The sequence below is a fragment of the Streptomyces sp. NPDC045287 genome (assembly GCF_056432325.1).
On sequence record NZ_JBWKJG010000017.1, the window covers coordinates 113,808 to 170,370 of the forward strand.

Genomic DNA, 56,563 nt, shown 5'->3' on the forward strand with positions numbered 1-56,563 from the left:
CGCTGATCGTGCTCACCGCGGCCACCGCCGCGAAGTTCGGGCTGCCCGAGCGCCTGGAGGACCGCCGGGGCCTGCGCCTGCCGGAGGACCACCCGGTGGTCAGGCAGATCGCCCGGGCGCAGTGGAAGCTCACCCGGCGCGGGTTCGGCCCGTGGGCGCGGGTCTACCGCCCCGCGCAGGCGGGGCAGCGCCAGTGCGTGCAGCTCGCCGTCCTGCCGTGGGACGCGCTCGACTCCCGCTCCTGGCCGGGCGTCGCCGACATGGAGCCGGCCGACATCGCCCGTGTCCTGGGCGTCTACGCCCGGCGCGTCATCACCCCGCGCGGGTCGACCGCCGTCTCCGGGCTGGAGCTGATGACCGCGTTGCGCCCGCCGACCCGCGCCGTACAGGACCGTGCGACCGGCCAGTGGATCTCCGGCCACAACCCGGGCAGCCTCGGCACGGAGCCGGTCGACCCGGCCCCGCCGGAGGCCACCCCCGAGCACCCGGTGGCACAGGGCTGGACGGGCGGGTTCCTGGACGAGGAGGCGTACCAGTGGGTGCGCGACCTCGACCTGCTCACCGGAGGGGAAGCGGCCCTGCCGTGGGCGGTGGGCCTGGACCTGAACACGGCGTTCCTCGCGGCCTCCTCCCGCCTGACGGTCGGCCTGTCCGGCCCGGAGCACGTGCGGCGCCCGGTGTTCGACAAGAAGGTCCCCGGCAGTTGGCTGGTGGACCTGTCCCACGTCGAACTGGACCCGCGCCTCCCCTCGCCGTTCACGCCGTCCGGCGAGCGCCCGACCGGCCCGGCCTGGTACCAGACGCACACCGTCGCCTACGCCCAGGAGCTCGGCTGGAACGTCGCCCCGGTCGAGGCGTACCTGCGGCGCGAGACCGGCGCGTACCTCGACCCGTGGCACGACCGGCTGAGGGCCGCCTACCTCGACACCCTCGCCGAGCTGGGCGTCACCAAGGACCTGACCGACGCCGAGTTCCTCGCGGCGATGGAACGGCACGGGGAAGCCGACCCGGGCCTGACGGCGGTGCTCGCCGCCGTCAAGGCCACGATCAAGGGCGGTGTGGGCAAGCTGCGCGAGCGTCCGCAGGGCCGGCACCACCGGGACGGCGAGCGCTGGCCGGCCCTGGAGCGGCCGACCTGGCGCCCGGACATCCGGGCCGCGGTCATCTCCAAGGCGCGGGTCAACATGCACCGCAAGATGCTCAAGACGGCCGAGGCCACCGGCCTGTACCCGCTCGCGGTGCTCTCCGACTGCGTCGTCTATCCTTCGCCGGGCCGCAGCCCGCTGGACTTCCTGCCCTACAGCGCCTCCGGCAAGCCGATCCCCGGCCCCTTCCGCCTCGGCCCGTCTCCGGGCCTGGCGAAGCTGGAGGGCGTGCAGGAACTGGCCTGGGTGGTCGACCTGATGGAGCAGGGCCACAACCCGGCCCGCCACATCAAGGGCGACGGCCACGACGCGAAGTTCGACGACGGCGAATGAGCCCCGTGCCCGTCGCCCCCGGCGGCCGGGACCGATCCTCGAAGGGAGCCGAGCACCACCATGGGAGACATCGACGACGCCTTGGAGCGCGCCGAACGGGAGGCGTTCACCCGTGAGCCGCCCAAGACCCTCAAGGGCCAGATCGGCTTCCTGCTCAAGCAGATGAAGTCCGCGAAGGCGGTCGCGGCGGAGCTCGGCGTCACGGCCGACTCGGTCAACCGCTACCGGCGCGGCGCGCGGCGGAATCCGCCCCGGGAGATCGCCGAGCGGATCGACGCCGCCGTACGGGTACGTTGGCAGCCCCGGGTCCGCAAGCGCCGCCGCGAGCAGGCCGCCACCACCGGCGGCATCACGGTGGAAACCCGCGCACGGTTCGGCTACGCCGCGCCGATCGGCAGCACCGACGACGGCCGGATGCGCCGCCTGACCGTCCACCTCCCCCCGGCCTACGCGCAGCGCCTGTTCGACGCCCGCGAGCAGGGCGCCGGCGACCGGCGGATGCGCGCGATCGTCGCCGAAGGACTGCAGGAGGTCTACTTCAAGGACGGCGGGCGCCGCGCCGAAGACCTGCACGTCGCGTTCACCGATATCGACTACGTCGACGTCTCATTCTGAACGGACGCCTTTCCGCGAGCGCTCGTACTCCAGCCGTGCCTCCTGGACCCAGGGAGCCTCCGCGCTCCCCGACGCCTCCGCCGTTCGTACGGTGTTCAACCGGCGTGCCGCCAGCCTCTCGCTGCGGCGGACACGCCGGTAGGCGCGCACCCACAGGGGAAACGTGTGATCGGGCACCCGGCAGGCGGCCAGGAAGGCCAGCAGGCGCTCTTCCGTCGCGGGGAGCCTCTCCCGGTTCAGGATGCCGGCGAACGTGGAGCGGGACATCGGGCCGAAGACGCGGGCGCGCCGCTTCGCCCTCCTCTCCAGCTCCCGGTACGGCGGCGCGCCGGCCCGCTCGTGCGCGTCGGCCAGTACGGCACCCAGGTCGGCGGCGTCGGCCACCGTGCCGAGATCCGGGACGTGGGCCTGGCGCCCCGGCCGCGTGGCGCGGCGGGCCGTGTTCCACAGGGCCTCGGTCTCGTCCGGGTCCATGCCGCAGGCCGTGGCGTACGCGCGGGCCGTCGGCAGTGGCGGGAGGCGTTCCCCGGCCTCGGCGCGCTGGACGGTCGCCAGGGAGCACGCGATGGCGTGCGCCACCTCGGACCGCTCGAGGCCGCTGCGCAGCCTGCCCCGGCGCAGGTGGTGCGCGAACTCTCCCACGGGGCCGGGCGGGACCGGCTTCACGGGACGCCCCGGTCGGGGGGACACGGGTTCAGAACCGGGTCGAGCAGCGGTGCGTCCCGGTGTGCGCGCGCCGTGACCGCCGGGCCCGCGCCGTCGACAGCCGCACCACCGCCACCGCGGTCAGACCCGCCCCGCCCAACAGCGGCAGCAGGTCGGCCACCGGCATCCCCCCGCCCGCGAGCACCCCCGCCACTGTGTAGATCACGATGATGACGGCGGTGTTCTCCCGCCCCGGCCGCGGCTCGGAACTCGTCGGGAACGGGCTGGTGGGACGCTTCGGCAACATGGAGCTCTCCGTGACGGTGCGCAGTGCCACCGGGGCGCTCCGGCCCCGGGGCGGGATCTCAACGGGTGCGTACCGACAGCGAGTTGGCGAGCCGGACGCGGTACTCGGAATCGTGCCACCTGTCCGGCGCGCCGGTGTGCCGATTTGTTCACGACCGTCACTCGGCGGTCGGCCCGCACGGCGTACGCCCCGCCACGGCCGCGAGGGTTCCGCCCTCCGTCTGACCTCGGACGCCGCAGCCCACGCCCGGGGCCTGCGAGAACGGCACACGGGCCATTGATTCGTCCTTGTCCCGTCACGGCCGGTTGCGGCCGGGCGCCACGGGTGTCACCATCCGCTCCGACCCGGTCCGCGCCGCCGCCAGGGGTTCCGGCAGCCGGGGGCCGATGTGCGCCGCGCCGCCCGGCCTTCCCCGGAGGGAGCGCGCGGGCCGCTGCCGCCGTGACGGCGGCAGCGGCGGGACGGGCCGTATCAGGCGGTCAGGAGGCGGGCCGGTTCCACAGGTCGCACTCGTGGTCCTGGGGGAAGGTGGTCACCGGGGTGATCGCCTCGGGGGCGAGGACCTGGACCTTCGGGAAGGGGCTCCAGCGCGGCGCGTTCGCGGCGTAGGGGATGCCGGTCCTGGCGAAGTTGGTCCAGTAGCCGAGCATCTTGTCCGACAGGGCGTTCTGGGCGGGGGTTCCGGTGACGCCACCGAAGACGTACCGGATCTCCGAGCCGTGCGGGGCGCCGATCGGGAAGCTGATCGGCATGTTCAGGTAGTCCATGGAGTGGCGGTCCGCGAACTCGTACTGGTAGGACGGGGTGTGTTCGGCCATCAGGTCCGCGGTGCGGGACTGGAGGCAGGCGAACTGGGAGTCGGTGAGGACCGCGCCCAGGGCCTCCGCGGGCGTCCCGTGGTCCGACAGCGGGTAGCGGGCCAGGATCTCGTCGGTCCGTTCGCCGTAGAGGGCGCGGACCGCCGTCGGGTAGCCCTCAGCGGTGAGCCGGCGGCCGGCCAGGTCGTAGGTGGTCGCCACGGTGAGCCGGCCCTCGTCGGCGGTGGTGCCCTGGAGGACGGGGACCCGGTGGAACCGTCCGCTCTCCAGCGCCTCCGGCACCTGCAGCGGGAGGACCCTGCCGTCGACGTTGGGGGTCCAGCGGGCGGTGGGTCCGGCCGAGGCGGCGAGCAGCTCGTCGGCGCTCTTCGCGCGCAGGCAGGCGACGTCCGCGCAGCCCAGGGTGTCCGCCCAGGACCGGCCCCTGTTCTGCTGGGATTCCTGGGTGGGCAGGGGGAACCCGCAGCCGGACTGGGCGATGGCCCGGTCGAACAGGCCGAGCGTGCGGGGCGAGACGAGGTGGTGGCAGACGCTGCCGCCCCCCGCCGACTCGCCGAAGATCGTCACGTTGTCGGGGTCGCCGCCGAACGCCGCGATGTTCTCGTGCACCCAGCGCAGGGCGGCCTGCTGGTCGAGCAGCCCGTAGTTGCCGGAGAGCCCCTGCGGTGACTCCTGGGCCAGGCCCGGATGGGCGAAGTAGCCGAACGCGCCCAGTCGGTAGTTGAAGTTGACGACGACCACGTCGCCCTTGGCCGCCAGCTTGCCGCCGTCGTAGAACGTGCCGGAGCCGACGGTGAAGCCGCCGCCGTGGATCCACACCATCACCGGCCGCTTCTGGAGGGACCGCTGCGCGGGCGTGTAGACGTTCAGGTACAGGCAGTCCTCGCTCGGCGTGCCGGGTCCCGCGAGGTTGCCCCAGGGGCTGGACTGGATCTGCTGCACGCAGGGGTTGCCCGGTGTGCCGGCGTCCCGGACGCCCGACCAGCGCGCGGGCGGCGACGGCGGCCTCCACCGCAGGGAACCGGTCGGCGGTGAGGCGTAGGGGAGGCCGAGGAAGGAGTGGGCGGTCTCGCCCGCCTTCCCCTGCACCTGCCCGTACCGGGTCGTGACGGTCGGCCCCTCGGCCGCCGCGGCGGGGACGAAGGCGGTTCCGGCGATGGACAGGAGGAGGGCTCCCGACAGCACGCCGAGTTGTCGCGTCCATGACATTAACGAGCGGCTTTTCGTCAGGTGACTTCTGAGCAGGCCGGACATCGGCACCTCCGTGCGGAAGGAGAACGTCCATGAAGTCTCGTCCGCCGGCAGGCACCCGGGATCGCGTAAACCACCGGCCTCGGCCCCTGGGGCGGGTCCTGCCGCGGTCTCGGGCGTGCGGACCCGCGCCCGCGCCCGCGGACCGGGCGGGCTCACGTCCGCGGACCGGGCGGCCGGGAGCCACCGTTGAGAACGATCATCCGAATCGTCACCGCGCCACAGTAGGGCGTTTCCCGCGCGGTACGAAACGGATAACGGCGCCACACCGCCCTGCTGCCGCAACCCGGTGAACGACCCCGGCGGGAGCGGGAGTGGGAACGGGAATGGAGGCGGGGGGGGGGTGGGGCCGGGGGCGTGCCGGGTCCGCCCGCGGTGTCGCGTTCGAGCCGTCCCCCGGCGGCCCGGCCGGTGGGGAAGGAGCACGCGGTGCCGTCGCGGACGCCCCCGCGTCGGCGGGCGGTTCCCGCGCCGTCCCCTACGACAGGTCCTTCTCGGTGCCGCGCGGCCGCAGGTCGACGAGCTTCTCGGCGATGCCCTGCTTCTGGAACGCCTCCACGAGCGACTCCAGGTCCTCGGAGTAGATGTTCCAGCTGTCGGTGTGCAGCGGGACCACCTTGCGCGGGTCGAGGTCCTTGGCCACCACGGCCGCGTTCTCGGAGGTGAGCGTCAACGGAGCGTTGTCGAGGATCGCGGGGGTGCGTGCCGCGCCGGCGAAGAGGATGGCCGTGTCGAGCGGGCCGAACTCCTTCCTGACGCGCTCACCGACCTGCCGGGCGACCTCGACCGAGGCGTTGTCACCGGAGATGTAGGTGGTGGGGACGCCCTCGCCGCTGAGCACGAAGCCGGTGACCTCGCCGTCCGCGCCGCGGTCCACCCCGTCGGGGCCGTGCAGGGCGGGCACGGCGGTGACCTTGATGACGCCGCCGGAGGTCCTCAGCTCCTTGGAGGACCAGCTCGTCATGGCCGTGACGTGATCGCCGAGACGCTGGTGCGCACCGGGCGTGGAGAGCACGACGGGTACGTCCTTGAGCAGTGCGCGGCCCGTGTCGTCGAGGTTGTCGTCGTGCTGGTCGTGGGAGAGCAGCACGGCGTCGATCCGGCCGAGCCGGTCGGGACCGAAGGCGGGGGCCTGCGTCTTCTCCAGGCCGCTCTCGTACCTCTTGGGCTGGTCGAAGGTCGGGTCGAGCAGGATGCGCGCACCGGCGATCTCCAGGATCGCGGTCGGTCCGCCCACGTGCGTGACGGTGAATGCGCCGGCGACCGGGGACGGACGGTCCGCGGACGGCGAGGCCTTCGCGCCGTCGGCGGTCGCCTCGCCGCCGCACCCGGCGAGGAGGGGCACGCTCGCGGAAGCCGCGACGGCGGCCGAGGCGGCGCGGAGGAACGGACGGTTCATGGGTGGGTACCAACTCTCTCGCTAATGAACGGCCGGCGGCCTCGACGGCGCGCCGACCCGGATGTTTTCAACGCTAACACAGTTTGTTATCGATGATTACGAGAGGGGTGTGGGTCGGGTCCTGAGCGAGGGTTCGCCCAGGTCCGGACTGTTAGCGGTGTTATCGTGGGCGCCATGTCGACGGCACGAGAGCGCATCCTGGGAGCCACCGCGGAACTGCTCGCCACCAAGGACGCGCTGGCGATCTCGACCCGGGCCATCTGCGAGCGGGCCGGCGTCGGCATGCCCGAGATCTACCGCCAGTTCGGCGACAAGCAGGGCCTGCTCACCGCCGTGGCCGACCTCGGTTTCGAGCGCTTCCTCGCCAACAAGAGGCGCAACCCGCACACCGACGACCCGGTGGCGGACCTGCGGGCGGCCTGGGACAGCCATGTCGCGTTCGCGCTCGGCAACCCCCACCTCTACCGGCTGATGTTCACGCCCACGGGAGACGTCAAGCCCCGGGGGATCGAGGAGGCGCGGGCCCTGGTCCAGTCGGCCGTGGAACGCTGCCGTGACGCCGGACGGCTGCGTACGGCCCCCGAACTGGCCGGCCGGTCGATCCTCTCCGCCAACGTGGGCGTGTGCCTGATGGCCCTGTGCTTCCCCGATCTGTTCGGCATGCTCGACATCTCGCAGTCGGTACGTGACGCCGTCGTCGGGGCGGTCACCGGGGACGACCGGGAGGACACGAGGATCGGCACCGCGACCGTCCTCGCCCAGGCGCTGGTCGGCACCCTCACGGGGACGGCGGCCGTTGACGCCGCCGCCCTCGACGGCCTGGTCCGCGCCCTCCGGCCGCCGGCCCCGCCCTCCGGTACGTGAACCGGCCGGCCGCCCGGTACCGGCCCGCCGCCACCGGCTCGGGACGGACGCCGGGTTCGGCGACGGACGCCTTCGGGGGCCGTCGGACGCCGCTCGGTGCCGCCGCCCGGTCCCCTCGGGTGACCCCCACCGGCAGGCCCGGCGCGCCCGCCCCGCCGGTGTGAGGGGGGTGTTCGCCGTCCGGGGAGGCCCGTTCGCACGCGCGTGGCGCGTTCCGCGTCCGCGCGGTCCGCTCCCACGGTGGACAAGCCTCCGCACCACCGTCCGTCCGGTGCCCAGGCTCCCGTTCGGGGAGGCCGACGACCACCCGCTCAGGAGCGGGATCCGCTGTGCGAACGTGTACGGCAGGCCCGGCGGACCCCACCCCGTAGGGGGCGCCCTCCTCCCACCCGCCACGAGCCCGCGACGGGCGGCGACACCGATGTCCGGGCACCTCGGCCGGCCCTGGCTCCAACTCGCCGGCACTCTCCTCTGGCCGATCCCGATGGTCGTCCCCGCGCTCTCCTGCTACCGCCACCCCGAGGCCACCGCCGTCTACCTGGTCGGCGGTGGGCGGCGCGGCATCGCCCTGTACGCCGCCCTGGCCTTCGGCCGGTTCGTCGTCCGGGGACCCCCGTACCGGCGCACGTGCGAACCCGGCCCCGGCTTCTGGCGCTCCGTCGGCTGGGGCCTGACCCACTCCGTCTACCTGCTGGCCCTCTACGTCGTCCCGTGGCGGGCCGTAGGACGCGTGGTCGCCGGCCGCAACGGCTGGGCCAAAACCCGCCGCAACGCCGAAGCGCCCGCCGGCGGCCCCGTCGCCAAGGAGACCTGACCACCGCGAGAACGGCGTCCGGGCCGGGAGTGGCCGTCACCCGTCACGCCCGTACGCCGTGCCACTGCTTCGTCATCCGTCACGCCCGTACGCCGCGCCACTGCTTCGTCATCCGTCACGCCCGTACGCCGCGCCACTGCTTCAGGCGGTCGCCGTGCCGCGCCGTGGCCGGCTGCCGCGTCACGCGTCCAGTTCGCGCACCAGAGGGTAGTGGGCGCAGCGGAAGCCCCCGGCGAACGCGGTCACCGCGTCGAAGGGAAGCGTGTGAACGGTGGCGTTCCGCGCGGTCAGCGCTTCGGCGAGCCCCGTCAGGCGCTCGTCGACGAGCACCTCGCCGGGACCCAGGACGAGGCTGTTCCCCGCCAGGAGGTTCACGGCGTCCCGCAGGCTGACGTCGATGAGCTCCCAGTCGGCGACCTGTGCCGGTACGCCGTCGAGGAACTGCTCCCGGCAGACGACCGCCAGGCCCTCGCGGACGGCGGTGAGCCCGTCGTCCAGGTGGATCACCTGTTCACTGATCGGCACCCCGTGGACGCGGTACCCGTCCCCGAGCAGCCGCGCCAGCCACCGCGCGCCCTCCGGGTCGGACGCCGCCCCGCCCCGCCCGTGACCGACGAGGACGTCCCGGCCCAGGACCGCGACGTCGCCGCCTTCGAGGAACGGCCCGGTCGCCGACGCGAGCTCGGGCACCGGCACGGGCGACGGCGGGGGCATCACCGAGTAGCGGGCTCCGCGGGAGACGGCCTCCGCGAAGACGGGACGCAACCCGAAGCGTTCCTTGAAGCGGGCCGGCAACCGCAGGGCGGCCTCGATGACGTGGTCGCCGATGACGACCATCGGATCGCGGACGAACGTCTGCGTGCTGAACCGGTCGCCGTCGCCCCCGTACACGGACAGTTCGGGTCCGGTCAGCTCCCGCGGACGGTGGACGACGACCCCGTGGCCGGCCAGGAAACGGGCCAGCTCCTCGATCTGCTCGACGCTTCTCGCGTACCCCTCGGGGTCCGCGTCGGACCAGAGCCGTCCCGCCCAGCGCGGCAGCTCACGCCGGGTTCGGTCGGGCAGGAAGCGCAGTGGGTCCGGCAGCCCGGCGCCGAGCCCCCGGGGGACGCGGAAGTCGATGACACGGCCCACCACCGCTTCCTTCAGGACCCCCCACTCGTGCGTGACGTTGATCCGGTCGAGCCGTTCGTTCCGTTCGATCCGGCCGGTCGGTTCGGATGCGGTCATGATCGGGTTCCTCCTCGCGGGGGGAGGGGGGTCGGGGCGGGGGCCCCGACCGGGGCGTGGAGACGGCCCCGGCCCGGAAAGGACTCCCGACCCGCGGACCTGTTCAACGTCTCACGCGGGACGGGGCGGCGCGTCCTCGAAAAGGCCCGAGGCCCACCGGGCACTTCGGATGACCCGTCCCCGCCGGACGTCCTCCTCCAGGACGAGACGCCGCTCCGGGCCGGCGATCCATCCCGACCGCCTGCCCCGCTCCCGCTCGTGGGCCGGCCGGAGGCGCCCCGATGGGTGCCGTCCCGCACCGCCGCCGGCCGCTCCCCGCCCACTGGTGAGACTTCGCGGGGTGATCGAACCCGCCGCCCCGGACCGGTCCCCGCGCCCCGCGAGGGGGAGCGGCCGGCCGGTCCCGGTACCGAGGCCGACGCGCTCCCGGGCCGAAGCGCACTTCGGGGTGGGCCGCGGAAGGCCCGCTCAGGGCGGTGGCGGCCGAGTCGCTCGCCTCCACGTCGAAGACCGGCCCGCACCCCCCGACATGGGCCGGGGACGCCGTGACGGTGGTGTGGCGCCCCTCCGGTCGGGGGAGGCGAGGTCGGTGGCGGCGGCCCCGGACGCCTCCGTGCCGGAGTGCCGGCCAGGCACCTCGGCGCCGGGCCGCCTCCGGGTTGGAGCGGGGGCCGCCTTTCGGGGCCGGGACCGCGCGGACGCGGCAGAGGGGAGAACCACCGGCGTGGCACGCGGCCCCGCGCGCCGGCCCGCACCGGACGCCGCCGGGGCGGGGGCGTCCCACCGACCGGAGGGGCGGCGCTCCGGCGGAGCTGTGGCACGATCAAGGAATGATCCAAGCCTGTCTGAACGGTCGGCGCACGGCGGAGGACCACCCCGCGGTGCCCATCACGGCGCGGCAGTTGGCCGCCGACGCCAGACGGGTCCAGGACGCCGGGGCCTCCGGCGTGCACCTGCACCCCCGGGACGCCCACGCCCGGGAGAGCCTGGACGCGCGGGTCGTCTCGGCTGCCGTGCGGGCGGTGCGGGAGGCGTGCCCCGGCCTGCAGATCAGCGTGTCGACCGGCCTGTGGATGGGCGACGGAGACGTCGCCGCGCGCCAGGCCGCCGTGGAGGGGTGGGCCGCCGCCGAGGACCGCCCCGATGTCGTGTCGCTCAACCTCGGCGAGCCGGGCTTCGAACGCCTGGCCGACACGCTGGGGGAGTTGGGCATCGGTATCGAGGCGGGCGTCTGGTCGGAGGCGGACGCCGTCCGCCTGCTCGACAGCGGACGCACCGCCTCGTGCAGCCGGATCCTCGTCGAGATGATCGACCTCCCCGCGTCACGGGCCCTGTCGGAGGCCGATCGCATTCTGCGCCGGCTCGCGGGGGCGGGGACCGACGTCCCCGTCCTCCTCCACGGTGAGGACGAGTGCGCCTGGCCCGTCCTGGACCACGCCCTCGCCCTCGGCCTGGAGACGCGCATCGGCCTGGAGGACACCCTCACCGGCCCGGACGGACGCGACGCGGAGGGCAACGCCGCACTGGTCCACTGCGCCGTGGGCCGCCGGACACGCGTGCGCTGACACCCCGCCCGCGCGGAGAGCTCCTCGTGCGTTCCCCTCGTGCGTTCCCCTCGCCCCGTGCTCTCCCGCTGCGCCGGGGCGATCTCGGGGAGGGGAGCCCTCCACCGGCTTCCCCGCTCGGCTTCAGGGCCGTGGCGCCTCCTCCCTCGGCAGGACTCTGTTTGTTTCTGTTGGGAACCTTCGCTTTTCGTGACCGTACGCGTCTGTTGACGCGCCCAAGACAAGAGCCCTACTTTCTGAATAGAAAGCGCTTGCTCAAGAGGTGGTCGCCATCCGGGCAGCGCAGCACACCAAGAAACGCCCTCTCCGCCACGCTCGGAAGCAGCTGTAGAAAGGGCTATCCCCCCATGCGATTACCCCCACGCCGTGCGTCCCGAGCCGGTCTGATCACCGCGCTGGTCGCCTCCTTCCTCGCCACCGCGTCCGCCGGCCCCGCCTCCCCCTCCCCCCTCCCGCCCCCGCCCTCGGTCTCCGCCGCGACCGCCGACGGCTTCGCCTCCGTCGACGCCCTGGGGCAGAACGGAACCACCGGCGGCGCGGGCGGCGCGGTCGTCACGGCCGCCACCACCGCGGAGTTCCTCGACTACATCTCCCGCCCCGGCCCCCTGGTGGTGCAGGTCAGCGGCACGATCACGCTGCCCACCGGCTCCAGCGACGGCATGCACCCGGTCGCCTCGGACAAGACCATCGTCGGCCTGGGCAGCACCGCCCGGCTGACCGGCGGCGGTCTGCACATCGGCCTCCCCGCGAGCGACCGCGTCACCTCGCCGCCCGCCGACGCGGTGCACAACATCATCATCCGCAACCTGTCGTTCGACGGAGCCACCGACGACCTGATCAACGTCCAGATGTTCTCGCACCACGTCTGGATCGATCACAACGACTTCTCCAACGGTGACGACGGCGCCGTGGACATCAAGCGCGGCTCGGACTTCATCACCGTGTCCTGGAACCGTTTCCACGACCACGACAAGACACTCCTGCTCGGGCACGACGACGACAACGCCGCCCAGGACCGCGGACGGCTGCGCGTCACGTACCACCACAACTACTTCGACGCCTCCGACCAGCGCAATCCGCGGGTGCGGTTCGCCGAGCCGGTGCACGTCTACAACAACTACTACCGCGACAACAGCTACGGCGTCGCCTCCGCCATGGACGCCGGGGTGGTGCTGGAGGGCAACTACTTCCACAGCGTCAACAACCCCGCCCGGGTGGACTTCAGCGGCGACCTCGGCCGCCTGGTCGCGCGCGACAACGTCCTCGTCGAGTGCAACCACCCCGTCGAGACGCGGGGCTCGGTCGTCGAACCGCGCACGTACTACGCCTACACCCCGCACCGGGCGGCCGAGGTCCCGGCCGTCGTCCCGGCCGGGGCCGGTGTCGGCAGGATCTGAGAGACGGAGACGACGATGAGGAACCTCCCCTCCCTCACCCGCCGCGGCCTGCTCGCGGGCGCCGCCGCCACCGCGGCCACCGCCGCCCTGCCGGCCGTGGCGGGCCACGCGCGGGCCGCCGCGCCCGCTTCCGCACGGCGGTCGCGGGCCGCCGCGGTCGCGCAGGGCGCCGACGGCTTCGCGGGGGTCCCCGCCCTGGGCCTGTCCGGCACCACCGGCGGCGCCGGCGGCCCGGTGGTCACCGTCACCGACGCCGAGACGTTCCTGGACTACTGCGACCGTGACGCGCCCTACGTCATCCAGGTCTCGGGCACCCTGAGCATCAGCAGCAAGCAGGGGGTGCGCTCGAACAAGACCATCGTCGGGCTCGGCACCGACGCGGAGATCACCGGCGGCGGCCTGGACATGTACCGCAGACAGAACGTGATCATCCGTAACCTGCGGTTCACCGACGCCGACGACGACTCCATCAGCATCCAGCAGTCCTCGCACCACATCTGGATCGACCACTGCACCTTCAGCGCGGGCGCGGACGGCCTGATCGACATCGTGCGCGGCGCGGACTACGTCACCGTCTCCTGGAACCACTTCCACGACCACAGCAAGACCATGCTGATCGGTCACTCGGACGCCAACGGCAGCCAGGACCGCGGCAGGCTGCGGGTCAGCTTCCACCACAACTTCTTCGACGGCACGGCCCAGCGCCACCCGCGCGTCCGCTTCGGCGAACCCGTGCACGTCTACAACAACTACTACCGGAACAACACCCTCTACGGCGTGGCGTCCACCGAGGACGCGGGCGTGCTGGTGGAGGGGAACTACTTCGAGAACGTCGCCCACCCGATCTACTCCGGCTACGACGCCAGCGGACCCGGCCGGGTGGTGGAACGGAACAACGTCTACGTGAACTGCGGGAAGCCCGAGACGCTGGGCACGGTGATCGAGCCGCGCACCTTCTACGCGTACACCCTCGACGCCCCCGCGGACCTCCCCGCCATCGTTCCCGCCGGTGCCGGCGCCGGCCGGATCTGAAGGAGCCCCCCGTGTCAGAACACCCTCCCCTCACCCGCCGCGGCCTGCTCGCGGGCACCGCGGCCTCCGCCGCCCTGCTGGCCGTCGGCGCGGCCCCGCGCGCCCGGGCCTCCACCGCCCCGGACCACCGGCTCGCCGCCGTGGCGGCGCAGCGCGCCGACGGCTTCGCGAGTGTCAGCGCGCTCGGCCTGCCCGGCACCACGGGCGGTGCCGCCGGCCCCACCGTGACGGTGACCACCGGCGCCCAACTCGCCGACTACGTGGGCCGCAACTCCCCCTGGACCGTCCTCGTCTCCGGCCGCATCGAGATCGACGGCATGATCACCGTGGTGGCCGACAAGACGATCCTCGGCGTCGGCTCCACCGCCGAGATCACCGGCGGTGGCCTTCAGCTCGGTTCCACGACCCGGCCCGGCAACAACGTCATCATCCGCAACATCCGCTTCACCCGCGCCTCCGACGACTCCATCAGCGTCACCAACCGTGCCCACCACGTGTGGATCGACCATTGCGACTTCTCGCAGGGGTACGACGGACTGCTCGACATCAAACGGGAGTCGGACTACGTCACCGTCTCCTGGAACCACTTCCACGACCACAGCAAGACGTGCCTGCTCGGCCACAGCGACAGCCACACCGCCGACCGGGGCAAGCTGCGCGTGACGTACCACCACAACTTCTTCGACGGCACCGACCAGCGCCACCCGCGCGTCCGGTTCGCCGAGCCGGTGCACGTCTACAACAACTACTACCGGAACAACCGGCTCTACGGCGTGGCCTCGACCGAGGACGCGGGCGTGCTGGTGGAGGGGAACTACTTCGAGAACGTCGCCCACCCGATCTACTCCGGCTACGACGCCAGCGGACCCGGCCGGGTGGTCGAGCGGAACAACCTCTACGTCAACTCCGGGGCGCCCCAGACGCTGGGCACGGTGATCGAGCCGCGCACCTTCTACGCGTACACCCTCGACGCCCCGTCCACCGTCCCCACCACCGTCCCGGCCGGCGTCGGTGTCGGCAGGATCGCCTGAGCCCAGGAGGCACACGTGCACCGCAAAGGCTCCCTTCTCCTCACCGCCCTCACCGCGCTGGCCGTCACGGCCGCCGCTCCCGCCCCGGGCCCCGCTTCCCCGGCCGTGCTCGCGGAGTCGGCGCCCACCGGGTTCGCGAGCGTCGACGCATGGGGCCAGAACGGCACCACCGGAGGCGCGGGCGGTCCGACCGTGACCGTCTCCACCGCCGCCGACCTCATCGCCGCCGTCAAGGCCGAGGGCCCCAGGATCGTCCGCGTCAACGGCATGATCACGCTGCCCGCCGGGATGTACGACGTCAGCTCCGACAAGACGATCGTCGGTGTCGGCGCGAGTTCCGGCATCTCCGGCGGCGGTCTGAACATCGGCCTTCCGGCGAGCGACAGCGTCACGTCCCCGCCCGCGAACGCCGTGCACAACGTCATCATCCGGAACCTGACGTTCAAGAACGCCAGCGACGACTCCATCAACGTCCAGATGTTCTCGCACCACATCTGGATCGACCACAACGACCTGTCCGCCGGTTACGACGGACTGATCGACATCAAGCGGGGCTCCAGCTACATCACCGTCTCCTGGAACCACACCCACCACCACGCCAAGAACATGCTGCTGGGCCACTCCGACAAGAACGGCGCCCAGGACATCGGCCGGCTCAAGGTGACCTACCACCACAACTGGTACGACCGCACCCCGCAGCGCAACCCGCGCACCCGCTTCGGCGACCCGGTGCACATCTACAACAACTACTTCTTCGACAACAGCGACACCGGTCCGGCCTGCAACGCGGACTCGGGCTGCTTCATCGAGGGCAACTACTTCGACGACGTCGAGGAACCCATGACCAACAGCTACTCGGGCCCGGAAGGCAACATCGTCGAACGGAACAACGTCTTCGTCGGCGACACCGGCGAACCGGTCACCGGCGGCAGCGTCGAGGACCCGGCGGACTACTACGACTACACCGTCGACGACCCGCAGACCGTCAAGGACGCCGTGGTGCGGGGCGCGGGCCCCGGCACCATCGGCCTCTAGAGCGGATCCCGCACGTGCCTCGTCCCGGTCGGACGAGGCACGAGCGGGTCCCGGCCGGTGGCGCGGAAGCCGGCGTCGTCCCCTCGCCCGCGGCCTCCGGCAGCCGCCCGTACGGCCGCGCCGGCAGCCCGGTGAACGTCCCCGCGCCCCGACCCCCGACTCCCCAGCCGCACACGGGGAGTGACCTCCCCACGGCCGCCCGCGGCACCCTTCGGGGCCGCGGACGCGCCTGCCGCGTCGTGCGGCCCGTGCCGGGCGACGTCGTGCGGCCCCGTGCCGGGCGAAGACCGAAGAGACCGGCGCCTGTTGAACGAACCGCATGAACACCACCGCCGCCCTGCGGCTCCGACAGGCCGTCCGCCGCCCGGCGCGGAACGCGCCGAGATCGACGTGCACCGGCTGCGCCCGGAAGTCGGCGTCCCGCCCGCGCACTCAGGGGGTGCAGGCCTCGGCGATCGACAGGCTGTTCTCGTAGAGGTGGTGCCGGGTGATCCGGCCGTCCTCGACGGTGAGGCGCAGCGCGAAGGGGCCCTCGAAGGACTTTCCCGTCGCGCGCACGGTCCCCGACACGTGCCCCGTCAGGACGGCGTCGGTGCCGTCGACGAGGAAGGCGTCGACGGAGGCGCGCGCGTCCTCGGGCACGGTGTGCTCCATCAACTCCGTGAACTGCGCCGCGCATTCGGCGGCGGTGGACCGCGGGCGGATCCAGGGCACGACGGGGTTCTCGGCGAGCAGCCAGTCGACCTCGTCGGCGAAGAGCGTGACGAGCCGCTCGGTGTCCCCGGCCAGCCGGGCGGCGAGGAACTCCTGCACGACGGCCCGGGTGGCCTCGGTGACGGAACGCGCGGAGCTGGTCGAACTCGGCGTGCTGGCGGCGTACTCGGCGGACATGGTGCTCTCCTCGCGGCTGCGACCGGATCCCGGCGGGGGTTCCCGCCGATGTGCACGATCTTGCCGGGAGAAGGGAGAACGGTCGATTACCCCGGGGGTAATGAGCGCCCGGAGCGACCGCCGGGCCGCGGCGCCCGGCCAGGAGGCCCCGTCCTGTCCGGGCCGGTCGGACGGTACGGGCACCGGCCCACGGCAGGTACCCGGCCCGGCAGGGGGCGGTGGCTCCGCCGCCGGTCCCACGACCGCCGAGCCTGCCCGAGCCGCGGACGGCCGGTTCGACCGCCGTACCCCTCCGTCCTGGACGCACGCCCTCGCCGGGTGGCGCGGGACCCGCGGCCCGCCGGACTGCCGACCCCCAGGGGTGTCGACGCGGACCGCGTCGCGCGGTGCGCCCGGGGTGTCAGCGGGTGGCAAGGATGATCTCCGCGCTGGTGGGGGCGGTGAGGGAGGCGTCGTGCCGGTAGGGGGCCAAGCGGCCGTGCACCGCCTCTTCCAGGTCCTGCCGGGCGGCCGGGGCCAGGGTGGTGAGGGCGTCGGCGAGGGGGGAGAAGCGGTAGACGTTCAGGAGGTCTGCCGTGCCGCCGGGGAAGATCGCGGGCAGCCGGGCCCGGTGGTGGCGCATGTCGGTGAAACCGGCCTGCTCGATCAGGTCACGGGCTTCGTGGGCGGGCAGCGCCCAGGGCCGGGCGAACTGCCTGCCGTGGTCGGGGCCGAGGAGGGCGGCAGCCGCGTCGTGCAGGGCCGCGAACAGGGGGTTGTCCTCCAGAGGGGCCCAGACCGCCACGGCCAGGGTGCCTCCGGGTTTGGTCACCCGGTACCACTCGGCGGCCGCGGCAGGGCGGTCGGGGAAGAACTGCAGGCCGTGCTGGCAGCAGGTCAGATCGAAGGACCCGTCCGCGAACGGGGCCAACGGGGCGGCCGGTGACTGGTGGTAGACCTGCGGCGCGCCGGGGAGGACGGGTTTGGCGCGGGCCGCCGCCAGCATGGCGTCGCTGAGGTCGGTGCCGGTGACCGCGCCGGTCGGTCCGGCTGCGGCGGCCAGTACGCGTGTGAGCGCGCCGGTTCCGCAGGCCACGTCCAGCGCGTGCACGCCGGCGCGCGGACCGATGGCCCCGACCAGGTAACACGCCCAGGGGTGGAAGACGGCGGGGACGAGGATCTGGTCGTACAGGGAGGAGTGGCCGGTGGTGGCGCCGGTGAAGCCGTGCTGCCAGTCGTTCATGTCAGGACCGTCCCGGGGGAGGAGGAGACGACGTCGACGAGGGCGTCGATGTCGTCGGTGGTGTTGTACAGGTAGGTCGACAAGCGGATCGACGCGTCGATGTCGAAGCGGTGGCAGGCCAGTTGGGCGCAGTGGTGTCCCGCGCGCACCGCGATGCCGGCGGAGTCGAGCCGCCGGGCCAGTTCCCCCGGGTCACAGCCCTCTTTGACGAAGGAGACGACCGATCCGCGTTGGTCGGCGCGGGAGGGGCCGAGCACGGTGATGTGCCGGTCGGCGCGCAGCCGGTGCAGGGCGTGTGCCACCAGGGCGTGGTCGTGACGGTGGACGCGGTCCATGCCCACTCCGCGCAGGAAGGTCACGGCCGCCGCCAGGCCCGCGACCTCCGCGATCGCCGGGGTCCCCGCTTCGAAGCGCCGCGGTGGCGGGGCGAAGACCATGTCGGTGGCGGAGAGGTCGTCCAGCATGTCCCCGCCGCCGAGGAAGGGGGGCAGGGCGTGCAGCAGCTCGGTGCGGCCCCACAGGACGCCGATGCCGGTCGGCCCGCACATCTTGTGACCGGTGAAGACCAGGAAGTCCGCTCCCAGGGTGGTGACGTCGACGGGTTGGTGCGGGACGGACTGGGTGGCGTCGACCACGAGCAGGGCGCCCACCTGACGGGCCCGTTCGACCACCGGGGTGAGGTCGTTGAGGGTGCCGAGCATGTTGGAGGCGTGGGCCAGCGAGACCACTTTCGTACCCGGCGTGATCACCCTGTGCAGACCGCTCGTGTCCAGGCGGCCGTCGGAGGTCAGGCCCAGGTAGCGCACGTGGCAGCCGGTGGCGCGGGCGGCCTGCCGCCAGGGGACGATGTTGGAGTGGTGCTCCATCTCGGTCAGCACGACGGCATCGCCGCGGCGTAACCCGTACGGGGCGTCGGCGTCGCGCAGGCAGTGGGCCAGCAGGTTCAGGGCCTCGGTGGCGTTCTTGGTGAAGACGATCTCCTGGGCGCCGGCGCCGATGAAGGAGGCGATCGTGTTCCGGTCCGCCTCGTACTGCCTGCTGGCCGCGGCGGCCAGGGCGTACGTGCCGCGGTGCACGTTGGCGTTGCGGTGCGCCATCGAGTGGACGATGGCCTCGATGGCCTCCCGGGCGCGCTGGGATGTGGCGGCGCTGTCGAGGTAGACCGGTGACAGCGCCGCGGAGTCGTCGGCGAAGTAGGGAAAGTGCTCGCGGACCTCGCGGACATCGAAAGCACGGTCACTCGTGTTCATGGCTCATCTTTCGTCGGGGAAATCGCCTGCGCGCACGGGCGGACAGCCGGGAGGAAAAGCGACGCAGCCCTTCTCGCGGCCGTCCTTCACCACGCCCCGGCGTATGAGCGGGACGCCCTTGGCGCGCAAATCTTTTGGAGACGGCAGCCCTCGCCGTGCCGGCCGCGGAATTTTTTTCATGCCGAGCGTCCTCGCCGTCGGAAAAGTTGACGCTCCGGCGGCGGAGAACGCGATGGGTGTCCTTCCGGGAAATGAACCCTCCTCTCGTCGTCCTCCTGCGGCGTCCGGTCGTGGGATTCTCCGGTCCGAGCGGAAGCCGCACGGTTCGGCGGCGCCGTCCGCGCGGGGCGGAGCGGTCACGTGTCGCGGGCGCCCGAGCCGCGGGCCGGCCCCTCCCGCCGCGCACGACCGGTTGCCCGGACGCGCGCCCTTGCGGGTGGACCCGCCGGGCTGCGATGGTGCGAAGGCGTACTGGAGCCGGCCCAGGTCGATGGGGGGACGGCTCCAGTCGCCCTTGGGGCCTGCGCGTGACGGAGCGGTCAGCAGCCGTCACGCGCAGGCCGTCTCACGGCTCAGCGCACCCGGTAGAAGCGCTGGGTGACCTTGCCGTCGCCGGTGACGTCGAAGTGCCCGTAGGCGGCGACGCCGTTCAGGCGCTCCGAGGTGCTGTGCACGATGATCCCGCCGACCCAGATGATGCCTCCGCGGCCGTCGGGACGTCCCACGCCGTGGCCCGTCCACACCGCGACGGTCTCTCCCCTGGAGCCGGTGACGACGACCTCGGCCCTACCGTCGTACAGGCCGTCCGGACGCTCCTTCTGGACGTAGGTGACCAGGTCGTTCACCTGCTGCCCGCCGAAGGTGCCGGAATCGACGGTCGTGACCTCGATGACGGGGTACGGGGTGTCGACGCTCAGGACGCGGCGCCCCACGACCTTCCCCGTCAGGTGAGAGAAAAGCTCGTCTCTTGCCTGTTCGGTTTCCTCGCTCATTTATTTCCTCCTTGAGGGGGGATTTCCTTTGAATGTATATCTCCGTTCCGAGGGGGCGGTAAGTGTCTCTTTCGGACAGCCCCTCCGAGGGGACGTGTTTTCGGCCGACGGCGTTTCTGCCGGTCGGGCCGTGCGGCGCGCGCGGATCTTCACGGGTTGGCTGGGGGAGTGGTTGATCGAATGGGTCGGGGAGGGCGAATCATGGAAAGCTATGGCCAAAACTTCACCGTCGTTATCCGCGGGGTGTCCATTTCGGTTTGGCGCACCTGACCTGGAATTAGCCTTTGCCCGCGGCCTTGCGTGAGGGTCCACCGGTTTTTTCGGCGGACCGTTTCGGCTGTTCAGGGTGGTCGCGGTCGGCCGTGGGGTCCGCCCGGCGCGCCGGCCGGGATCGCTGTCGGACGGCCGGAGACCGGCGGCGTGCCGCCGCCCGCGTTGCCGGTTCCCGCCCCATCCGCCCCGTCCGCGGCGGGCGGCCTGACGGAGACCTTCGTGGTGGCCCTGGGGTGGGGGCCGGTGTTCGACGCGGAGCCCGGCGCCGTGTCCAGGGAGCCTTTGCACCGCGGGCTTCGGTGGGTTCGGCCCTGCCTCCGCCCTCCGGGCGGGTTCACCGGTGGGCGACGCGGTCCGAGCGGGGCCCGGCCCGGTGGGGTGGGGCACCCGCGGTGCCGGCCCCGCGCCCGCCGCTCACCGCGGCCGGGTGCCTGCCGCCGGCCTGGTCGGGGCTGCGGGCCCACGCGACGCGCTCGTACGGGAGGAGCCCGATCCGGTGGCGGAGGCGGACGGCGAGCAGGGCCGCGGGGCCACGGCCGTGGGGGCGGGCACGCCGCGGGCGAACCCGTGGAAGGCGGCTGAGGACCCTGACCGGACGCTGCCGGAGCGGTTCACGCGGGAGGACGGGGTGCGTGGCGGCGCGAGGAGCGGCGGGTCTCACCGGGCGTCAGGACGCCCCGCCCGTCGTCACGGCACCGCCCGGCGCCGTCCGCGCCGCCGAGGACGGGCGGCACGCCGAAACGGCGATCACGACGTCCCTCCGGCTCTGCGGGGCGACAGTCTCCAAGCCGCCCGGGAGACGCCGCCCAGGAGGTCACCGACGGCCGGGAGCGGTTCGGCGTTCCTCGGGCCCCGGCGGAGCAGCCGCGGCGGCTCAGCCGACCGGGAAGGTGGCACCGGGCGTGGCGTGTTCGACGGGGCCGGCGAACCGGGTCGAGGCGCGGGCCACGGCCTGCTGCGGGGTGAGGAAGCGCCCGACGTGCGTGACGATCAGCCGTCCCGCCCGGGCCGCGTCGGCGGTGCCACCGGCGTCTTCCGGCGTGTGGTGGACCTGTTGTTCCCCCACGCTCGGGGCCTGTGCGCTGTCGGCCTCGCACAGCAGTACGTCGCAGTCCTCGGCCAGGCTCGTCAGAGCGGGGCAGGGGGCCGTGTCCCCGGAGTAGACCAGGGACCGGCCCCCGGCCTCGACGCGCAGGGCGAAGGCCGGCAGGCCGTGCGCCACCGCCCGGCTGGTCAACGTGAGCGCGCCGACCCGCACCTGGTGTCCGTCGTACAGCTCGTCGACGGCGAACGCGGACTCGATCGGACTGCGGGTGGAGGTGTGGGTGAGGAAGTGCGCCAACCGGTCGGCGATGCCCGGCGGGCCGTACAGGGGGATCGGGGCGGCGAGCCGGACGTCGGCGTAGAGCGCCCCGTAGTAGGCGGTGAGGAGGTCCGCACTGTGATCGGCGTGCAGGTGCGAGATCCAGATCGCGTCCAACTCGTCCAGTCGGACGTGCCGTTGCAGCTGAGCCAGCGTTCCGCTGCCCGCGTCCACCCACACCCGGGTGCCCCCGCCGGACACCAGATAGCCGGAGCAGGGGTTGTCCACGCTCGGGTACGGCGTCGCGCAGTCCAGAACCGTGAGACGGAGGAGATCGCTGGTCATCCGCGCAGTCTAGAACGCGTGATCCACTGGTACCGACCGTTCCTCGCGGCTTCGGACCCGGCGCTCAGCCGCCGGCGCGTTCCGCCGGGGCTCCGTTCGAGCGCCGGACCCCCGGTCACGTCGGCGCACCCCCCGGACGGCACAGGCGGCGTCGTGTGGGGTGTGGCAGCCGTGCGGGGGCCGTGAGCGGGGTGTTCCCGTCCCGGCCGTGGCCCGGTGCCGTGCCGCCCGCGCTCAGGACGGCCGGCGCCGCGACCACGGCGGGCCGCGCGGGGGTTCATGGCCCCGTCATCACGGGAATTCCCTTTTCGGAGTGCGGTCGCTCACACGCGGGACCACTTCTGGTTGGCCTGGCCGTTGCACGTCCACAGGACCAGCGGGGTCCCGTTGGCGGTGCCGGCCCCGTTGACGTCGAGGCACAGCCCGGCGTGGACGTTGCGGATCGACCCGTCGGCGCCGACGGTCCACTTCTGGTTGTTCTGGCCGTTGCAGGGCCAGGTGATGACACGGGTGCCGTTCGTGGTGCCCCGCTCGTAGGCGTCCAGGCACTTGTCGCCGAAGACGCGGATCTCGCCGCCGGCCCACGTGGTCCAGAGCTGGTTGGCGGCCGTGTGGCAGTCCCAGACCAGCACCGTGGCTCCGGCGGCGGTGGAGGCGTTGTCCACGTCCACGCAGCGGCCGGACGCGTTGCCCCGCAGACGCGACGTGGTGGCGGACAGCGGGCTGCCGCCGGTCACCCGGAACACGGCGACGCCGTGCGCGGGGACGCTCGCGGAGATCTGCCCGGACGTGCTCGACGTACCGCCGGTCCACAGGTCGGTGAGGGTGAACGGCCCCCCGGAGAGACCGACTTGCGGGGCCGACGTGGTGATCGTCGCGGTGGTGCCGCCGCGGTTGAACAGGCCGACCGCGACCGAACCGTCCGACAGCGCCTTGGCGAACACCTCGGTGGCGCCGTCGTCGCGCACCCTGCGCCCGCCCGCGCCCAGCGGATCCTGGTTCACCGCCAGCAGGCGCGGGTTGCGCAGGATCGCGCTGACGTCGGCGGACATGGTCCGGATGTCGTTGCCGGCCATGAGCGGGGCGCCCAGCAGGGCCCAGAGGGCGAAGTGGGAGCGGGACTCGGTCAGCGACAGGCCGGGACGGCCGACGACCAGCATGTCGGGGTCGTTCCAGCGTCCCGGACCCGACTGCGCCGCCAGCGGCGCGGTGACGTCCAGGACGTTGCCGACGCCCATCGGGTAGCTGTTGGTGTTGCCGTTCTGCCAGATGTCGAGGAGGTCCTCGGTCGTCCGCCACAGGTCGGCCACCTCGCCCCAGTTGTACGTGGCGCCGGTGATGGCGTGCAGGCTGTTGGGGTTGATGCTGTAGACGATCGGCCGCCCGGTGGCGCGCAGGGCGTCACGCATGAGCGTGAACCGCGCGACCTGCTCGTCACGGGTACCGCTCGGGGAACACCAGTCGTACTTGAGGTAGTCGACGCCCCAGGAGGCGAAGGTCGCGGCGTCCTGTGCCTCGTGCCCCTTGCTGCCCGTGGATCCCGGGTAGTTCCCCACGGCCTGCGCGCAGGTGCGCTCGTTGGGCGCCTGGTAGATGCCGAACTTCAGGCCCTTGCCGTGGATGTAGTCCCCGAGCGCCTTCATCCCGCTGGGGAACTTGGTCGGGTTGGCCCGGAGGTTGCCCTGGGCGTCGCGCTGCGGGTCGAACCAGCAGTCGTCGACCACGACGTACCGGTAGCCGGCGTCCCGCATGCCCGAGGACACCATCGCGTCGGCGGCCTGGCGGACCTGGGCCTCGGTGATCCCGCACCCGAAGCTGTTCCAACTGTTCCACCCCAGCGGTGGGGTGAGCGCCGGACTGCCCGGCGCGGCCGAGGCGGTGGGCTGGGCCGAGGCCGTCACGGAAGCGGTCACCGTCAGCACGGCGGCCGTGAGTAAACGGAGCAGTCGTCCGCCTGATCGTCTGGGCACCAGGGGCTCCTTCGACACGCAGGGAAAAGAGAAGACGTCCGAAAGTTTCGTATGTCCTTCGGAAAATCGGGAGTCCCACGGATCCTAGAGGGGTGCCCGATCGTGTCAATACCGCAGGAGCGCTCGGCTCTGTCGCGTGATCGGCATGAGCACAAAGGCAGCGCGCCCCGATTTTTGGGCAATGGCCTGCGGTGACTCGGCATCAGAGCTTCACGAATGTTTCGGTAAGGCAGGCGAATCTTGCGAGAGGGGTTGACGGGGTGTGTCGGCCCCCTATCATCCAGGATGCTCGGCAAATCGATCTGAGTTCGGCATTTCGAACTAACTGGAGCTCTCCGCGTCGACGAAGCCAAGGAGAACCCCCCGCATGGAGATGTCATGGCTTCATCAACCCCTCATGTGTCGTCGCACGTTGGCGGCCGGTGCCGGTCTGGCCGCGGGGGTGGTCCTTCCGTTGGCGGGTGCCTCTCGTGCCGCGGGTGTTCCTGGTCGGGGGCCTGTCTCCGCGGCGGCCGGGAGCTTCACGAATCCGGTGGTCTGGCAGGACTTCGCGGACATCGACGTGATCCGTGTCGGTGACACCTATTACGCTTCGGCCTCGACGATGCACTACTCGCCGGGCGCGCCCGTCCTGCGGTCGTACGACCTGGTGAACTGGGAGATCGCCGGCCATTCGGTGCCGGTGCTCGACTTCGGCGCCAAGTACGACCTGAACGGCGCCCGCGGCTACGTCAGGGGAATCTGGGCGTCGTCCCTGGCCTACCGCCCCAGCAACAGGACCTTCTACCGGCTCGGCCAGATCGATATCTTCCTCACCCGCCCCGCCCAGAACAGTTCCTTCCTCAGCGCGCCGCCCGCTCGGGACGAGAGCGTGCGACGCACCCCCACCAGGAAAACGAGGTTCAGTCATGCGTCGCAGAATTCGCGCCTTGGCCGCAGCGCTCTTCGCCCTGCCGCTGGCGCTCGCCGTCGCGCCGTCCGCCCATGCGGCCGACCCGACCACCATGACCAGCGGGTTCTACGTGGACCCCGACTCCAGCGCGAAGAGGTGGGTGGCCGCCAACCCCGGTGACGGCCGGGCCGCCGCCATCAACGCCTCGATCGCCAACACGCCGACGGCCCGCTGGTTCGGCTCCTGGAGCGGCACCATCGGCACCGCCACGGGTGCGTACGTCGGGGCGGCGGACCGCCAGGACAAGCTGCCCGTCCTGGTCGCCTACAACATCTACCACCGCGACTACTGCGGCGGGCACTCCGCCGGCGGAGCCACCTCCCCGTCCGCGTACGCGAGCTGGATCGCCCAGTTCGCCGGCGGGATCGCCAACCGCCCGGCCGTCGTCATCCTCGAACCGGACTCCCTCGCGGACTACGGCTGCATGAACCAGACCCAGATCCGCGAACGCCAGGGCATGCTCAGCGGCGCCCTCGCCGAGTTCAACCGCCAGGCCCCCAACACCTGGGTCTACATGGACGCCGGCAACCCGGGCTGGACGGACGCGGCGACGATGGCCCAGCGCCTCCACGAAGCCGGCCTCCGCCAGGCCCACGGCTTCTCCCTCAACGTCTCCAACTACTTCACCACCGCCCAGAACACCGCCTACGGCAACGCCGTCAACAGCGAACTGGCCGCCCGCTACGGCTACACCAAGCCGTTCGTCGTCGACACCAGCCGCAACGGCAACGGCTCCAACGGGCAGTGGTGCAACCCCTCGGGCCGCCGCATCGGCACCCCCACCCAGCTGGGTGGGGGCGCCGAGATGCTCCTGTGGATCAAGGTCCCCGGAGAGTCGGACGGCAACTGCGGCGTCGGAGCCGGCTCCACGGCCGGCCAGTTCCTGCCCGAGGTCGCCTACAAGATGATCTACGGGTACTGACCCGCGGCCCCCGTGGCCCGGCACCCCCACGTCCCAGGGCCGGGCCACGGGCACACCCGCGCCGTTCCCCGAGTGCGCGGTGGGCCTCGCGGAGGTCCACGGGACGTCCTGGCGGGACCGGCCGTGACCGCCGGCCCCCTCCTCCGCCGGTTCAGTGCGTCGTCGGCCGATGTCCGGTGGCGCGGTTCTCCTCCCGGACCGGGGCGCGGCGGGTCCACCTGCCGCAGACGGCCCTGTTCCCCCGAAGCCGCCGCGAAGTGGCGAGTGGCTCTCCGCGGCGGATCCCAGGCGCTCGCGGTGCCCGGCCCCCCGCGCGGCGCCAGGGTCGGAGGCCCCGCGGCCTACACCGCACGGTACGGCCGGATCGGCTTCCCGAGCGGCGTACGGGACCCGTCCGCGATGCCGGAGAACCAATGCTCCGCAGTGGACCGGGACCGGGCTTACGCCACGCAGAACTCGTTGCCCTCCGGATCCTGCATGATCCACCAGTGCCCGGCCGGCCCTTTGTCCACCTCCCGGACGCGGATCGCCCCCAGGGCTTCCAGCCTGGCCAAGAGCGTGTCGAGGCCGCCGGGTTCGCTGTGGACGTCGAGGTGCAGGCGGTTCTTGCCCCTCTTGCCCTCGGGTACGTCCTGGAAGAGCAGCCGTCGACCGCGGCCGATGCCGCTGGTCTCGTCGAACGGGTCCTCGGGGTGGCGGATCGCGGCATGGCCGCGGAAGGTCTTGCGGCCGCGATGCTCGGTGACCGCCTCCTCGCCGATCTGTCCGGCGGCCAACAGTTGCTCGACGAGAGCGCTGGGGTCTTCCACCTCGTACTCCAGGGCCGCGGCCCAGAAGTCCGCGAGGACGGGTGCGTTCGTGCTGTCGATGACCAGCTTCCAACTCAGTGCCATGTAACCAGTTATATTGGTTACATGGACTCCTCGGCAACCAAGGGGCTGACGCTGCACTCCCACACCGGCGTCGCCTACCGGTTCGACCCCGGCGCGCTGTGCCTGGAACTGCTGACCACCGGCGGCCCCGGTCCCTACCGCCGGTACGAGGTCCTGCACGGGCCCGCCGACCTGGCTGCCTGGGCGGACCGGTCGCGGCTGACTCCGACGCCCGCACTGGACATCTCCGAAGCGGAAGTGGCCGACATGCGGGGGCTGCGCGACGCGCTCTTCCGGGTGATCACGGCCCACACGCGCGGCGAGCCTCACCCGCCCCGCGACCTGGAGGCCGTCAATGCGGCAGCCGCCCGTCCGGCCATGGCCCCCGCCATCACGCCGACCGGGGAGCGACAGTGGGCCGGAACCCCCACTGGAACGCACCTGGCGGCCACCGTCGCCCGGGATGCCGTCGAGCTGCTGACCGGCCCCTTCGCGCACCGCATCCGCACCTGCGCCGCCGAGGACTGCCACCTCGTCTACGTCGACACCTCACGCCCCGGCCGCCGCCGCTGGTGCTCCATGGAGCACTGCGGCAACCGCCACAAGGTCAGGGCGCTGCGCGCCCGCCACGCCGAGGAAGGGTGACCGTCGTGCCCACAGGGCTCACCAAGGACGCCGGCTGGCAGATCGGCGTGTCCCGTACCCTGCCCCATCCCGTGGCCATCGTCTGGGACTTCATCAGCAGCCCCGAAGGCACCGCCCTCCGGCTCGGCCCGGGCACGGTCCTCGCCCCGGAACGCGGCACCCCCTACCGGACGGCCGGAGGAGTGCCGGGCGAGGTGCGCGGCTACCGCCCCGCGGACCGCATCCGCGTCACCCACGGCGCCACCACGGTCCAGGTCGCCCTCGCCCCCGCAGGCGACGGAGCCCGGACGATGCTCCGCTTCCACCAGGAGCACCTGGCAAGCGCTGAAGAGCGCGAACGGCGACGGGCTCACTGGCGGCGCGTCATGGACCAGGTCGCTACCGCCCTCGACCGGCGGTGACCACGGCACGCGACACCTGACCGGAGACCGACCCTACGAGGTGAGGCGGCTCGGCCGCGACGCAGCCCGGCCCGCCGCGCTCGCCGACCGCGGAACAGGGCCCGGACGTACGGCAACCGGCGGCCCCCCTGCACCCGGCCGAGGACGGGGGCCGTCGGCGGCACCCCGGAACGGCTCCCCGCCGCGGTCCTGGCAGCCGGTGCCGGTGGCGGCACCGGCTGGGCGGTGTCAGCGGATGCCACCGTCCGCCGGACCCACCGGAACGCCGCCGGGCCGGGGGAAGGAAGCACCCGGCCGGTCCGGCCCCGGTGGTCGTCCCCTCGGGCACTTCCGCGGCGGGACGAGCGGGATCACGAGTGGAGCGTGGCGTCGGCCAGGGCGAGGACGATTCCGCTGTTGTCGCACTCGCCGGTGGAGCTGATGCGGAGTTTGACGACCCCGGTCATGTCCACGGTCACGGTCTGCGGCCGGTTGATCTCCGTGCCCACGGTCTTCCTGACCCGGTCGTCGCCGTACACCATCACCTTGATCAGCTCGGCCGTGCCGTTGTCGTCCAGCCCGACGGTGAAGGTGAGCGACCTGTACCGCTCGTTGATGCTGTACTCGATGGACGTGCTGTCGCAGGGGTAGGTCAACGCCATGGCGTGCTCGTAGGACTTCGCCCCCATGGTCACCGACTGGATGTGGAACGCGTCGCCGCCGCGGATGGGGGAGAGGTCGGTGAGCGGCACGGCACCCGAGGGCAAGGGCGCCGGACTCGACGGCTTCGCCGCGCCGTCCTCGCCGGAGCCGGAGCCGGAGCCGGACGGGGACGGGTCCGGGTCCGGGGCGGGCGCCGTCACCGTGACCGTCGCCGTGGTCGTCACGGTGGCCGTCAGGGTGCGCGCGGTGGGCGAGTTGACCACCGTCGGGAGGCCGAAGAAGCCGAGGAGGACACCGGCGACGGCCGCGAGGGCGGAGATCAGCGCCGCGACCTCACCGAGTGTGCGCCTGGGCGGCGGGGCGGGCGCGGGGGACGGAGCCGGGCCGGGCGGAACCGGTGGGCCCGGTACCGGGGCCGGTGGTGGGGGCGGCGGATCCGCGGGAACCGGAGGAAGCCCGTTCGACGACGCTCCACTCACGCTCTGCCCCCTTCGGACGCGACCGGACCCACCACATTGAACCCGAACACGCCCGGGAGAGACAGAGTCCCGCCGTACGAACGCCTCCTGCCCGCGGTCCGGGCGGAAGCGGTGGACGGCGCTCGGCCCCGACGCGCCGGTTCCGGGACGGGCGCCGGCACCGGCGTCCGGGGCGGGTACTCGGTCCGAGCCGCCGGTGGGCCCCTTCGGGGCGGTGCCGCCCGGTGCGAGGAACTCCACCCGCACCCGGGGCGGGCCGGACGGCTCACCGCCGACCGCCGGATCACCCGTACCGCCGGGTGCCCGTACGGCGTGGACACCGCCCGACCCGGGACGGGCCCCTACGCCAGGACCTTCCTCAGGGCTTCGAGCGCGGTGTGGAGTTCCTCCTCCGTGATGGTCAGCGGCGGCGCCAGCCGGAGCGTGGACCCGTGGGTGTCCTTGACCAGCACGCCTTCGGCGAGGAGGCGCTCGCTGATCTGCCGTCCCGTGCCGATCGCGGGGTCGATGTCCACGCCCGCCCAGAGGCCGCGGGCCCGGTAGGCGATGACGCCCGTGCCGGTGAGCGCGGCCAGGCCGCGGTCCAGTACGTCGCCCAGCTCGGCGGCCCGCCGCTGGAACTCGCCGGTGGCCAGCAGGTCGAGGACCGCCGAACCGACCGCGGCCGACAGCGGGTTGCCACCGAACGTCGAACCGTGGTCACCGGGCCGGAGCACGGAGAGCACGTCGCGGTGGGCGACCACCGCGGAGACCGGGACGATGCCGCCGCCCAGGGCCTTGCCCAGGAGCAGGACGTCCGGCACCACCGATTCGTGGTCGACGGCCAGCGTGCGGCCCGTGCGCCCGAGGCCCGACTGGATCTCGTCGGCGATGAAGAGGCACCCCAGGCGCCGGGTCAGTTCGCGGACGCCGGTGAGGTAGCCCTCGTCGGGGATGACGACGCCGGCCTCACCCTGGATGGGTTCGATCAGCACGGCCGCCGTCGTCTCGTCCACGGCCGCTTCCAGCGCGGCGAGGTCGTTGTACGGGACGGCACGGAAGCCGGGGGTGAAGGGCCCGAACCCCGCACGGGCCGCCTCGTCCGTGGAGAAGCTCACGATCGTCGTGGTGCGGCCGTGGAAGTTGCCGTCGGCGACGACGACGGTCGCCCGGCCCGGTGCGACGCCCTTGACCTCGTACGCCCATTTGCGGGCCACCTTGACGGCGCTCTCCACGGCCTCGGCGCCGGTGTTCATCGGCAACACCATGTCGAGGCCGGTCAGCTCGGCCAGGCGCTCGGCGAAGCCGGCCAGCCGGTCGTTGTGGAAGGCGCGCGAGGTGAGGGTGACTTCGTCGAGCTGGCGGTGCGCGGCTTCGACGATCGCGGGATGGCGGTGCCCGAAGTTGAGGGCCGAGTAGCCGGCCAGCATGTCGAGGTAGCGGCGGCCCTCGACGTCCTCGACCCAGGTGCCCTCCGCCCGGGCGACGACTACGGGCAGCGGGTGGTAGTTGTGCGCCACTACCGGGGCCTCGGCGCGGATCAGCTGCGCCGACGAACGTGTCCCGGAGGCGGACCCGGACGCGGGGAAGGTGGTGGGGCTGGTCATCAGCGGATCTCCTGAGTGCAGCACTTGATGCCCCCGCCGGCCTTGTGGAACTCCGAGAGGTCGACGGGGACGGGGACGTATCCACGGTGGGCGAGCTGGTCGACGAGGTGGTGGGCCTGCGGGGCGACGAAGACGTGGCGGCCGTCGGACACGGAGTTGAGGCCGAACGCCAGGGCGTCCTCCTCGGTGGCGATCAGCGCGCGCGGGTACAGCCGCCGGAGGACCTCGCGGCTGCCCGGGGAGAACGCCGCCGGGTAGTACGCGACGTCGCCCGCGCCCGTCCCGTCGCCCTCACCGTCCTCCTCGCCGAGGAAGAACAGCGCGGTGTCCAGGTGGTAGAAGCGGGGATCGACCAGGTCGAGGCTGATCACGGGCCTGCCGAAGAACTCCTGCACCTCGCGGTGGGCGGCCCGTTGCGTGCGGAAGCCGGCGCCGGCGAGCACGAACCGGCCGGCCGGGACGAGATCGCCCTCGCCCTCGCAGACCGACCGGGGGGTGTGGACGTCGTAACCGGCCGCCTTGAACCAGGTCGCGTACGCGGCCGACTCCTGCCGCCGCTCGGGCGCGCGGAAGGACGAGCCGAAGACCCGACCGTCCACGACGAGGGCCGCGTTGGCCGCGAACACCATGTCGGGCAGGCCCTCCACCGGAGCCACCGTCTCGACCGTGTGGCCGTGGTCGCGGTAGGTCTGGACCAGGTTCCCCCACTGCTCACGGGCGAGCGCGCGATCGACCGGCGTGTCCGTGTCCATCCACGGGTTGATGGCGTAGCGCACCTCGAAGTAGCGGGGCTCGCACATCAGATAGCGCCTGCGACTTCGGCCGCGGCCGAGCGGGGCACGTCCTACGGGCACGGGGAGCTCCTCCGCTTCCTGCGGCGACGATCGGGGGTCCTCCCACCGTAGGAAGGGGCCGATGCATCCGACAAGAAAGGGAAACTGCGCGCATACGCAGGAATGCTGCGTGGACCGGCGGTTCAGGGCAGGTTCGTTGCGTCACCCGTTGTGCCGTCGGGGACGGCGACCGGCGCGGACTCGCTGGCCCCCGCTTCCGGGCTCTCCGGCAGCAGGTGGGACAGCACCATGTAGCTGATTGTCTTGCGGATGAAGGGCTCGCTGCGGATCCGCTCCAGCACCTCCTCGAAGTGCTCCACGTCGGTGGCCCTGACGTGCAGGAGCGCGTCTGCGGCCCCGGTCACCGTCATGGCCGCCGCGATCTCCGGGTACTTGCGCGCCACCTCCGCGATGCGCCTGGGCGGTGCCGCGCTGTCGCAGTACACCTCGATGTACGCCTCCGTGCGCCAGCCGAGCGCGGCGGGGCGGACCGTGGCCCTGAAGCCCGTGATCACGTCGGTCTTCCGCAGCCGGTCCACCCGGCGTTTGACGGCGGTGGCCGACAGGCCGACGACCGCGCCGATCTCGGCGAAACTCGCCCGGGCGTTCTCGATCAGGATCGCGACGATCTTCCGGTCGAGCTCGTCGAACGGAGGGGACTTGTCGGTCATGGCGGGCGATCTTCTCCTCGTGCCGCTCCGGGCAGGGGCCGTCTGCCTCCCCATCTTGCCGGACCGCCTCGTACCGGACCGGGCCCTCCACTCCGGCACCGCGTCCAGCGCTCCCGCACCGGCCGCGACGAGGGCCCGTCCGGGTCCGGGACGAGTCCGGTGGGCCGCGCCGGGCCTCGACCGGGGCCGCCTGCCACCGTACGGTTGCGGCTGCTGCCCGGTTGTACGGTCGTACGGCGGGCCCGGCGGCTCCGGCCGCCCGCGCCGCGGGAGACCTGCGCCGACCGCGCGGGGAAGGGGCCGGAGACGCCGCGCCCGCGGAGCCCGCCCCGGGAGGATCCCGCCTTCCTCCGGTACCGGGCACGGGCCGCCGGCTGGTCCCCACGGCACGGCCAGGGCCTCGACGGGCAGCGGGCGGTGCCGCTCTACGCGCTGCCGGCGGACGACGGGGTGCCGTTGAGCAGTGTGGTGCCGAGGGGGGTGAGGCTGTGGAGGACGGCGCTGCCGTGCCGGGTGGTGGTGATCAAACCGGCCTTCCGCAGCACGGTCGCGTGTTCGCTGGCGGAGGCAGGGGACACGGAGAGCCGTTGGGCGAGCCGGCCGGTGGTGCAGGGGCCTTGGCCGATGGCGTCGAGGGCGCGGGCGCGGGTACGGCCGAGGAGCGACTCCAGCGCCCTCAGTTCGGCGGTCCCCCTGGGCGTCAGCACGGCCGCGGCGTCGGCGATGGTGCGCACGACGGGGAAGAACAGCAGCACGGGTGCCTGGGGGTTGACAGCGCTGACGAAGTTGGAGACGAGCCTCGTCTGGCAGAAGACGGAGGGCACCAGGGTCAGGCCGCGGCCGGCGGGCCGGGACTCCCCGACCGACTTGCCACGCCCGACCTCCAGGACGGGCGGGCGCCAGCGGAACCCCGGAGGCAGCGCGGAGAGCATCGCCTCCACCCCGTGCTCGGCGAGGATCCGGGCGTAGCTGGTCTGTTCGGCCTGTAGGCGCGCGAGGACGCGCGGCCAGTGGGGAAGCACCGCGGCCCGGTGGTAGGCGTCGATGAAGTCCAGCAGGCTCTGCCGGTCGGCCCTGTCGTGTGCGGGATCCCCCCAGTCGGCGCCGGACCAGGCGGGTGCGTGCGGGAAGTAGCGGGCGTGGCTCTCCCCCGCGCCGACGATCTCGGCTTCCACGTGGCGCGGATGCGCCGCCCGCAGGGCTTCCATGCCCTCCTCCAGGGAGGCCGCGCGCCCGGTGAGCGTGAACAGGTCCAGGACCTCGTCCCGGAAGAGCGCCGCGGCGGGGTGGCGGGCGGCGGGAATGCCGTGGGTCCGCCGGTGCCAGCCCGCGAACGCGGGCGGCGGGTCGTGCCGCTGCAGGGTCATCAGGCTGAAGAACGTCTCGCCCAACGGTCCCCAGGTGGTCGCCACGCGGGTCTTGGCCAGGTCCTCCCTCGTGAGGTGGATGCGCAGCACCGAGGCCCTCCTCGCTCGCTCGTCGAAGAGGCCACTCTCCCGTCGCGCCCCCGGCACGGCCAGACCCCTTCACGTCAGGCGCTTCGGCGCTGACCGAAAGGCTTCGCCCCCTGTGCGCGGGGCGCGCAGAATCTTCGGTGACGGCCGGCGGCGCGGCACGCCGCACCGGGGGAAGCGGCACACGAGAGCCGCCGGCCGTCCGGGGGACCGGCCCCCTTCCCGCCCCTCGGGGCGCCACGGGCGAGACGCGGGGTCGGGGCGGTCCGCGCGGCTCCGACGCCGGCCGCGCGGGGCGCGGCAGCGGGTTCTCCACGTGGCCCCGCGCGTACGCGAACCATCCGGGCCTCCACGGGCCCTGTGCCGATCGCCGCGGGCCGGCGCGGGTGCCGCGTACCGCACGGGCCTGGGGCGCGGCAGCCGCGGAGGGCCTCCGTCAGCGTCCTGGACGCACCCGCCCGGGCTCCGCGGCCGGACGACACGAGGGGGAACACCCGTACGCCCTGCCGCCTCGTCGTCTGGCGCGGTGGTCGAAGATGGGACCATGACAGGGGAAGCGGGCGAGGTCGTTCTGAGCAAGCAGGACCTCCGCGAGGTCACCGCGTTCGCCGCGGCGTGCGCGGAGGCGGTACTCGAGGTGTTCGAGGCCGATCAGCCGGACGACTCGCGGCCGCGGGACGCGATCGGTGCCGCCTGGGAGTTCGCCCGGGGCGGTGAGCGGGGGAAATCCCTGCGCGACACGGCGTGGGCGGCGCTCAGGGCGGCCAAGGGCGCGGACACGGCGGCCGCGCGCGAGGCAGCGTGGGCGGCGATGTCCGCGGCGGGCGCGGCCTACTTGCACCCGTTGGCCAAGGCCACCCAGGTCAAGCACATCCTCGGCGCGGGCGCCCACGCGGCCAGAGCGGCCGAGCTGCTCGCCGGCGACGACCGGGCCGTCGGCGCCGAACACGTCGAGCACGCGGTGCGTCGCGCGACCCCGGTCGTCGTCGACGTGCTCGAACGCTTTCCGGCGGCACCGGCCGGCGGCGGACGGGTCGGCGAGTTGATCCGCATGCTGGACGCCGGCCTCCGTCCCTGACCACCGCTGGACCCCCTCGGCACCCGGCCGGCCCCCCGGCGTTCGACGGCGGCACCACCGGACGCCCGAACCCGACCGGGCCGGTGTGACGATGAGATGATCGGGGGTCAAGGGAACGGACTGGACAAAGGGGTTGCCGTGGCCGCCTACGACCTTGAGAACCGGCTGGTCATCGGTATCGCCTCCAGCGCGCTTTTCGACCTCGCGGAGTCGGACGCCGTCTTCCGGGAGCAGGGCGAGGACAGCTACCGCGCCTACCAGGAAGAACACCGTGACGACACGCTCCGCCCCGGAGTCGCGTTCCCGTTCATCCGCCGGCTGCTGTCGCTGAACGACCTGGGCGAGGAAGACGACCCCTTGGTCGAGGTCATCGTCCTCTCCCGGAACGACCCCGACACCGGGCTTCGCGTCATGCGCTCCATACAGGCCCACGAGCTGCCGATCAGCCGGGCCGTCTTCATGCAGGGCCGCTCGCCCCACGCGTTCATGCCGGCCCTCAACATGTCGCTGTTCCTGTCGGCGAACGCCGGCGACGTACGCGAGGCCGTCGCGGCGGGACTTCCCGCGGGCCACGTCCTGGGAGGGCCCTACGAGGACGACGTCGACGACCGCGACCTGCGCGTCTCCTTCGACTTCGACGGCGTCCTCGCCACCGACGAGTCGGAGCGGGTCTACCAGACGGGGGGCATCGAGGGATTCCGGGCCCACGAGGTGCTGAACGCCGCCGTCCCGCACGATGCGGGACCGCTGAAGGACTTCCTCGCCAACATCAACCGCATTCAGCGGCGGGAGGAGGAAAAGCGCCGGAAGGACCCCGACTACCGGATCCGCCTCCACGTGTCGCTCGTCACCGCGCGCAACGCGCCCGCGCACGAACGGGCGGCGATGAGCCTGAAGCGGTGGGGGCTGACGGTGAACGACGCGTTCTTCCTCGGCGGCATCGACAAGGGCGAGATCATGAAGGTCCTCAAGCCGCACATCTTCTTCGACGACCAGGCGAGCCACCTGGCGAGCACCTCAAGGACCACGCCGAGCGTCCACGTCCCCTTCGGGAAGATCAACGAGCAGGTCGCCGAGGCCGTCCGGCCGCCCGCCTGACCCCCTCCCCGTACCGGAGCCACGGGGACCGGCTCGCAGCCGGTGGTCCGGAGCCGGGCCGCGGGGCCGGCGGGCTGCCTCGCCGCCCCGGCCGGCAGGCCCCCCGGCGGAGGGCCGGGTGAACCCGCGGTGCCACGTGGACGCTCGGCGGTGGGAGACGGGGACCCCCGTGCGGAGCCCGCCGGGGGCCGTGCCGCGCGGGGGTCCCCGCCGTGATCGGCGCGCCGGTGCCGACGGCGCGCGTGGTCGGTGCGGCTACGCGGTGGGACCTGCCGTGCGTTCGGGCGCGGTGGTGGCCTTGGCGGCCCCGGGGGGCGCGTCGGTGCCGGTGTCGACGAGGTCGTCGCCGGTGGGCCGCCCCAGGAGCCAGGTCAGCAGGGGGCCTGCCATCGCGGTCGTCACCACGGCCATGACGACCATGAGCGAGTAGAGCTCCTGCTGGAGGAAGCCCAGTTGCAGGCCCACGTTCAGGACGATGAGTTCGGTGAGGCCGCGGGTGTTCATCAGGGTGGCCAGCGCGGCTGACTGCCGCACCGGCATCCGGTTCAGACGGGCGGCGGCGAACGCGCCGATGAACTTTCCGCCCACGGCCACCAGCAGGATGAGGCCGAGGTCCCCGAGCCCGCCCGCGTCGAGCCCGGAGAGGTCGACCCGAAGGCCGGCGACGAGGAAGAACACGGGCAGGAGCAGCGTGCCGCTCATCTGGCCGAGGCGGTCGTGCACGTCGCGGCGGAGCTGCTCGGTGCCGGAGCGCGGGAGGACGACGCCGAAGAGGAACGCGCCGAAGATGTAGTGCAGGCCCAGCCACTCGGTGGCGGCGGCGGACAGCAGCAGGCCGGCGAGGATGCAGGCGAAGACGGTCGGGGTGAGCCGGAGCGAGGCCCGGCGCTCCGCCATCCGGCGCAGCGCGGGACGCAGCAGGAACATCATGCCCAGCAGGTACGGGACGGCGAGCAGGATCCGCCACTCGTCGGCGCCGGCCGAACCGCTGAGGGCGACCACGGCGGCGAGCAGGAACCAGGCGAGGACGTCGTCGATGGAGGCGCAGGCCAGGGCCACCACACCCAGGGGAGTGCGGGCCATGCCCCTGTCGGTGAGGATCCTGGCCAGCACCGGGAACGCGGTGATCGACATGGCGATGCCCATGAAGAGCATGAACGCCGTCCTGTCACCGGTGCCGTGGTCTTCCATCAGGTAGAGGGCCAGGGCCGCGCCGAGGCCGAAGGGCAGCAGGATGGAACTGAGCGAGACGCTGGGGGCGATGGCCCCGCTCCCCCGGATCAGGGCCGCGTCCCACTCCAGCCCGACGATGAACATGAAGACGGCGACACCGACCGCGGCCAGGGCGCCGAGCAGGGGCCGTATGGTGTCGGGTAAGAGGACGTCGGATATCGCCCCGTGGAAGAGGGTCGGCCCCAGCGCGATGCCGGCGAGCACCTCGCCGATCACCGCCGGTTGGCCCAGGCGTCGGGCCAGTGCTCCGAGCAGCCGTGCCAGGAGCACCATGGCGGCGAGGCCGACGAGGAGTGAGATGGTCTGTTGCGTGGTCATGCGATCCGTTTCCGTCCGTAGCGCTCCGGCCCGCGGCCTCGTGTGTCGAGCGAGGCGGGGCTGGATGGGCAGGTGGGCTGTCTGAGGGCAGGGCGGGCGGCGGGGCCCGTCCCTTCGCGGGGACGAGGTGTGGCGGATGGGGCGCCGGATGCCGGACCGACGCGGGGCACTCCCCGAACGTCACGATCATGGCAAGCGCGCGTGGCGGTACCTTAGAGGAGCACCCGCCGTCGGCGGGGCCGGCGAGCAGCACAGTTGAACATCGCGCCCGAAGCGCGGGGACGGGCTTGCCGCTCCGCGGTCCGCCCGAGGGGCGCGCAACTGCCCGCAGGGGCGCATCGCCTTCCCTTCCCGGCGAACCGAAAGGTCCGCGTCTTCCTCGTCCGTCGCCGATCGCCCATAGTAGGAACGGACCTCGGGAGGTCGCAGGTCGTTCCGCGCGAATGACGTGAACGGGACGGGAACCACGCGGTTTCGGACAGCACCCGTCGACGGGTGTCGACCGCGCGAGCAAGCCGCTCCCCACCGATCACGCCCGCGGTCGGCCCCGGTCCGGGAGGCGCCGGCCACCGGTGAGGACGGACGCGGTGACGGGGGAGGGCGGGATCAGTCGGCGTCGAGGCCGTCGACCAGGCGGTTGAGGAACCGGGTGAACGTGGCTTCGGGGGCGAGGGAACGGCCGGGAGCGGAAAGCGCCTCGGCGAGTTCCGGGTGACGGCCGTCCGCGGCGACCGCGGCCAGGTAGCGCGCCTCGGCTGCGGCCCGTTCCGAGGACCGTGAGGCCGCTGCCTGCGCGATCTCGTGGGTGACGTGTCCGGCCACGAACGCGGTGAGCTGGGCGAACACCTCCAGCTTCGCCGCGCCGTCCAGCCCGGTGGGACGCAGCGCGGCGAGCGCGCGTTCCAGGAAGGCCAGCGTGTTGGGCCCCGGAACGCGACGGGTGGACAGGACGGCGGGCAACCAGGGGTGGCGCAGCATGTGGGCGCGCTGGAGGTGGGCGATGGCCTTGAGGTCGGCGCGCCAGTCGCCGGTGGGCGCGTCCGTGACCGACAGCTCGCCGCTGACGTGGTCGACCATCAGCTCCAGCAGCGTCTCCTTGTCGGGAGCGTAGCTGTAGAGCGACATGACCCCGGCCCCGACCTCGGCGGCCACCCGCCGCATGGTGACCGCTTCGAGTCCCTCCGCGTCCGCGAGGGCGACGGCCGCCGCCGTGATCACCTCACGGCTGAAGGAGGGTCTGCGGCCCCTGCGGGGCTCGGCGGGACGCAGCCAGAGCTGTTCGGGGTCGACGCCCGCGGCGCCGGACCCTCCGTCGTGGGGCACGGTCTCGCGCTCCTTCCCCTGGTGGTCGAGGCGGCTCCTGCGGAGGCCATCCAAGCATGCCGTATTCTCGTACAACGTACGGAATATAGGAGGGGAAGATGTCGCCACGCACGCCCGGTACCGCGGCCGGAGCGCCACCCGCCGGAAGGCCGCCGCTGTCCTCGCGGATGATGAGGGCGACCTGGCGAGGACTCCCGGCGAAACGGCACGAGGTCGGATGGGAGCCCGGGCTGGTGGTGCCGGCCGCCGACGGCAGCCCGCTGATCACCGACCACTACTTCCCGCGCGCGGAGGGCGTTTTCCCCACCCTCCTGGTCCGCTCGCCCTACGGCCGGGGTCTGCCGTGGTCCCCCATGTACGGCCTGCTCTTCGCCGAACAGGGGTTCCACGTGGTCCTGCAGAGCTGCCGCGGCACCGGCGGGTCGGGCGGCGCGTTCGACCTGTGGCGCAACGAGACCGCCGACGGCCGGGCCACGGTGTCCTGGCTGCGCGGGCAACCGTGGTTCAACGGAACACTGGGGACCGTCGGTCCCAGCTACCTGGGCTACGTGCAAGGGGCCCTCGCCGCGGATCCGCCGCCGGAACTGAAGGCGATGGTGGTGCAGGTGGGCCTGCACGACCCCTACGCCCTGTTCCACGCGGACGGTGCGCTGCGCCTGGAGAACGCCCTCGCCGTCGGCGTGGGCATGACCTACCAGCACCGGGGCCCGGCGCCGTTCCTGAGGGCGGCACTGCGCCTGCGGCGCCGCCTGCGCGCCGTCACCACCGCGCGGCCCCTGCGCGGAGCGTACGCGTCCGCCCTCGGGGGCGAAGTGCCCTGGCTGGACGACGTGATGACGCACCCGGACGCCGAGGACGCGTACTGGCGCGGCGCCTCACCGGCGGAGCCGGCGGAGCGGTTCCGCGTGCCCACGAGCCTGATCACCGGATGGCACGACGCACTGGTCGACCAGACCTTCGAGCAGTACCACCGGCTGCGTCGGGCCGGGTGCGAGACGGCCCTGCTCGTCGGCCCCTGGACCCACGCCTCCGCCCTGCGACAGGGATGGCCCGAGGTGTTCGCCGAGAGCCTCGCGTGGCTCCGCGCCCACCTGTGCGCGGACCCCTCCGGCCTGCGTCCCACCGCGGTGCGCGCGCACATCGGCGGCGAGAACGCCTGGCGGGACCTCGACGACTGGCCACCGGTCACGGCCACCTCCTCCTGGTACCCCCTCCCCGGCGGACACCTCACCGAGCAGGCCCCCACGGACCCCACACCCGTGACGGCGTTCCGCTACGACCCGGCCGACCCCACCCCGTCCCTCGGCGGGCCCCTGCTCTCCGCCGGCGCCGGTCCGCGCGACAACCGCGCCCTGGAAGCCCGGGCCGACGTCCTGACCTTCACCACCCCTCCACTGACCGCGCCCGTGGACGTCCTCGGCCCGGTCTCCGCACGGCTGAGCGTCTCCACGGACACCGGGCACGCCGACGTCTTCACCCGCCTGTGCGACGTGGACCCGGACGGCCGCTCCGTCAACGTCTGCGACGGGCTCGGCCGGCTCCGGACGACCGGACGGACCCCCTCGCAGGCCACCGTGCCGATGAGCTCCACCGCCCACCGCTTCGGCGTCGGCCACCGCATGCGCTGGCAGATCAGCGGGGGTGCCCATCCGCGCTACGCCCGCAGCCCCGGCACCGGCGAGTCGCCGGTGGACGCCACCGCCTTCGTACCGGTGCGCATCACGCTCCACGCGGACTCGGCGTTGATGCTTCCCCGCAGTTCCGGGCTCACGTGACGCCCCGGGCCCATGGGGGACGGCCGGCCGGGCGTTCCGCCCGCCCTCCGGGGCGGCACCGACGCGAAGGAAGCTACCGCGTCTGCGGGATCCGGTACACGGAGACGTGGGAACGCGACTCGGCGGTGAACTCGGCACCGGTCCAGTCCGCGTCCCTGGCCTCCAACTCGAACCCGGCCAACTGGGCCATGAGGTCGAGTTCGGCCGGCCAGACGTAGCGGTGGGGGCTGCGGGACAGCCGCGCCTGCCGGGTCTCGTCGAACCGGAAGTGGTGCGACACGACGCGCTGCCGCAGGACGTCGTAGGTGTCCAGACCGATGTAGCCGGTCTCGGAGTGCCAGACGGTGGCGGTCTGGCCCGGGGGGAGCTTGCGCAGCTCGGGCACCCACAGCTCGACCACGAACCGGCCACCGGGTACGAGGTGGCGAGCGGCGTTGCGGAAACACTCGACCTGCTCGGCCTGGGTGAGCAGATTGGAGATCGTGTTGTAGACGAGGTAGACCAGGGTGTGCTCCCCGGGTACGACGGTGGTCGCCATGTCGCCGATGACCACCGGGATCGTCGTCTCGTCCACCTTGGTGCGCAGTTGCTCCACCATCGGCGGTGACAATTCAATGCCGGTCACCGGGACCCCCCGCTCCGCGAGCGGAACGGCCACCCGGCCGGTCCCGATGGCGAACTCAAGCGCTGCCCCACCCCCGGCGAGCTGGGCGAGTCGCTCCACGGTCGGCCCCAGGACCTCCGGCGCGAACATGCCGGACCCTGGTGTGTCGTAACCCCGTGCGGTCTCCGCGTCCCAGATCTGCTCCTGCTGCATGCCCCCACGCTCACCGTTGCCGTCAGCGCTGTCCAGCGGATATTCGCTTCCCGCCGCGGTGCGGGGTCGAGAGCGCCCGCCGAAGGCTCCTCCGCGTACCGCTCGGTCCGCGCCCCGCCGTCCTCGGCGGCCCGGTGATTTCCGCGGGCACCACCGCGGGCGCCTCGACGACCTCGGCGCGTGCCGTCCCGCTCCGCGCGGGTCCTGAAGGGGACGTGCGACGTCCCCGGCCAGGGCCGCTCCTCCTGCCGGTCGGAGGACCCCGCCCGGGGCGAGACCCGGCGCCGTCCGTCCCCCCCGCCGGGGCCGGTGGCGAAGGTGCTGGGCACAGCCGTCGACGAGCGGTTGCGACCAGCACCTTCGCGGGTCAGTCGAGGATGGCGTCGAGCTCTACCTCGACGAGCCAGTCGGGGTCGATGAAACGTGAGACCTCAACGAAGGTGCAGGCCGGGCGGATCGACGCGAACCGCTCACCGTGCGCTTGCGCGGCCTCCCGCCAGCGCGTCACGTCCGTGAGCATGATGCGGGTCCGTACGACGTCCTCCAGCGACGCCCCGGCTTCCTTCAGTGCGGCCTCGGCGATCTCCAGGCACCTCACGGTTTGGGCACGGACATCGCCTTGCCCCACCGTCGTTCCGTCGTCCCCGATGGGGGCGGTACCGGCGACCGCGACATGCTTCCCCTTGCGGACTGCCCGTGAAAACCCGATGCGGGGCTCAAGCGGCGACCCGGAACTGATCATCTGTCGAGCGTGTTCCATCGCACCATGATCTCAGAGCACCGCACTTCCGATACGCCCCGCCCCACCGGCTCGGGCCGGAACCCCGCGTGCGCCTCCCGCGGGGCCCGGCCCCGCGGGAGGCGCACGCGTCGTGCCCGCCGCGGGGGCCCTTCCCCGGCGCCGGGTGGCCCGGCACCGGGCGGCGGTCGGGGCACCGCGTCGAGCGGGCGGTGGAGCCGGGCGCGTGGGGTGTGCGCGGACGGACCGCGCCTTCGGGCCGGCGGCTCGCCGCGGCGCGCGCGGGAGCACTCCCGGGCCGCCCTCGGGCCCCCTCGTGCCCGTACCGACGGCGCCGCCCGCTGCGGGCCCCGCACGGCGATGTCACGCCTGTGCCCAGGGGGAGGCCGCGGCGGACCGCCGGGACCGGTCGGCCGTCAGGCGGTCAGGCCGCGTTCCGCGTGGGCGTAGGTGACGCCGTGGTCCGCCAGGACCTCGGAGACCGGGCCCGGTCGGGCGGCGAGGGCCAGGACCAGGTGCCGGGCCCCGATCTCTTTGTCCTTGCGGCCGAGGGCGATGCGCAGGGACTGTTCCAGGGTCTGCTTGGCCCCCTCGGTGAACGGCCGGTGGGAGCGCGGCCCCGGCTCCCGGCGGCCGAACAGGGACGCGGCGAAGCCGCGGGCGCGGGGTGCGGACGCGCCGAGGGCGCCCTCGCCGTGGGTCCGCTCGACCCGGGAGACCACCTCGGTCAGGTCGATCCCCAGCCCTGCCAGGGCCTCCTCGTCGGCCTTCGACAGGCCGCCCCGGCGCCGGGCCGCGGCCAGTCCCGCACGGATGGCGGCCCGGTCCACCCCGAGGGGGTCGAGTGCGCCCTGCTCCAGCAGGGACAGCAGCAGGTGTTCCTCCGTGACCCAGGCGGCACCGGCCTTCGTGGCCTCCGCCTGCGCTCCGACCACCGCCGAGCGCGCCGCCGTCGTGAACCTCTCGAACATTCACGCCCTCCCGTACTTCTTGTGCACGGCCTGGCGGCTGACGCCCAGTTCGGCCGCGATCTCCTGCCAGGACCAGCCCTGTGCGCGGGCGCTGCGTACCTGGACGGACTCCAGTTGTTCCAACAGCCGCCGCAGCGCGGCGACGGCCCGCAGCCCCACCCGGGGGTCGCGGTCGCCGGCGCGGGCGGCCAGATCGGTCGCTTCGGTCATGCTTGTCAATCTAGGTTGACAAGGGTCGACTGTCAACCCAAGTTGACGAGCTCGGGGGGTGCCGGCCTCTCCCGCCCCGCCCGCACCGCCGCCCGGCCCGGTACGGCGGCGGAGACCGGGCACCGGGCGGCCCCCCGGGCGGGCGGGGGACCGGCACCCCGGCCTCCTCATCGCAGGGTGAGCGGGGTCTCGGTCCCGACGCGGGTCAGCTTCTCCGGGTTGCGGACGTAGTAGACGCCCGTGATGCGGCCCTCCTCGACCCGCAGCCCCATGACACCGTCGATCTCACCGTCCAGGTGCAGGACCAGTGCCGGACTGCCGTTGACCAGGGTCGGCTCGCAGGTGATCGTGGCGCCGGTCTTGGCGGAGCCGCCGAGGTAGAAGCGGACCAGCTTCCCGGCGCCGACGACCGGCCGCAGCGCGGTCCGCTTCACGCCGCCGCCGTCGCTCACCAGGACGACGTCGGGGGCGAGCACGTCCAGGAGGCCCTGGGGGTCCCGGGTTTCGAGAGCACGCCGGAACGACTCCACGACCGCCCGGGCGTCGCTCGGGGAGACCGCCTTCCGGGGGCGCCGGGCGCTGACGTGCCGGCGGGCGCGGTGCGCGATCTGGCGGACGGCCGCCGGGCTCTTGCCGACGGCCGCCGCGATCTCGTCGTAGCCGATGGCCTCCTCGCCGCCGGCACCGTCGTCCCGCGGAACCGGAACATATCCGCCCGGTCGGTGGTGGCCGGGCCCACGGCGGCCGTCGTGCGCACCGCCCTCCCCGCGACGACCTGGACGCCATCACGACCGCCACCCGCGTCTACCTCGGGCTGGCCGGACTCCACCGGCCCCCGGCCGAGCCACCGGCCCCCCGGGGAGCCGGGCCCGTGAGCACCGGTCGTGCGGACGCCGGCCGTCGCCCCGCCCGGTGGGGGACGCCGTTCGGCGTCACTGGTCCTCCCACCGCTGGTTGGGGTCGCGGATGTCGCAGCCCTTGGCATAGACCACGCTGCTTCCCAGGCTGTTCGCCAGGCACAGGCCGGTCGCCCGGTTCATGTAGACGCTGGACCCCATGTGCTGCCACTGCTGGTGCTGGTTGCCCGTCTGGCACGGGCTCGTGTAGACCTTGCCGTACCTGTCGGAGTCCAGACAGCGTCCCGTGGCACCGTGCACCCACCAGCCCCTGTCGTACTGCTGGGCCCACGTCATCCACGGGTTGAAGGACTGGCAGGTGCTGGCGTACACGTCACCGGCCGCGTTGCCGTCCAGGCACTTGTCCGAGTTCATGTTCGCGTACCGGGTGAACGCTCCGTCGGCCTGTGCCGTTCCGGCCATCATCCCCGTGCCCGCGACCGTGAGCGCGAGGCCCGCTGCGGCCACCGCGAGCCTCCGGAGGCGGCCCGGCGACTCCGTGCTCCGCGTGATCCTCGGCAGACCCCACCGCGCGCGATGCTTTCGCATGTTCACTGACTCCCGTTTTTCGTGTTCCCGATTCCGCCGGGGCGCTCTCGCCCCGGCTCGCCGGCCGACGGGTGTGCGGCCTCAGACGCGCACCCCGATCAACCGACGTGGGTAGTACACCGCGAAGACGTGCTCACTTGACTGCCCGATCCGTGCTCAACCCGTGCTCACTACGGGCCACTGCGTACCGCGTGGGGAAGCGATCGGTAGGTCCGCGGGCTTCCCGCCCGTCCCCCGACAGCCCCGGATGCCGGGGCGGCGGGCCGCCGCGGCGTGCCGCACCGGGCGCGCACGCGCCGCCTCCCCGCCGGGCGCGGGGGATGGGGACACCGCGGGCAGCCGCCGTTCGTCCCCGCTCTGCCGCGGCGCGTCCCGCGCCACGTGCCGGAGGCGGGGAAGGAGCCGGTACCGGACGACGCCGTCGTGATCGGCGCGCCCGGCACGGCCGCCGAGGCGGCCCGGGCCCACGCCCTGGTCCGGCGGCCCGCTCCCACGGCCCGCCACGCCCACCGCGCCGACCAGCCCTCTTCGACACCTGACGTGCACGAACCCCCCTCCCCTTCTTCGGACGCGCAGGCCACGGACCGCCCTGTGCGGCCGGCTCGACCGCCTGCGCCGTACCCCCTCCTCGCCGCGGTGCGGACGTGGTCCCCTCGACACCAACGCCGTGGGGCCGGCCGACGTCCTCGCCGCCGCCACGGCCCGGGGCATCGACACCGCTCTCCTCGCGCCCCTCCCCGCGCTCTTCCGGGACCGGATCGACCGGGGACACGGCGCGGCGAGCGCGTCCCGGGCCGTCGAGTCACTGCGGAGGGCCGCGTGAGCACCGGGCCGACGGGGCCGGTGCTCACGCGGCCCCGGTAGGGCACGGCCGCCGGTACCGGCACAGGGCGAACACGAATATCTGGAGCGGTGACTGCAGATGCCCTCTTTTTCCGAGGGTGCGCTCCACCGCCGGCCGGCCGAGCGGCCCCCCGGCAGGCGGTGGACGTGTGCCGCACCGGGCCGACCGCGGAGGCGGCGGCGTCCGTTCGCCGGCCGCCCTTCCCGCGGCCTTCGCGCGGGAAGGGCGGCGACCGGGCCGGACCCGCCGCAGGGGCGCGCCGGGACCCGGCGGGCGGCCGCACGTCCCCCGTCACCGCACGGCACTTTTCCGCGCCGACAGCGAATATCTGTTTCGGCGCGTACAGAAATTCCACCCCGTGAAATGGCCGGCGAGTGTCTTCCTGTCCTGCGCCCGTTTTTCGTGCTACTGTCTATTTCAGTTGCAGTTGTGGTTCCCAAAAACTTCAAGTGCCCCCTCCGTCCTGTGTGCCGGTGGGAGCGCTTTTGTGTGCCGGTCTTCATTCCCGGACGGGGCGATCATTGCGGCGACTCGGGGCTCGCACAGTGTGGGCCCCTGGGCACTGCCCCGTAAGGAGATATGACATGGCTACTGGCACCGTGAAGTGGTTCAACGCGGAAAAGGGCTTCGGCTTCATCGAGCAGGACGGTGGCGGCGCCGACGTGTTCGCCCACTACTCGAACATCGCCGCCTCCGGCTTCCGTGAGCTCCAGGAAGGCCAGAAGGTGTCCTTCGACATCGCGCAGGGCCAGAAGGGCCCGACGGCCGAGAACATCGTTCCGGCCTGACGCCGTCGCTGACGCGTACCACGTAGCTGGGGCCCGCACCTTGGGTGCGGGCCCCAGCTCGTTGCTTTTCACCGGGCGCCCGGGCCCCGAAGCCCGGGGAGACCTGTCCGTGCGGGGCGTATCCGCCCCCCGCAGCGCTCTCTCCGCACCGTCCGGATCCCATCTTTTCTCCGGCCCGTTCTTGCGATTCCCCCTCGGCCCCGCCGCTGGGAATTCCCGGATACGCGCCGCATCGAGGAAGGTTCTTCATGAACCGCGTATCCCGCTCGAACAATCGCCGCTCCACCCGTTCCTCCCGCCCCTACGGGGGCGGCTCCGGCGACCAGCACCGGTCAGCCCCTTCGCGCCGTTTCGGCGGTCCCGGCCGCCGGACGGCCGCAGTGACGGGTGAGTTCGCCCCGCCGGTCACCTTGACCCCCGCGATCCCGCCCGCCGAGACGTTCGCCGACCTGGACCTGCCGGCGCCCCTGCTCGCGGCGCTCGGTGCCCAGGGCGTGACCGTGCCGTTCCCGATCCAGGGGGCGACGCTGCCGAACTCGCTCGCCGGCCGGGACGTCCTGGGCCGCGGCCGCACCGGCTCCGGCAAGACCTTGGCCTTCGGCCTGGCCCTGCTCGCCCGTACGGCCGGACAGCGCGCCGAGCCCAAGCAGCCGTTGGCGCTCGTCCTCGTACCCACCCGGGAACTGGCCCAGCAGGTCACCGACGCGCTCACCCCCTACGCCGCCTCGATGCGCCTGCGGCTCACCACCGTCGTCGGCGGCATGCCGATCGGCCGCCAGGCGGGCGCGCTGCGCGCCGGCGCCGAGGTCGTCGTGGCGACCCCCGGCCGGCTCAAGGACCTCATCGCCCGCGGCGCCTGCCGCCTGGACCAGGTCGGCGTCACCGTCCTGGACGAGGCGGACCAGATGGCCGACATGGGCTTCATGCCGCAGGTCACCGCACTGCTCGACCAGGTGCGCCCGGACGGCCAGCGGATGCTGTTCTCCGCCACCCTGGACCGCAACGTCGACCTGCTCGTACGCCGCTACCTCCACGACCCGGTGGTCCACTCCGTCGACCCGTCCCAGGGGGCGGTCACGACGATGGAGCACCACGTGCTCCACGTGCACGGCGCCGACAAGCACGCCACGACCACCGAGATCGCCGCCCGCGACGGCCGCGTGATCATGTTCCTGGACACCAAGCACGCCGTGGACCGGCTGACCAAGGACCTGCTGTCCCTCGGGGTGCGTGCCTCCGCGCTGCACGGCGGCAAGTCCCAGCCGCAGCGCACCCGCACGCTGAACCAGTTCAAGACCGGGCACGTCACGGTGCTGGTGGCGACCAACGTCGCGGCACGCGGCATCCACGTCGACAACCTCGACCTCGTCGTGAACGTCGACCCGCCCACCGACCACAAGGACTACCTGCACCGCGGCGGCCGTACCGCCCGGGCGGGCGAGTCCGGCAGCGTCGTGACGCTGGTCCTGCCCAACCAGCGCCGTACCGTGAGCCGACTGATGGCGGACGCCGGCATCACCCCGCAGTCCACCCAGGTCCGGTCCGGCGAGGCGGAGCTGAGCCGGATCACCGGGGCCCAGAGCCCTCCCGGCGTCCCCGTCGTCATCACCGCGCCGGTCGTGGACCGGCCGCGCGGGGCCTCCTCCTCCCGCGGCCGCGCCCGGCGCGGACGCGGGCGCGCCGGCGTGGCCGCGTAACCACCGGCCCGGCCGGCGGTGGGCCGCCCCGAAGGGGGCTCGCCGCCCGCCTCCAGCCCGACCCGCACGGGGCTCCGCCCGCCGTGCGGTTCCCCTCCGAACACGTGAGGCACCATGCGCTGTGTCATCGCCCGTTTCCCCTTCGACTTCGTCAAGGACGAGGTCCGGCAGTCGATGAAGGGCGTCAGGCCCGAAGCCGTCACCGGCGAATCCGTGACCATCGGACGCCGCCGCTACCCCGTGAAGCAGGTCGGTGAGGTCATCACGCGGCAGGACCGCCGCGACTTCACCGCCGGGGAGATGACCCGCGCGCTGACCCGTCTCGGCTTCACGTGCAACCCGGCCCCCGCTCCGGTCCCCGCCGCCCCCGCCTCCTTGGAGGCGGCATCGGCGATGCTCGGCGCCCCCACTCCCGGGTAACGGCCGACCGTCGGCGCGCCACGCCGAGCTCCGAGCCGCGATCTCCCGCGCCCACCGCCCGCCACCGGCCCGGCCCGCTCCCGGTGCCGGGCGGGAAGGCGGTGGGTGGTGGACGACGCGCCGTGGCGACCGTGCTCGCCGGTGCGCCGGCCGGCGCACCGGCCTCGAAGCCCGGCAGGACCGGGGCGAGGCGGAAGCCGTCGGCACGGCCTGCCGCGCGGGCAGTGATCGCGTCGCTTTCCGCACGCCACCGCGCCCTGCGGACGGCCGGGCTCACGCACGGGAACCCTGTCATGGGAACGTACAATCGAGATTGATGCCGGTTTGTCCCGCAGGTTCCGTCCCTGCCGCGTGACGTGACCGCCCGGCCCGTCGATCTGGAACGCCATGCCGCACCACCCAACCGTCCCCGCGCTGCTCGCAGCCGTCGTGGGAGCCCTGGTCGGTTGCTCCGCCGGGCCCGCCCCGGCGAGCGGCGACGGCAGACCGGCGGCCGTGCCCGCCGCTGTCTCCTCCGCGAACGCGCAGACCACCCCGGCCGCCCCGACCACCGTGTCCGTCACGGCCCCGACCGCGGTCGGGACCGTGACTTCGACCGCCCTGCCCTCCGTCGCCGTCGAGCCGCCGCCCGAGCCGTCGCCCTCGAAGGGCGATGCGCGCACCCGGCCCGCCCTGCTCACCATCCCGGAGATCGGCCTGGAGGACCTGCGCGTCGTACCGTACGAGGGCACCACCGACGACCGGGCCGGCACGCGGATCCAGGACGAGGGCCTCGCCGCCAGCCCGTACGGGGACGAGGGCGGCGTGGGCCCCGGCGAGATCGGGAACTACCTGGTCACGGCACACCGGCTCACCGCGGGCGGGCCGCTGCGCGACCTTCCGTCCCTGGACACCGGCGACCCGGTCCTCGTCACGGCGGGCGGCGTGGTGCACGAGTACCGGATCACGGAGACCAGGAAGACCTCCTTCCGGTCGGAGCGCTCCCTGACCGAGCAGCGGGCCGCGGTTCCGGGCCGGCCGGGGGAGAGGCCCACCAAGGCGATGATCACGCTTTCCACCTGCGCGACGCCCGAGGACAACGCCGCGGGCAACTTCTGGCGCGACGACCGCGGCAACCCCGAGCACCGCATCGACAAGATCGGCGTCCTGGTCTCCTCGAAGCCCACGGCCGACGCGCCGAACACCCCGTAGCGCTCCGGCGCGGTCCCGTGGTCCGTCCAGCGGGTCCGTCGGCGGACCGCCGTCGGTGGTGGCCGCGGGCACAGCGCAGCGGGCCCCGCACCGACCGGGTCGGCCGTGGCCCGCCTGTCCGGCCGACTGCCGGCGATCCTTCCGCCCGGCGCCCGGCAGCGGTCCGCGCGGGGGCGCGGGCGGTCCCCCGGGTCCCCGTCCGGCCGAACCGGCCCGTGACCCGGGCCGTGACCCGGCCGGACGTCGCCCGCCGTGCCGGGCTCCCCGCCCGCGACGGCCCCGTCACCGAGGGCCGTCGCGGACGGCGACGGTCATTCGGCCCTGATGTCGTCCACGTACACGGTCCCCTTGGTCGGGGCGCCGCTGCTGTGGCCGAGGTACAGGTTGAACGTCGTCACCTCGGCGAGGTGGGCGGCGTCGAGCACGGCCCCGGCGTGCGCGGTGTCCCAGGGGGCGGGCCTGAACTCGCTGAACGGCGCCCGGACCTCCCGCCCGCTGGTGTCGGACAGCGGGATCCCGTACTCGAAGTAGGCGCCCCTGGACACGACCTGGAGCGTCGCGCCGTTCGCCGAACCGTCGCCCCGCAGCCACAGCACCAACGACGAGAAGGCGGTCCAGTCCGCGTCGACCGACTTGCCGATGCCGGTGTACCCGGCGCTGCCGAAGTCGTACGAGTAGGCCAGCCCGTACGAGCCCGAGGCCTTGTGGTCGGCCGACAGGGTCGTGGTGTTGGCGTTGATGTGGCTGTAGGCCTCGCTGAGGGTGGCGTCGTCCCCGGCGTACCCCTCGAAGTCGTCGATCCATCCGGCGGGCAGGGGGGCGACCTCGCCGAGGAGGACCAGGGCCGAGTCGGTGAGGGTCTTGCCGTTCACCCGGGCGTCCACCGAGAGGGTCACCGACCGGTTGTCCAGCCAGGCCGGGTCGATCGACCAGTCACCGGAGTAGAAGCCGTCGGCGTCGAGGCGGAGCCGCCGGGCGCGTCCGCCGTTCACCGAGTAGGTGACCCGGCTCGCCTCCGCGTGCGTGACCCGCACCCGGACGGTGCTCCCGGTGCTCGTCAGGCGCTGCCGGTCCGTGGGGGTCACGAGGTGCATGAACGGGGCGTTCCGGACGGCGGTGGTGCGCGCGGCGTACACGCCTCGCAGGTCACCGGCGAACACGGTGTAGGGGTCCCGGGCGTACCGGACGAAGTCCGCGTGCAAGGCGTGGCCCGGGGTCGGCACGTAGGACCGGGTGCTGCCCCCGAAGTTGGCCCACGTCTGCATGTAGGTCACCCGGCGGGCCAGCGGGTCCGCCTTGATGGCGCCCAGCAGCTTCGTGAACCACTGCGGGTTGCGGCCCTCCTCCCCGCTCTCGCCGAACTCGGTGTAGGCCGGGACCTTGCCCTTCTCCTCGGCCAGGCGGACCACCATCGCCAGGTCCTTCACCAGGCTCTCCAGCCAGGCGTCCGATCCGGCGGAGTTGTCGTAGGCGTCGTAGCCGAGGACGTCGACGTAGCCGTCGCCCGGGTAGGTCTTGAGGTAACCCGTCGGGTCGCCGCCGAAGCTGGAGTTGGGCGAGTACGAGTAGAGCAGGTTGCGGACGCCCTTGGTGTCCCGCAGGTACTCGACCGTGTAGCGGAAGACCTCGATGTACTCCGCCGAGGTGGTGTGGCCGGCGCCCCACCAGAACCAGCCGCCGTTGTTCTCGTGGAAGGGCCGGAAGATGACCGGGATCAGGGTGCCGTCCGGCCGACGTGCGCCCTGGACCGCCTTCGCGATGCGGTCCAGGAAGGCGTTGAACCGCGCGTGCTTCGCACCTCCGGGGAGGATCTGGCTGACGACGCGGCCCCCCGTGTCGTAGAAGTTCTCACCGGTGACGAAGTTCGGCATGTGCGCGCTGAGCGTGTTGATCCCACCGCAGGCGTCCGCCTGCCGGAGGCACCGGGTGAGCGCGGCGATGTTCTCGGCCTCGGTCGCGTCCCTGCTGCCGGGGCGCTCGTCACCGTCGAGGATCAGGGTGTCCCAGCCGAACAGCGCGGGGTGGTCGCCCACCGCCGCCTTCGTGTCGGACGCCTTGCCGTCCTGCTGGGTGAAGGTGAAGCCGTAGGACAGGGCGTGCTGGTGGCCGAAGAGGATGCCCTTGCCCTGTTGCCGCATCAGGTACGCGAACAGCGCGCGCGTGGCGCTCGTCGCCTTGTCGTCGACGATCCGGACGCGCATCGGCGCGCCGGCCGGCGCCGCGGTGGGGGCCGCCGCCGAGGCCGTCGGCATCCCGGCGCCCGCCGCCATGGCGACCGTGGCGCCGAGGAGGACGAACGAACGGCGGTTCACGACGGGGTTGTGCATGGCTGTCTCCTTGGACGTGGCCGGCTCTCGCGATGAGGGAGGTGTTCACCGCAGGCCCGGGAACGGAACGCGAACCGCGCACGGACGGTCCGCTCGTCGACCTCCCGACGTGCCCGATCCTGTGGCCTGCGCGGTCGTGGTGCCGACTGTGCCGGATGGCGACAACGTTGTCTACGCTGGTACGGCAGTTAAGTAACCGGTTTAGTGGATTGCTGAAGAACGCATTCTTGTGCTAATGGAGACGGCTTCGCCGTCGCGCCGGCCCGCCAGGCGCCCACCCCGCCGGACGGCGACCCGACGCGACCGCCCCGACGACGGCCCACCGGCGAACCCGCATCGCGTTGCGCGTCCCGCACCTCGTCCTCGCACTGTCCTCCGGCGTCGCGAGGGCGGCGGGGGCGCCGCTCCGGTGTCCCGACGACCACGTGGCGACCACCGCGGCACCGGAGGGCGGGGCCCGGAGAGGGCGAGGCGGGGCCCTTCCGTCGCCGACCGCGAAACGAAGTCGCGTCCGCCGCACATGCCGTTCACGAACACCGTTTCACGCGGGCCCATTTCACTCCTCTGTCATTTCGATTTCCGAAGGACCCAAACAGGAAAGATCGTTGAAATCTTCTTGCGTCACCTGAGTCGGCAGGTCACCATCGTGCTGCCGGCAAGGGGATGAGAAAGGGATCCTGCACGTCATCCTGAAGCAGATGAACTCCTTCCGAACCAAGGAACCCAAGGGAGAAATCCATGGCTGAGCAGATCACGGTCGAGGAACTGCGAGAGATCACCGAGATCGAGGAGCGCGCCGAGGAGGCCGCCGCCGCCCTGCGGGCCGCTGTCGTCGAGTGACATCTGCCTGATGAAGGACTGGGGCCGCTCGTGGAGCGGCCCCGGTTCCCGTGCCGCCCACCACTTGCGACTTGGCTGCGGGAGTGTCGACATGTCCACGCTTCGCCGTACGGTTCCCTTCCTCGCCCGATCCAGCGCCGACCAGGCACGGCGCGTCCTCCTGGTCGACTCGGCCGAACTGCCGCTGGGCGCCGCCCGTGACGCGCGGTTGTCCGCGACCCTCCGCCGTCCCCTGTGCCTCGGTCCCGCTGAACGCGGAATGCCGGCCGACGATGTGGAACGTCTGGTGGAGGACCAGTACCGCGCCGCCCTGGAATTCATCTACGGTCACCCCGTCTGGCGACGCATCCGCGAGGGCGAGACGGCGAGCGCCGTCCGTTCGTATCTGCTCGAGTCACGGCACTATCTGGCGGCGGCGCCTTTCCGGATGGCCAGCGGCATCACCGACGCGCTGCGACCGTCCGAACTCGTGCGCCTACAGGCCCACCACGTGGTCGAGGAGGCCGACCACGACACGTACTTCGAGAACGGACTCGCCGCGCTGGACGTCCCCCGGGAACTCATTCGCCAGGCCCGCCCTTCTCCGGTCACGGTCGAGTGGATCCACCTGATGCGCACCGTCGCGGCCTACGGCCCGCTGGCCGCCGGCATCTGCTCCGGGCTGCTGGAGTACACGGCCGGCGACCAGAAGTCCGTCACCGGATGGCACACGATGCTGCACGAGCGCGGACTGCTGCCCAAGGAGGCGGTCGACGCCATCTTCGAGCACGTGGAGACCGACCTGGGGCTCGGGCACGGCAACAACTGGCGGGACGCCGTCCGGGCGGCGAAGGTGGTGCCCGCGGAGGAACTCGCCGACTGCCTCAACGCGGTCAGCCTGGTCGCGGAGATGATCGTGCGCTGGCTGGACACCTTCGAGGAGGGACTGGCCGCGGAGACGGTGGGCGCGGCCGGCGGCCTGACGCTCCAGGGGCCCGAGCCGGTGCTGGGCGGGGAGGTCGACGGCCTGCCGGTGTGGCCCGCCGAGGTCTACTCCTCCTACGCGCACGGACCGAGCAGCGACTCGCCGGGCGTGCGGCGGGTCCTCGCACTGTCCTACGCCTACTCCGGGCGCGCCGTGGAGAGTGCCGGCCCCACCGGGTCCAGCCCGGCGGCCGTCGCGCGGGACTTCGTCCGGCGAACCGCCCGGGACTGGGACGGCAGGGCGGACGAAGTCGGCTTGGAGAAGCTCGTCGAGAGCTGGATGACCGCCATCGACGGACACGCCCTGTGGCAGCGGCTCACGAAGGAGCCGACACTGCCCCTGGTGCACGGCTGGATGGTGGAGAACTACCACTACGTCGCCGGGATCTGGCAGCACACCGGCGGGGCCGTGGCGTGCTGCCCGGACCCGGTGATCCGGGGAGAACTCGTCAAGCACCTGATCGAGGAGTTCAACCACGGGAAGATGTTCCTGCGCGGCATCGGGCAGGCCCGCGGGGACCAGGACCACGGGTTGACCCCGGACCGGATGCGACCGCTGCCCACCACGGTCGCCTTCGTCGGCACGCTGCGCGAGCTGGCCCAGCGAGACTGGAAGGCGTACGTCCTGGCGCTGGCCTTCCTCCAACTGACCCTCTCCGCGGCGGGGAACACCGTGCACTCGCGGCACGAGCAGTTCTACCAGACCCTGTTCCGCGAGCTTCCCGACAGCGAGCGGCTGGTGTCCGCGATGCGCCGGCACGACGCCGAGGACACCCGCCTCGGCCACGGCGACGACACCCGCGAACTCCTGCGGTTGCTCGCCACCCGGCACGCGCCCACCCGCGAGTCGGTGGCCGCGGCGGCCCTGGTCCCCCAGCTCGCCTGGAGCTTCCTGGACGGGATCCTCCAGCACTACCAGCACGGTGAGGCCGCCACGCTGCAGCGGGCCGGATGGCATGTCGACGCCTGAGCGGGTCGCGGTGGATCCACCGGCCCCCGCTCCCGGAGCGGAACGCTCCCCGTTCGCAGTGGGCCAGGTGCTGCCACTGGAACTCGGCCCTCCGGTGGGGACGCTGCGCGGACTCGCGGACCTCCTGGAGGGCGGCATCCCGGCCGAGCTCGCCACACGGCTGCGGGACCCGCGCGTGGCGCGGGCGGAGTGGCCGCGGATCCTCACGCGCGAACTGGCCATGACGCTCGGCTGGGCCGCCCGCCGGGCCCGGTCCCGTGCCGGGGCCGCCCCGGCGTCGGCCCCGGCCTGGGACGGGCGCGGGCGGGCCCTGGTCCTGCTGCCCGCGCACGGGCTCGCCGTCCACGCGGTACGGCGGGCACTGCCGTTCGCGCTCTGCGGCACGCCCACCCGAGTGGTGGGGCACGAGGGCGACCGGGGGCGGATCACCGGAATCCTGGCGGGGATCCGGGCACTGACCGGCCTGCGGTCCGAGGAGCTGGCGGTCTGTCCGGACAGCGCGCCGGAAGCGGTACGGCGGTCGGCCCCCGACGACCTGGTCGTGGTCACCGGAAGCCCCCGGACGGCGGAGGCCGTGACGCGGGAGAGTCCCGCCCGGGTGCTCGGCGCCACCGGCGGGTGCACGGTGCTGGTCGGCACCGACCCCGAGCGGCTGCGGGTCACGGCGGCGCTGCTGCGGGAGCACGACCGGCCCGGCAGTTGTACGCGTCTGCACGGCTGGCGGACGGTCTCCGGCGCGGCCTCGGACAGGTCCGCGAAAGACGGCTCCGCGCCACTGGGCGAGCTGCACCCCTCGGCGGTCTACCGGCTCGACGCCCCGCTGGACGCGCCGGTCGGGGAAGAGGACGGGTACGCCGTACTGCCCGTCGACGGGTCGGGAGCGGTGGGGACCCTGGTCGGTTTCGCCCGCGATCCGCGGCATCGCTGGCCCGGCGACTTCCTGATCTGACCGCGAACGGACCGGCCCCTGAAAGGTGACCATGTCGTCCTCCCCCTCGTCCTCGGCCGTCGCGTCGCCGGAGGCGGGCGCCCTGACCGATCGGGACGGCTCCTCCTCCCGTCCCGCCGCTCTCGCGCCGCACACGCCCGGGGCACGGCGCTCACCGACCGGAGCCCTGCTGAGCGGGCCCGGTGCCGCGACGTCCTCCCGGGCCGTGTACGGGGCGCTGCACCGCGACGGTCACGCGGTGGCGTCGCTGCCGGGGTTCGCGGCCCTGCCGCCGCGGGAGCGGAACGCCCCGGCGGTGGCCGCCTCGGCGGCGCTCGGCGCCCCCGGCCCGGTCGGCGTCACGCACAGCCCGGCGGTGTGGGACGTGCGCTCCCGTCCGGACCTGCCGGAGGCCCGGCGCCGCAACGACGTCTCCGTACCGGAGCGCGAGGCGTGCCCGCGCACGGACTCCACCTTCGCGCCCCGCCGACCACCACCGGGTGCCGCACGCCCGCGAGCACTTCGCCGTCCCGCGACGCCACCTGCCGCGCGTTCGGCGACAGGACCCACTGCTCGGGTCCGGCGCGGGGGGCGGATCCGCGTCCTGGAACCGGACGACGACTCCTTCCCGCCGCGTGGACGCCCCGGCCCCCGGCCGGCCTACGGGCTCCGGTTCCCCGACGAGGCGCTGCGCGCCGTCCACGCGCAGACGGCGGTCCGCCCGGCCCCGGTGGCCGCCGCCCTGTTCCGTGCGAAGGAGGCGTTCCCATGGCGCTGACCGGAGGCTCCACCGACTCCGGTGCCTTCCGGCTGCTCTGGGCCGGCCAGACGGTCTCGGTGCTGGGCGACGGCGCCGCCCTGCTCGCCGTCCCGCTGCTCATGCTCCAGATCACCGGCAGTCCTCTGCTGGCGGCGCTCGCCGCCACTCCGCGGACCGTGGCGTACCTGCTGGTCGGGCTGCTGGCAGGACCGTTGGCCGACCGCTGGAACATGCGCCGGGTGCTCGTCTGGTGCGACGTCGCCCGGGCCGTGCTGTTCGCGCTCATGCCGCTGACCGTGCACGTCGCGGGGGGCGCGGTGCTGCTGTTGCTGCTGGCGTGCCTCGCGGCGGCGGTCGGGGTGCTGTTCGAGACGTCGATGACCAAGGCGGTGCAGTCACTGCTCCGCCCCGAAGCGCTGGTCACCGGTAACGCCCGGCTCGAGATGAGCAGTCAGCTGGGGGTGCTGCTCGGTCCCGCGATGATCGGCGGGTTCATGTCGTGGGTGGGCGTCGAGAAGGCGATCTGGCTCAACGCGGCGACCTTCGCGGCCTCCATCAGCACGCTCCTTCCGCTGCGGCAGCTCGCCGGGGCCGATGACGGCCGGCCGGCCGCGGCGGAGGCCGCCGGCCGCGGCACGACCCTG

The 56,563-nt window shown here is 73.1% G+C and carries 49 protein-coding genes and 2 pseudogenes (2 of these 51 only partly in view); 25 read left to right on the forward strand and 26 right to left on the reverse strand.

Annotated features, from left to right (window positions below; genetic code table 11):
* Both tap and tpg read left to right on the forward strand, forming a co-directional pair.
* A protein-coding gene (gene tap / locus AC07D6_RS25910) for a telomere-associated protein Tap (RefSeq protein WP_479048132.1) crosses the window boundary here: on the forward strand, positions 1-1,478 show its 3' portion. 673 nt of this gene lie to the left of the window's left edge; the window shows 1,478 of its 2,151 coding nt (coding positions 674-2,151); its start codon lies off the left edge, out of view; its stop codon occupies positions 1,476-1,478.
* A gap of 60 nt (positions 1,479-1,538) precedes the next feature.
* On the forward strand, positions 1,539-2,093 hold the full coding sequence (gene tpg / locus AC07D6_RS25915) for a telomere-protecting terminal protein Tpg (protein WP_479048134.1): 555 nt from the start codon (positions 1,539-1,541) through the stop codon (positions 2,091-2,093).
* Here tpg and AC07D6_RS25920 read toward each other — a convergent pair.
* From AC07D6_RS25920 to AC07D6_RS25935, 4 genes are all read right to left on the reverse strand, one after another.
* Complete coding sequence (locus AC07D6_RS25920; protein ID WP_479048137.1) at positions 2,085-2,759, reverse strand: helix-turn-helix domain-containing protein; 675 nt, start codon at positions 2,757-2,759, stop codon at positions 2,085-2,087. The two genes, tpg and AC07D6_RS25920, sit on opposite strands and share 9 nt — an antisense overlap.
* A gap of 28 nt (positions 2,760-2,787) precedes the next feature.
* On the reverse strand, positions 2,788-3,045 hold the full coding sequence (locus tag AC07D6_RS25925) for a hypothetical protein (RefSeq protein ID WP_479048140.1): 258 nt from the start codon (positions 3,043-3,045) through the stop codon (positions 2,788-2,790).
* A gap of 479 nt (positions 3,046-3,524) precedes the next feature.
* Positions 3,525-5,072: a carboxylesterase/lipase family protein gene (locus tag AC07D6_RS25930; RefSeq protein ID WP_479048142.1), complete on the reverse strand. Its 1,548-nt coding sequence runs from the start codon at positions 5,070-5,072 to the stop codon at positions 3,525-3,527.
* A 520-nt stretch (positions 5,073-5,592) separates the two neighbouring features.
* Entirely contained in the window at positions 5,593-6,513 is a 921-nt protein-coding gene (locus tag AC07D6_RS25935; protein ID WP_479048145.1) for an MBL fold metallo-hydrolase, read from the reverse strand.
* A gap of 174 nt (positions 6,514-6,687) precedes the next feature.
* On the opposite strand from AC07D6_RS25935, the gene AC07D6_RS25940 reads away from it, so the two are divergent.
* Together AC07D6_RS25940 and AC07D6_RS25945 are read left to right on the forward strand one after the other, a co-directional pair.
* The gene (locus AC07D6_RS25940) at positions 6,688-7,377 is read left to right on the forward strand and encodes a TetR/AcrR family transcriptional regulator (RefSeq protein ID WP_315880564.1); all 690 of its coding nucleotides are present in this window, start codon (positions 6,688-6,690) and stop codon (positions 7,375-7,377) included.
* A gap of 421 nt (positions 7,378-7,798) precedes the next feature.
* Positions 7,799-8,191 (forward strand): hypothetical protein, encoded by a 393-nt coding sequence (locus tag AC07D6_RS25945; RefSeq protein ID WP_479048148.1) that lies wholly within the window; start codon positions 7,799-7,801, stop codon positions 8,189-8,191.
* A gap of 180 nt (positions 8,192-8,371) precedes the next feature.
* Here AC07D6_RS25945 and AC07D6_RS25950 read toward each other — a convergent pair whose 3' ends face one another.
* The gene (locus AC07D6_RS25950; protein WP_479048151.1) at positions 8,372-9,421 is read right to left on the reverse strand and encodes an amidinotransferase; all 1,050 of its coding nucleotides are present in this window, start codon (positions 9,419-9,421) and stop codon (positions 8,372-8,374) included.
* A gap of 830 nt (positions 9,422-10,251) precedes the next feature.
* Here AC07D6_RS25950 and AC07D6_RS25955 point away from each other — a divergent pair.
* The 5 genes from AC07D6_RS25955 to AC07D6_RS25975 all read left to right on the forward strand — a co-directional run bounded on the left by AC07D6_RS25955 (position 10,252) and on the right by AC07D6_RS25975 (position 15,481).
* Positions 10,252-10,986 carry a 3-keto-5-aminohexanoate cleavage protein gene (locus AC07D6_RS25955; protein ID WP_479048153.1) on the forward strand — a complete coding sequence of 245 codons (735 nt, stop codon included), beginning with the start codon at positions 10,252-10,254 and terminating at the stop codon, positions 10,984-10,986.
* A gap of 347 nt (positions 10,987-11,333) precedes the next feature.
* On the forward strand, positions 11,334-12,383 hold the full coding sequence (locus AC07D6_RS25960; protein ID WP_479048156.1) for a pectate lyase family protein: 1,050 nt from the start codon (positions 11,334-11,336) through the stop codon (positions 12,381-12,383).
* A gap of 15 nt (positions 12,384-12,398) precedes the next feature.
* Positions 12,399-13,415, forward strand: coding sequence for a pectate lyase family protein (locus tag AC07D6_RS25965; RefSeq protein WP_479048159.1), 1,017 nt, complete (start codon positions 12,399-12,401; stop codon positions 13,413-13,415).
* Between the two features lie 11 nt (positions 13,416-13,426).
* Positions 13,427-14,446 (forward strand): pectate lyase family protein, encoded by a 1,020-nt coding sequence (locus tag AC07D6_RS25970; protein WP_479048161.1) that lies wholly within the window; start codon positions 13,427-13,429, stop codon positions 14,444-14,446.
* Positions 14,447-14,461: 15 nt separating this feature from the next.
* Positions 14,462-15,481 (forward strand): pectate lyase family protein, encoded by a 1,020-nt coding sequence (locus tag AC07D6_RS25975; RefSeq protein ID WP_315880571.1) that lies wholly within the window; start codon positions 14,462-14,464, stop codon positions 15,479-15,481.
* Positions 15,482-15,913: 432 nt separating this feature from the next.
* On the opposite strand, the gene AC07D6_RS25980 is transcribed toward AC07D6_RS25975, so the two are convergent.
* From AC07D6_RS25980 to AC07D6_RS26005, 6 genes are all read right to left on the reverse strand, one after another.
* Positions 15,914-16,372 carry a nuclear transport factor 2 family protein gene (locus AC07D6_RS25980; protein ID WP_479048164.1) on the reverse strand — a complete coding sequence of 153 codons (459 nt, stop codon included), beginning with the start codon at positions 16,370-16,372 and terminating at the stop codon, positions 15,914-15,916.
* A 400-nt stretch (positions 16,373-16,772) separates the two neighbouring features.
* Positions 16,773-17,594: a class I SAM-dependent methyltransferase gene (locus tag AC07D6_RS25985; RefSeq protein WP_479048166.1), complete on the reverse strand. Its 822-nt coding sequence runs from the start codon at positions 17,592-17,594 to the stop codon at positions 16,773-16,775.
* Positions 17,591-18,844, reverse strand: coding sequence for an aminotransferase class V-fold PLP-dependent enzyme (locus AC07D6_RS25990; protein ID WP_479048167.1), 1,254 nt, complete (start codon positions 18,842-18,844; stop codon positions 17,591-17,593). Before AC07D6_RS25990 ends, AC07D6_RS25985 begins: the two co-directional genes overlap by 4 nt.
* A gap of 572 nt (positions 18,845-19,416) precedes the next feature.
* Positions 19,417-19,836: a hypothetical protein gene (locus tag AC07D6_RS25995; RefSeq protein ID WP_315880576.1), complete on the reverse strand. Its 420-nt coding sequence runs from the start codon at positions 19,834-19,836 to the stop codon at positions 19,417-19,419.
* Positions 19,837-20,983: 1,147 nt separating this feature from the next.
* Positions 20,984-21,757 carry an MBL fold metallo-hydrolase gene (locus tag AC07D6_RS26000; protein WP_479048170.1) on the reverse strand — a complete coding sequence of 258 codons (774 nt, stop codon included), beginning with the start codon at positions 21,755-21,757 and terminating at the stop codon, positions 20,984-20,986.
* A 323-nt stretch (positions 21,758-22,080) separates the two neighbouring features.
* Entirely contained in the window at positions 22,081-23,727 is a 1,647-nt protein-coding gene (locus tag AC07D6_RS26005; RefSeq protein ID WP_479048172.1) for a glycoside hydrolase family 27 protein, read from the reverse strand.
* 367 nt (positions 23,728-24,094) lie between these two features.
* Here AC07D6_RS26005 and AC07D6_RS26010 point away from each other — a divergent pair.
* Together AC07D6_RS26010 and AC07D6_RS26015 are read left to right on the forward strand one after the other, a co-directional pair.
* Positions 24,095-24,544: pseudogene (locus tag AC07D6_RS26010) on the forward strand (family 43 glycosylhydrolase); the annotation flags it as partial.
* Between the two features lie 91 nt (positions 24,545-24,635).
* Entirely contained in the window at positions 24,636-25,601 is a 966-nt protein-coding gene (locus AC07D6_RS26015) for a glycoside hydrolase family 6 protein (RefSeq protein WP_479048175.1), read from the forward strand.
* A gap of 440 nt (positions 25,602-26,041) precedes the next feature.
* Here the strand turns inward: AC07D6_RS26015 and AC07D6_RS26020 are convergent, their stop codons facing one another.
* Entirely contained in the window at positions 26,042-26,494 is a 453-nt protein-coding gene (locus AC07D6_RS26020) for a VOC family protein (protein ID WP_315880580.1), read from the reverse strand.
* A 21-nt stretch (positions 26,495-26,515) separates the two neighbouring features.
* Between AC07D6_RS26020 and AC07D6_RS26025 the strand changes: the two genes are divergently transcribed.
* On the forward strand, positions 26,516-27,118 hold the full coding sequence (locus AC07D6_RS26025) for a CGNR zinc finger domain-containing protein (protein ID WP_315880581.1): 603 nt from the start codon (positions 26,516-26,518) through the stop codon (positions 27,116-27,118).
* Positions 27,119-27,123: 5 nt separating this feature from the next.
* Positions 27,124-27,519 (forward strand): SRPBCC family protein, encoded by a 396-nt coding sequence (locus AC07D6_RS26030; RefSeq protein ID WP_479048179.1) that lies wholly within the window; start codon positions 27,124-27,126, stop codon positions 27,517-27,519.
* Between the two features lie 350 nt (positions 27,520-27,869).
* On the opposite strand, the gene AC07D6_RS26035 is transcribed toward AC07D6_RS26030, so the two are convergent.
* The 5 genes from AC07D6_RS26035 to AC07D6_RS26055 form a co-directional block, all read right to left on the reverse strand.
* Positions 27,870-28,640, reverse strand: coding sequence for an NPCBM/NEW2 domain-containing protein (locus AC07D6_RS26035; protein WP_479048181.1), 771 nt, complete (start codon positions 28,638-28,640; stop codon positions 27,870-27,872).
* 341 nt (positions 28,641-28,981) lie between these two features.
* On the reverse strand, positions 28,982-30,226 hold the full coding sequence (gene rocD, locus AC07D6_RS26040) for an ornithine--oxo-acid transaminase (protein ID WP_315880584.1): 1,245 nt from the start codon (positions 30,224-30,226) through the stop codon (positions 28,982-28,984).
* Positions 30,226-31,026 (reverse strand): dimethylargininase, encoded by an 801-nt coding sequence (ddaH, locus tag AC07D6_RS26045; RefSeq protein ID WP_315880585.1) that lies wholly within the window; start codon positions 31,024-31,026, stop codon positions 30,226-30,228. Before ddaH ends, rocD begins: the two co-directional genes overlap by 1 nt.
* A gap of 176 nt (positions 31,027-31,202) precedes the next feature.
* Positions 31,203-31,730, reverse strand: coding sequence for an Lrp/AsnC family transcriptional regulator (locus AC07D6_RS26050; protein WP_479048184.1), 528 nt, complete (start codon positions 31,728-31,730; stop codon positions 31,203-31,205).
* A 425-nt stretch (positions 31,731-32,155) separates the two neighbouring features.
* Positions 32,156-33,187: an ArsR/SmtB family transcription factor gene (locus tag AC07D6_RS26055; RefSeq protein ID WP_479048186.1), complete on the reverse strand. Its 1,032-nt coding sequence runs from the start codon at positions 33,185-33,187 to the stop codon at positions 32,156-32,158.
* A 541-nt stretch (positions 33,188-33,728) separates the two neighbouring features.
* Here AC07D6_RS26055 and AC07D6_RS26060 point away from each other — a divergent pair.
* Entirely contained in the window at positions 33,729-34,262 is a 534-nt protein-coding gene (locus tag AC07D6_RS26060; protein ID WP_315880588.1) for a putative immunity protein, read from the forward strand.
* Between the two features lie 138 nt (positions 34,263-34,400).
* Entirely contained in the window at positions 34,401-35,360 is a 960-nt protein-coding gene (locus AC07D6_RS26065; RefSeq protein WP_479048188.1) for a 5'-nucleotidase, read from the forward strand.
* A gap of 255 nt (positions 35,361-35,615) precedes the next feature.
* Here the strand turns inward: AC07D6_RS26065 and AC07D6_RS26070 are convergent, their stop codons facing one another.
* Positions 35,616-36,911 (reverse strand): cation:proton antiporter domain-containing protein, encoded by a 1,296-nt coding sequence (locus AC07D6_RS26070; RefSeq protein WP_315880590.1) that lies wholly within the window; start codon positions 36,909-36,911, stop codon positions 35,616-35,618.
* Between the two features lie 606 nt (positions 36,912-37,517).
* Positions 37,518-38,234, reverse strand: coding sequence for a TetR/AcrR family transcriptional regulator C-terminal domain-containing protein (locus AC07D6_RS26075; protein ID WP_479048191.1), 717 nt, complete (start codon positions 38,232-38,234; stop codon positions 37,518-37,520).
* A 170-nt stretch (positions 38,235-38,404) separates the two neighbouring features.
* Here AC07D6_RS26075 and AC07D6_RS26080 point away from each other — a divergent pair, with 170 nt between their 5' ends.
* Positions 38,405-40,009 (forward strand): CocE/NonD family hydrolase, encoded by a 1,605-nt coding sequence (locus tag AC07D6_RS26080; protein WP_479048268.1) that lies wholly within the window; start codon positions 38,405-38,407, stop codon positions 40,007-40,009.
* 73 nt (positions 40,010-40,082) lie between these two features.
* Here AC07D6_RS26080 and AC07D6_RS26085 read toward each other — a convergent pair whose 3' ends face one another.
* From AC07D6_RS26085 to AC07D6_RS26110, 6 genes and pseudogenes are all read right to left on the reverse strand, one after another.
* The gene (locus tag AC07D6_RS26085; RefSeq protein ID WP_479048194.1) at positions 40,083-40,826 is read right to left on the reverse strand and encodes a class I SAM-dependent DNA methyltransferase; all 744 of its coding nucleotides are present in this window, start codon (positions 40,824-40,826) and stop codon (positions 40,083-40,085) included.
* A 367-nt stretch (positions 40,827-41,193) separates the two neighbouring features.
* A complete protein-coding gene (locus AC07D6_RS26090) occupies positions 41,194-41,568 on the reverse strand; it encodes a RidA family protein (protein WP_479048196.1) in 375 nt (124 codons plus the stop codon).
* A gap of 413 nt (positions 41,569-41,981) precedes the next feature.
* Complete coding sequence (locus AC07D6_RS26095; RefSeq protein ID WP_479048199.1) at positions 41,982-42,536, reverse strand: Clp protease N-terminal domain-containing protein; 555 nt, start codon at positions 42,534-42,536, stop codon at positions 41,982-41,984.
* Positions 42,537-42,746 (reverse strand): sigma factor-like helix-turn-helix DNA-binding protein, encoded by a 210-nt coding sequence (locus tag AC07D6_RS26100; protein WP_315880595.1) that lies wholly within the window; start codon positions 42,744-42,746, stop codon positions 42,537-42,539.
* A gap of 167 nt (positions 42,747-42,913) precedes the next feature.
* Positions 42,914-43,411, reverse strand: a pseudogene (locus AC07D6_RS26105) (sigma-70 family RNA polymerase sigma factor family protein); the annotation flags it as partial.
* 267 nt (positions 43,412-43,678) lie between these two features.
* A complete protein-coding gene (locus AC07D6_RS26110) occupies positions 43,679-44,110 on the reverse strand; it encodes an RICIN domain-containing protein (RefSeq protein ID WP_315880602.1) in 432 nt (143 codons plus the stop codon).
* A 691-nt stretch (positions 44,111-44,801) separates the two neighbouring features.
* Here AC07D6_RS26110 and AC07D6_RS26115 point away from each other — a divergent pair.
* The 5 genes from AC07D6_RS26115 (at position 44,802) to AC07D6_RS26135 (ending at position 49,131) form a co-directional block, all read left to right on the forward strand.
* Positions 44,802-45,014 (forward strand): imine reductase family protein, encoded by a 213-nt coding sequence (locus AC07D6_RS26115; protein WP_479048271.1) that lies wholly within the window; start codon positions 44,802-44,804, stop codon positions 45,012-45,014.
* Positions 45,015-45,619: 605 nt separating this feature from the next.
* Positions 45,620-45,823, forward strand: a complete 204-nt coding sequence (locus tag AC07D6_RS26120; RefSeq protein ID WP_315880603.1) for a cold-shock protein — start codon at positions 45,620-45,622, stop codon at positions 45,821-45,823.
* A 248-nt stretch (positions 45,824-46,071) separates the two neighbouring features.
* Positions 46,072-47,520 carry a DEAD/DEAH box helicase gene (locus AC07D6_RS26125; protein ID WP_479048203.1) on the forward strand — a complete coding sequence of 483 codons (1,449 nt, stop codon included), beginning with the start codon at positions 46,072-46,074 and terminating at the stop codon, positions 47,518-47,520.
* A 114-nt stretch (positions 47,521-47,634) separates the two neighbouring features.
* A complete protein-coding gene (locus AC07D6_RS26130) occupies positions 47,635-47,940 on the forward strand; it encodes an SCO5918 family protein (RefSeq protein ID WP_315880605.1) in 306 nt (101 codons plus the stop codon).
* A 387-nt stretch (positions 47,941-48,327) separates the two neighbouring features.
* Positions 48,328-49,131 (forward strand): class E sortase, encoded by an 804-nt coding sequence (locus AC07D6_RS26135; RefSeq protein WP_479048206.1) that lies wholly within the window; start codon positions 48,328-48,330, stop codon positions 49,129-49,131.
* A 311-nt stretch (positions 49,132-49,442) separates the two neighbouring features.
* Here the strand turns inward: AC07D6_RS26135 and AC07D6_RS26140 are convergent, their stop codons facing one another.
* A complete protein-coding gene (locus AC07D6_RS26140; protein ID WP_479048208.1) occupies positions 49,443-51,458 on the reverse strand; it encodes a glycosyl hydrolase in 2,016 nt (671 codons plus the stop codon).
* A 931-nt stretch (positions 51,459-52,389) separates the two neighbouring features.
* Between AC07D6_RS26140 and AC07D6_RS26145 the strand changes: the two genes are divergently transcribed.
* The 4 genes from AC07D6_RS26145 to AC07D6_RS26160 form a co-directional block, all read left to right on the forward strand.
* Positions 52,390-54,231, forward strand: a complete 1,842-nt coding sequence (locus tag AC07D6_RS26145; protein ID WP_479048211.1) for a thiaminase II/PqqC family protein — start codon at positions 52,390-52,392, stop codon at positions 54,229-54,231.
* A gap of 67 nt (positions 54,232-54,298) precedes the next feature.
* Positions 54,299-55,180, forward strand: coding sequence for a hypothetical protein (locus tag AC07D6_RS26150; RefSeq protein WP_479048214.1), 882 nt, complete (start codon positions 54,299-54,301; stop codon positions 55,178-55,180).
* A gap of 31 nt (positions 55,181-55,211) precedes the next feature.
* The gene (locus AC07D6_RS26155) at positions 55,212-55,937 is read left to right on the forward strand and encodes a hypothetical protein (RefSeq protein WP_479048217.1); all 726 of its coding nucleotides are present in this window, start codon (positions 55,212-55,214) and stop codon (positions 55,935-55,937) included.
* Positions 55,928-56,563: the beginning of an MFS transporter gene (locus tag AC07D6_RS26160; RefSeq protein WP_315880611.1), read on the forward strand. 648 nt of this gene lie beyond the right edge of the window; the window shows 636 of its 1,284 coding nt (coding positions 1-636); it begins with the start codon at positions 55,928-55,930; the stop codon falls past the right edge of the window. The genes AC07D6_RS26155 and AC07D6_RS26160 overlap by 10 nt, the downstream gene beginning before the upstream one ends.

Coding starts and splice junctions, on each gene's coding strand:
- AC07D6_RS26135 (WP_479048206.1), top strand. CDS start 48,328: ATGCCGCACCACCCAACCGTCCCCGCGCTGCTCGCAGCCGTCGTGGGA.
- AC07D6_RS26025 (WP_315880581.1), top strand. CDS start 26,516: ATGGACTCCTCGGCAACCAAGGGGCTGACGCTGCACTCCCACACCGGC.
- AC07D6_RS25995 (WP_315880576.1), bottom strand. CDS start 19,836: ATGAGCGAGGAAACCGAACAGGCAAGAGACGAGCTTTTCTCTCACCTG.
- AC07D6_RS25945 (WP_479048148.1), top strand. CDS start 7,799: ATGTCCGGGCACCTCGGCCGGCCCTGGCTCCAACTCGCCGGCACTCTC.
- AC07D6_RS26015 (WP_479048175.1), top strand. CDS start 24,636: ATGCGTCGCAGAATTCGCGCCTTGGCCGCAGCGCTCTTCGCCCTGCCG.
- ddaH (WP_315880585.1), bottom strand. CDS start 31,026: ATGTGCGAGCCCCGCTACTTCGAGGTGCGCTACGCCATCAACCCGTGG.
- AC07D6_RS25930 (WP_479048142.1), bottom strand. CDS start 5,072: ATGTCATGGACGCGACAACTCGGCGTGCTGTCGGGAGCCCTCCTCCTG.
- AC07D6_RS25935 (WP_479048145.1), bottom strand. CDS start 6,513: ATGAACCGTCCGTTCCTCCGCGCCGCCTCGGCCGCCGTCGCGGCTTCC.
- rocD (WP_315880584.1), bottom strand. CDS start 30,226: ATGACCAGCCCCACCACCTTCCCCGCGTCCGGGTCCGCCTCCGGGACA.
- AC07D6_RS26020 (WP_315880580.1), bottom strand. CDS start 26,494: ATGGCACTGAGTTGGAAGCTGGTCATCGACAGCACGAACGCACCCGTC.
- AC07D6_RS25955 (WP_479048153.1), top strand. CDS start 10,252: ATGATCCAAGCCTGTCTGAACGGTCGGCGCACGGCGGAGGACCACCCC.
- AC07D6_RS26000 (WP_479048170.1), bottom strand. CDS start 21,757: ATGACCAGCGATCTCCTCCGTCTCACGGTTCTGGACTGCGCGACGCCG.
- AC07D6_RS25980 (WP_479048164.1), bottom strand. CDS start 16,372: ATGTCCGCCGAGTACGCCGCCAGCACGCCGAGTTCGACCAGCTCCGCG.
- AC07D6_RS26090 (WP_479048196.1), bottom strand. CDS start 41,568: ATGATCAGTTCCGGGTCGCCGCTTGAGCCCCGCATCGGGTTTTCACGG.
- AC07D6_RS26070 (WP_315880590.1), bottom strand. CDS start 36,911: ATGACCACGCAACAGACCATCTCACTCCTCGTCGGCCTCGCCGCCATG.
- AC07D6_RS26155 (WP_479048217.1), top strand. CDS start 55,212: ATGTCGTCCTCCCCCTCGTCCTCGGCCGTCGCGTCGCCGGAGGCGGGC.
- AC07D6_RS26085 (WP_479048194.1), bottom strand. CDS start 40,826: ATGCAGCAGGAGCAGATCTGGGACGCGGAGACCGCACGGGGTTACGAC.
- AC07D6_RS25925 (WP_479048140.1), bottom strand. CDS start 3,045: ATGTTGCCGAAGCGTCCCACCAGCCCGTTCCCGACGAGTTCCGAGCCG.
- AC07D6_RS26100 (WP_315880595.1), bottom strand. CDS start 42,746: ATGACCGAAGCGACCGATCTGGCCGCCCGCGCCGGCGACCGCGACCCC.
- AC07D6_RS25940 (WP_315880564.1), top strand. CDS start 6,688: ATGTCGACGGCACGAGAGCGCATCCTGGGAGCCACCGCGGAACTGCTC.
- AC07D6_RS25990 (WP_479048167.1), bottom strand. CDS start 18,844: ATGAACACGAGTGACCGTGCTTTCGATGTCCGCGAGGTCCGCGAGCAC.
- AC07D6_RS26050 (WP_479048184.1), bottom strand. CDS start 31,730: ATGACCGACAAGTCCCCTCCGTTCGACGAGCTCGACCGGAAGATCGTC.
- AC07D6_RS26125 (WP_479048203.1), top strand. CDS start 46,072: ATGAACCGCGTATCCCGCTCGAACAATCGCCGCTCCACCCGTTCCTCC.
- tpg (WP_479048134.1), top strand. CDS start 1,539: ATGGGAGACATCGACGACGCCTTGGAGCGCGCCGAACGGGAGGCGTTC.
- AC07D6_RS26060 (WP_315880588.1), top strand. CDS start 33,729: ATGACAGGGGAAGCGGGCGAGGTCGTTCTGAGCAAGCAGGACCTCCGC.
- AC07D6_RS25985 (WP_479048166.1), bottom strand. CDS start 17,594: ATGAACGACTGGCAGCACGGCTTCACCGGCGCCACCACCGGCCACTCC.
- AC07D6_RS26120 (WP_315880603.1), top strand. CDS start 45,620: ATGGCTACTGGCACCGTGAAGTGGTTCAACGCGGAAAAGGGCTTCGGC.
- AC07D6_RS26130 (WP_315880605.1), top strand. CDS start 47,635: ATGCGCTGTGTCATCGCCCGTTTCCCCTTCGACTTCGTCAAGGACGAG.
- AC07D6_RS25950 (WP_479048151.1), bottom strand. CDS start 9,421: ATGACCGCATCCGAACCGACCGGCCGGATCGAACGGAACGAACGGCTC.
- AC07D6_RS25965 (WP_479048159.1), top strand. CDS start 12,399: ATGAGGAACCTCCCCTCCCTCACCCGCCGCGGCCTGCTCGCGGGCGCC.
- AC07D6_RS25960 (WP_479048156.1), top strand. CDS start 11,334: ATGCGATTACCCCCACGCCGTGCGTCCCGAGCCGGTCTGATCACCGCG.
- AC07D6_RS26145 (WP_479048211.1), top strand. CDS start 52,390: ATGTCCACGCTTCGCCGTACGGTTCCCTTCCTCGCCCGATCCAGCGCC.
- AC07D6_RS26095 (WP_479048199.1), bottom strand. CDS start 42,536: ATGTTCGAGAGGTTCACGACGGCGGCGCGCTCGGCGGTGGTCGGAGCG.
- AC07D6_RS26080 (WP_479048268.1), top strand. CDS start 38,405: ATGAGGGCGACCTGGCGAGGACTCCCGGCGAAACGGCACGAGGTCGGA.
- AC07D6_RS26140 (WP_479048208.1), bottom strand. CDS start 51,458: ATGCACAACCCCGTCGTGAACCGCCGTTCGTTCGTCCTCCTCGGCGCC.